Genomic DNA, 57,671 nt, shown 5'->3' with positions numbered 1-57,671 from the left:
ACCAAGGCCGTGGGCGTGAACCAGCAGTTCCGCGCCTCGCGCGAACTGTGGGCCTACCTCTCCCGAGCCGGGATCCTGCCCGAGGAGTCCACCTACCTGCAGCCGGTGCCGCACATGACCCTGGTGGAGGGGGCCGACGGTGTGGAGTACCTGCGTGCGCGGTACGCGGCGCTCTCGGAGCACCCGAACTTCGCCGGTATGGAGTTCACCGAGGACCCCGACACGATCCGCGAGTGGGCACCGCTGCTGATGGAGGGCCGCCCGGCGAACGCCACGGTGGCCGCGACCCGCGCCGAGGAGGGCACCGACGTCAACTTCGGTGCCCTGACCAAGGCGCTGCTGGATGCCGCCAAGGCGCGCGGCGTCGTCGTGCACACCGCCACCCACGTGCGCCACGTCAAGCGCCGGGGCGAGCACTGGCGCCTGGCGCTGCGTGACGGCTCCTGGACCTCCATCGGGGAGCCGCGGACCGTGAAGGCCAAGTTCGTGTTCGTGGGTGCGGGCGGCGGCGCGTTGCGACTGCTGCAGACCTCCGGCATCCCGGAGATCAAGGGGTACGGCGGCTTCCCGATCGCGGGGCAGTTCCTGCGCCTGGAGGACCCGGCCATCGTCAAGCGCCACAACGCCAAGGTGTACGGGCGGGCGGAGGTCGGGGCGCCCCCGATGTCCGTGCCCCACCTGGACACCCGCGTGGTGGACGGCCGCACCGCGCTGCTGTTCGGCCCGTTCGCCGGGTTCAGCGTGAAGTTCCTCGCGTTCGGGTCGGTGTTCGATGCGCTGCGCACCATCCGGCCCGGGAACATCGTGCCGATGCTCTCGGTGGCGCGGGACAATCTCGGCCTGGTGCAGTACCTCATCAAGGAGCTCCTGGCGACGCCCGGGGCGAAGCTGCGGACCCTGCGCAAGATGTTCCCCGGCGCCCAGCGCGAGGGGTGGAGCATCATCACCGCCGGTCAGCGGGTGCAGATCATCAAGCCCGACCCGGAGAAGGGCGGCACCCTGGAGTTCGGCACCGAGGTGATCACCTCCTCCGACGGGTCGATCGCCGGCCTGCTCGGCGCCTCGCCGGGCGCCTCCACGGCCGCCTACGCGATGGCTCGGGTGGTGGCCCGCTGCTTCGGCGAGGAGCACCCGGAGTGGCTCACGAGGCTCTCGGAGATCATGCCGAGCCTCGACCTCGGCGCCGGCGTCACACCGCGCGCGACCGACCCGGCCAAGCCGGGCGGGCCGGTCTAGGCCTCAGCGTGGCACGGGAGGCGACGGACGTCGTCGTCGTCGGCTCCGGGCCCAACGGCCTGGCCGCGGCGGTCACCGCCGCGCGGGCGGGACTCTCGGTGACCCTCCTGGAGGCGCAGGAGACCCTGGGCGGCGGATCACGCACCCTGGACCTGCAGCTCGCCCCGGGGGTGGTGCACGACATCTGCTCCGCCGTGCACCCCATGGCGCTCGCCTCGCCCTTCCTGCGGGAGTTCGACCTCGCCGCCCGGGGGGTGCGGCTCGCCGTGCCGGAGGTCTCCTACGCCCAGCCGTTGGACGGTGGCCGTGCGGGCCTGGCGTGGCGGGACCTGGATCGCACCGTCGAGGGCCTGGGGCCCGACGGCGCAGCCTGGCGCTCGCTGATGGCGCCCCTGGCGCAGCACTCCGATGCCGTGGTCGCGCTCGCGATGGGCGACAAGCGGTCCGTGCCACCCGAGCTGCTCAGCGCGGGCGGGATGCGGGCGGCGCTCGCCTTCGCCGGCGGGCTGCTCGGCCAGGGGACCGTGGCGTGGGATCGGGGCTTCACCGGGCAGGAGGCGCCCGCGCTGCTCACGGGCGTGGCGGCCCACGCCATTGCGCCGGTGCCCGGGCTCGCGCCGGCGGGGACGATGCTCCTGCTGGGGGCGCTCGCGCACGCCGGCGGCTGGCCGATCCCCGTGGGTGGCAGCCAGGCGATCGCCGACGCGCTGCTCGCGGACCTGGTGGCGCACGGGGGTGTGGTGCGCACGGGCGTGCCGGTCACCACGTGGCGCGACCTGCCGCGGGCCCGGGCGTACCTGATGGACGTCACCCCGCGCGCCGCGGCGAGCATCTGGGGCGATCGGCTGCCGGCGCGGGTGCGTCGTGGGCTGGAGGCATTCCGGTACGGCGACGCCGCCGCCAAGGTGGACTTCGTGCTCTCCGAGCCGGTGCCGTGGGCGGCACCCGGGGTGTCCCGGGCAGGGACGGTCCACGTGGGGGGATCGCGTGCCGACATGGCGCTCGCGGAGGCGGAGATCGCCGCCGGGCGGCACGCCGAGGCACCGATGGTCTTGGCGAGCGAACCGGACCGGTTCGACCCGTCGCGGCGCAGCGCGGCGGGTCTGCGGCCGCTGTGGACCTACGCACACGTACCGGCGGGGTCCACGCGGGATGTCACCGAGGACGTGACGCGGCAGATCGAGCGGTTCGCTCCGGGATTCCGGGAGGTGATCGTGGCCTCGAGGTGCGTGCCAGCGGCCGAGATGGCCCACCACAACGCGAACTACATCGGCGGGGACATTGCCGCCGGCGCCGTGTCGATCTGGCGGATGGTGGCGCGCCCGCGGGCCTCCTGGGACCCCTACGCGCTGGGTATCCCAGGGGTCTCCCTGTGCTCGTCCTCCACGCCGCCGGGCCCGGGCGTCCACGGGATGTCGGGGTGGTTCGCCGCGCGCCGGGTGCTGCGCTCCCGCTTCGGGGTGGCTGCGCCGTCGCTCGCGCCCGCCTGAGGTGCCCACCCCGGCCCGCCACGCCACGCCGTCGAGCGTGTGCTTGTGCAGCCGCCCCGTCGTCGAGCGTGCGCTTGCGCAGGGTGCGAGCGCTCCAAGGCGGCGCAACCCATCGCTCGGCGGGCCGGTGGGCGGCGCAACCCATCGCTCGGCGGGGGAGTCGTAGCCTGAGGGGGTGAGACCTGAGGACCTGGACCTGTTGCGTACTGTCGGCCACCCGAGCCTGGACCCCAGCGGGGCCTGGGCGGTGGTGGCAGTGACCCGCTCGGACCTGGAGAGCGACTCCTACCGCAGTCGGCTGTGGCGGGTCCCCCTCACCGCGCAGGCCCCGTGGCAGCCGCTGACCTCCGGCACCCGGGACTCCAGCCCGGTGGTCTCCCCGGACGGCTCGCGGATCGCGTTCCTGCGTGCCACCGGCTCCGCGCCGCCCCAGTTGGCGATCATGTCCGCCGACGGCGGCGAGGCCGAGGTCCTCACCGATCACTTGCTCGGGGTCAGCGGCACCCCCGTCTTCTCCCCGGACTCCACCCGCATCGCGTACGTGGCGCGGGTCCCCGAGCACGGCCGGTTCGGCACCGACAGCGCGGTCGGCCCCGACGCCGAGCCCGCCCGCCGGATCACCACCTTCACCTATCGCCTCGATGGCCCCGGCTTCACCATCGGCCGCCCGAGCCATCTGCACCTGATCGACGTGCCCGCCCCGGCCGAGCCCGGCAGGGAGCAGCACCCGCCCCGTCCCGTGCGGATCACCTCGGGTCTCGACGGCGTCTCCGCCCCGGTCTTCTCGCCCGACGGTGATCGCATCCTCGCCCTGCGCGAGGTCCCGGACACCCTGCGACCCGACCTGGTCGAGATCCTGCTGGACGTGCCGAGCGAGGAGGCCGCGCAGCCCGCATCCGAACCCGGGGGAGCGGCCGTGCGGCCCGCCACGATCCGCGCGATCCCCATCCCGCTGGCGGTGCGCGCGATCGCCTTCGGCGCGGCGACGGCCCGGACTCAGGTGACCGGCGACCTGCAGAACCACCTCGCGGTGGCTGCAGAACTGCCTCGCGAAGGGGAGGGGGCGGCCCGGGGGAGCCAGGACGGCGCGGCCCAGGTGCAGGAGGGGCACGAGGTCTACTTCCTGGCCTCGGACTACGGGCCCGACGGCGTGGAACTCGTGGGCGTGAACGCCGCCCTGATGAGGGCGGACCTCATCCACGGAGAGCTCCACCACCTGACCCGGCTCACCGACCCCGAGATCGACGACCTCCATCCCGGCGCCGGGCCGGGCGCGGGCGGGATCCAGGTGCTCACCGGGGGAGCGGACGCCGCCGTCCTGCTGACCCGGGTGCGCCGCGGGCGCACCGAACTCGTCCTGGCGCAGGGCGCTGCCGCGGGCGCGGACCTGCGGGTGCTGCACACCGGCAGTGTGGTGGGCGCCCACGCCCTGCCCGACGGCCGCGTGGTGGCCGGCGTGGTGCTCCCCGAGAGCCCCGGGGAGGTGGTGCTGCTCGACTCCGCCGATGCGGGCGGAACGCCGCGCGTGTGGTCGCTCGGCGACCTGGCCGCTGCGCTGCGCGAGGCGCGCGGCGTGCGGATCAGCACCGAGCTGACCGCGCAGGCCCCCGACGGCTACCCGGTGCACGGCTGGCTCGCAACGCCCGATCCGCAGCGGGTCGGTGCCGGTCCCCACCCCGTGCTCCTGATGATCCACGGCGGCCCGTACGCCGCCTACGAGGACGTGTTCTTCGACGAGGTGCAGGCCTACACCCAGGCGGGCTACGCCGTCGTGTACGGCAACCCGCGGGGCGGTGCCGGGTACGGTGCCGATCACGGCCGCGCGATCCAGGGCCGGTGGGGGACCGTGGACGCGCAGGACGTGCTCGCCCTGCTCGACCACGCCCTGGCGACCCACCCCGAGCTGGACGCCGCACGCACCGGGGTGCTCGGCGGCTCCTACGGGGGTTACCTCACGGCGTGGCTGACCACCCGTACGGACCGGTTCGTCGCCGCGGTGGTGGAGCGCGGCTTCCTGGACCCGATCAGCTTCGCCGGGTCCAGCGACATCGGCTGGGTGTTCGGCCACCAGAACCTCGGGGAGGACCCCGAGCGCCTGGCCGCGCAGAGCCCGATGGCGCACCTCTCCCGCGTGGTCACCCCCACGCTGGTGATCCACTCCGAGCAGGACTGGCGCTGCCCCGTGGAGCAGGGTCAGCGCTGGTACGTGGGGTTGCGCCGCCAGGGCGTACCGACCGAACTGCTGCTCTTCCCCGGTGAGGGGCACGAGCTCTCCCGCTCCGGACGGCCCCGGCACCGACGCGAACGCTTCGAGGCGATCCTGGAGTGGTTCGGGCGCTACCTGCCCCTCGAGGCCTGACCGCGAGACGACGCCGCTCGCTCGCAGTCCCACGCCGAATCCGTACCGCCCGCGGCGAGACCGTGTCCCCGGGGCACGGGCTCGCCGCCGCAGGCACGTCGTCGCTGGGTGGCAGGCGCCGCGTGGGTGGGCGCGGGGTGGTGAGCGCTCAGGCGGCCCGGCGCAACCGCGCCAGGAACGGCAGCCGCTCCAGCGGCAGGAACGCCGCCCAGCAGATCACCGTGGGCAGGAAGTGAATGCCGATCGCGGCGAACGTCATCGCGTGGAAGGCCACGAACACGGCCACCGCGAGGTAGAGCCAGCGGCCGCGCAGCCACAGCACGATCGGGGAGAGGAACTCCAGGATCAGCAGCGCCCACTGCCCGAGGATCAGCAGCCACGGGTAGTTCAGGGTCCAGGTCACCAGGGCCGAGCCGCGGCGCATGATCGCCCACACGAACACCGCGGAGTTCGCCCACCCGGCCGGGGTGCCCGCGCGCAGCGTCTTCAGCACCGCACTGCCCACGTAGGTCGCGACCACGCCCAGCTGCACACAGCGCAACGCCCACCCGGCCGCCTGGGAGGCATCGCCGTCGCGCAGCGTGGCCGCACCCACGGTCGGCAGCACGGTGACGGCCACCATGAGCGCGAGGTGGTCGTGGCTGACGTAGCCGTAGCCCTGAGAGTTGAGCATCCACACCCAGAAGGCCGCGGCGACCACCCAGCCGGTGGTGCGCTGCCAGCGGCCCCACAGGGTCGTGGCGATGCCGGCCGCGCAGCCGAGCAGGATCACCCAGAGCAGCGCGGTGCCGACCTGCGGACCGAAGGGTGGCAGGTGGACGGCGCGCGCGAGCCAGGTGGGCTGGTACAGATCCGGCACGTACCCGTGGGGGATGACGCTGGCGCGCACCCACGTGACGTCCAGCACGAGGAAGGCGTAGATCAGGATGCGGAAGGCCGCCACCCGCGCGAGCGGCACCTCGGGCGCCAGCCACCCGGCCACCGCGCCGGCCGCGCGTCGGGGCCAGGGGCGCCTCGCCGTCGTGCCGCCCGTGGCTGCGGTGCCCCCCTCAGGATTGGTGTGCGCGCTCACGGCTGAACCTCCCAGGTGGCCAGCGTGAGGATCTCCGGCTCACCCACGGCCTCGCCGTCCTGCAACTGCGTCACCGAGCGGCGTAGGTAGAGCACCTCCGGTTGAGCGCGTTCGGGGCGGAGCCGGGCGTGGGCGTCCGCGATCGCCTGGAGCAGCGAGGGATCGTCCATGAACCGGCCGAGCTGGCCCTCGATCTCGCCGCGCGCCACGCCGGTGGAGGCGTGGTTGAGGCCGAGGGTGCGGATCTCGCTCTCGCCCTCGAACTGCGCCTCGAGGTAGACCGATCGCACGGTGCCGTTGAGGTCCTTCGGCGCGCCGTACTGCGACAGGGAGCCGAGCGGGAAGTAGTCGTCGGTGTCCACGAGCTGGCCCGCGGTCAGCACCCCGAGGGCCGCCGCGGTGGCCAGGAGGCGCCAGGCCAGGCCCCAGCGGGTCAGTCGGCGCGAGGTCGGTCGGGAGGTCACCACGCCACGGTAGGCGATGGGTGCCCGCGCGCGGGGCACCGCTGCTTGCACTCTCGTGGTGAGAGTGCCAATAATGGCGTTAGCACTCTCGCGGTGAGAGTGACAGAACCACCGGAGCCGATGAGGCGTCGCGGGGTACGGGACCAGACCGTGCTCGGCGCCGTCGTCCGTCGCGGGCATCGAGCCGGTGACACGCCCGAACACGGAGGATCGTCAGCCACATGGCCAAGATCATTGCCTTTGACGAGGAGGCCCGCCGCGGCATGGAGCGAGGCCTGAACCGCCTCGCCGACGCCGTCAAGGTCACCCTCGGCCCGAAGGGCCGCAACGTCGTCCTGGAGAAGAAGTGGGGCGCCCCCACGATCACCAACGACGGCGTCTCGATCGCCAAGGAGATCGAGCTCGAGGAGCCGTTCGAGAAGATCGGCGCCGAGCTCGTCAAGGAGGTCGCCAAGAAGACCGACGACGTCGCGGGTGACGGTACGACCACCGCCACCGTGCTGGCCCAGGCGCTCGTGCGCGAGGGTCTGCGCAACGTCGCCGCCGGCGCCAACCCGATCGCGCTGAAGCGCGGCATCGACGTCGCCGTGGAGAAGGTCACCGAGGCGCTGCGCACGCAGGCCAAGGAGATCGAGACCAAGGACGAGATCGCCGCCACCGCCGCCATCTCCGCCAACGACCCGGCCATCGGCGAGCTCATCGCCGAGGCCATCGACAAGGTCGGCAAGGAGGGCGTCATCACGGTCGAGGAGTCCAACGCCCTCGGCCTGGAGCTCGAGCTCACCGAGGGTATGCGCTTCGACAAGGGCTACCTCTCGGCGTACTTCGTCACCGACCAGGAGCGCCAGGAGGCCGTCCTGGAGGACGCCTACGTGCTGCTGGTGGAGTCGAAGATCTCCACGGTCAAGGACCTGCTGCCGCTGCTGGAGAAGGTCATCCAGTCCGGCAAGCCGCTCGTGATCATCGCCGAGGACGTCGAGTCCGAGGCGCTGGCCACCCTCGTGGTCAACAAGATCCGCAACATCTTCCGCTCCGTGGCCGTCAAGGCTCCCGGCTTCGGTGACCGCCGCAAGGCGATGCTGCAGGACATGGCCATCCTCACCGGTGGTCAGGTCATCTCCGAGACCGTGGGTCTCACCCTGGAGAACGCCGACCTGTCCGTGCTGGGCACGGCCCGCAAGGTCGTCGTCACCAAGGACGAGACCACCATCGTCGAGGGCGGCGGCGACGCCGAGATGCTCGAGGGCCGCGTGCAGCAGATCCGCGCGGAGATCGAGAACTCCGACTCCGACTACGACCGCGAGAAGCTCCAGGAGCGCCTCGCCAAGCTCGCCGGCGGCGTGGCCGTCATCAAGGCGGGTGCGGCCACCGAGGTGGAGCTCAAGGAGCGCAAGCACCGCATCGAGGACGCCGTGCGCAACGCCAAGGCGGCCGTCGAGGAGGGCATCGTCGCCGGTGGTGGCGTCGCCCTCATCCAGGCCGGCAAGGTTGCCTTCGCCGAGCTGGACCTCAAGGGTGACGAGGCCACGGGCGCCACGATCGTGCAGCTCGCGATCGACGCCCCGCTCAAGCAGATCGCGATCAACGCCGGTCTCGAGGGCGGCGTCGTGGCCGAGAAGGTCCGTCACCTGCCCGCCGGTCAGGGCCTCAACGCCGCCACCGGCGAGTACGAGGACCTGCTGGCCGCCGGTGTGAACGACCCGGTGAAGGTGACCCGTTCCGCGCTGCAGAACGCCGCCTCCATCGCCGGTCTGTTCCTGACCACCGAGGCCGTCGTCGCCGACAAGCCCGAGCCCCCGGCTCCGGCTCCCGCCGGCGGCGGCGACGAGATGGGCGGCATGGGCTTCTGAGGCTGAGCCGACCACCTCGCGCCTCGCGCGCGCAGTGAGTCAGCGGGCGGTCACCCCCTCGGGGGTGGCCGCCCGTTTCGCGTGCCCCGTGCGCCGAGCGATGGGTTGCGCAGGGTTCGCTCGCGCGCGGGCGGCGCAAGGGCACGTTCGGCGGGAGCTGGGTGCGCCGAGCGATGGGTTGCGCAGGGTTCGCTCGCGCGCGGGCGGCGCAAGGGCACGTTCGGCGGGAGAGTCCGGTCAGTCCGAGGTGAGGCGGGTGATCTCGTCGGCGATGTTGCGGCGCGCGGCGTCCTCCCAGCGCGCCCGTCCGGCCGGCGTGTGGAACAGGTCCCCGGCGAGCAGATCCCGCAGGATCGCCGCGCGGCCCGCGCGGAAGTCCGCCTCCGGGACGTCCGCGTACTCGCCACGGATGGCGGCGGCGTAGTCCGCGTAGCGCGTGGGGGAGGACCCCAGCACGCTGAGGTCCGCGTCGCTGAGGATCGCCGCCGCCTGGTCCCCCGGGCTCGGGCGGTGGTCCGCGGTCATCGTCACGAGGGCCGCCACCGCCTCGCCCTCGCGTGCGGGTCGGGTCCCCGCGAGCGCCGCGCGCGCCAGCGCCGCGCTGTCCCGCTCGTCCTGACCGGGCACGACGGCGCGGCCCCCCTGGTGTTCGAAGGCCCGCCCCGAGCGGTGGACCGCATCGTGGAACCAGGCACCCAGGAGGGCCCGCCGTCGCACCTGGTTCGGGGCCTGGCCCCGGGCGGTGAGCAGGTCCACGGCGTCCAGCACCTCGCGCAGGTGGGTGAGCCCATGGTGCAGCCGCCCGCGCTGCGACCAGCGCGCCAGCAGATCCTCGCCGATCCCGCCCCAGGCCGCGCCCGGTGTGCTCCCGTCGCTGAGGCCGGCCCAGCGTCGCCGGAGGTCATCCCGCTCCGCCCGGCGCGCGTGGGCGGTGCGGCGCAGGCCGCTCGCGCGCAGCCGGCGCACCAGGTCGCCGCCGCTGACCGGTGCCGCCCCACGGGCGATGAGCACCTCGTGCCAGCGCGCGGCCACGTCGTAGTGGTCGCCGTCGAAGGCCCGGGCCGGGATGCCGGCGGCCACGGCGAAGGTGTGCAGTTCGCCGAGCGAGGCGTCGGAGACCAGGTGGGAGAAGACCGTCCCGTGCGCGGGCCACACGGGAGGATCGATCAGGATCATGCGAGCGCGGCCGCCCGCAGTTCCGCCTCCAGCCGCGCCGGTCGTGGTTGCGGCAGTGCATCCAGCGGCCACCACTGCACGTCCAGGGACTCCTCGCTGATCTGCACGGGCGGCAGGGCGCCGTCGGGCGTGGCCGGTGTGCGCATCGCGAACCCGATGTTCAGGTGACGGCTGGGCTCCCCGCGGCAGGAGAACGGATGCGCATCGAGGTAGACGGGTGCGGGGTGCGCGACGGCGTCGCTCACCCCGGTCTCCTCGCGCACCTCGCGCAGGGCGCCCGCGAGCAGGGTGGGGTCCTCGGGTTCGAGGTGGCCCCCGGGCGGGAGCCACATCCCCGCCTTGGGGTGCAGCACGAGCAGCACGTGCGTGGCGTCCGCTGTCAGGACCAGGCCGCCGACCGTGAGGTGCCCGGCGCGGTGGGAACGCCAGAGCATCGCCGGGTCGGTGAGCAGCGCGGCGAGGTAGGCCTCGCGTAGCGAGCGCTGGGTCTCGGTGCTCGGCTCCCAGGCGTGCAGCGCCTCGGCGGCCGACGCCGCAAGCGGGTGGGTGGCCTCGCGGCCGGTCACAGGCGCGGCGCCCGGCCGAGGGTGGTGCCGCTCTGCTCGGCCTGCGAGACCCGGTGCACCTGGGAACCCTCCGCCGGGTGCGCCGAGGACTCGACGCGCACCTGCGGGGCGGCCTCGGTGCGGTCCAACCCGTCCAGCTCGTTCTCCAGGCGGCACAGTTCCGCGGCGATGTTCTCCCGTGCCGGCTCCTCCCAGCGTGAACCCATGGGGGAGCAGAAGATCCGCGAGCGGGAGGTGAGTTTGCGCAGGATCTTGATCCGCGCCTGGAGGTAGTCCTCGGCGGGGATGTGCGCGAACTCGGCGCGGACGTTCTTGCGGTAGGCGGCGTACTTCTGCGGCTCGCACGCCAGACCCGCGAGGTCGGCGTCGCTGAGGGCCTGCGCGTCGACGTCGCGTTCGGAGGCGGAGTGGCGATGGATCTGCAGGATCAGGTCGCGCACCCGCTCGGCGGTCTCGGCCGGCACCCCGAGCCCGGTCAGTTCCGCGCGTGCGCGGTCGGCGCTGGACTCGGTGTCCTCGCCGGCGCGCTGGGAGTAGGCGGCCACCACACCCGAGGTGAACTCCGCGCCGTGGTACCAGCCGGCGATGCGCACGACGTCGGGATCGTGGGTCTCCTCGGCGATCTCGTCGATGCTCGCCAGCACGTCGACCAGGTGCTTGAGGGCATGGTGGTGCCGGTCCGGACTCGACCAGTTGTCGATGAGACCCAGCGCCACCGCCTCGATCTGGGGCTGTGGGGCATCCGCCCCGATCGCTCGTGCACTACGGACGAACGCCGGGACCAACCACTGTGGCGCTTGGGTCACGCCCATCTCTCCACCTCTCGCGACGGCGGCGACCATCGTAACCCCGTTGGGTGGCCGTGGCGGGTTCAGGCGGAAGGTAGTCGGATCTGCATGGTCGCGCCGCCACCGGGTGTCGGCAGACAGGCGACCTCACCGGACATGGCGGCGACGAGGGAGGCCACGATCGACAGGCCGAGCCCGGTGCCACCCGCATCGCGGGTGCGGCCGGAGTCCAGGCGGGCGAATCGCTCGAAGATGCGGGCGCGATCGCGCTCCGGGACACCGGGGCCGTGATCGCGCACCTCGATGACGACCTCGCCCACCTCGCCGCCCTCGACCCCCTCGCGCTGGCGCGGCTCGAGGGCGTCGGCGGGTACGCGGTGGGCAAGGATCTCCACCGGTGAACCGGACGGCGTGTACTTCGCGGCGTTGCCGAGCAGGTTCGTCAGCACGCGTCGCAGCCCCGCCTCCTCGGCCAGCGCCGCGAGGTCCGGGGCCACCTCCACGGTGACGCGCCGCTCGGGGTCGAGGGCACGCAACTCCGCCGCGGCGTCCTGCAGAAGGCCCGCGAGGGGCACCCGGGTGACGGCGGGCGGCGCGCTCTCGTCGAGCCGGGCCAGCGTGAGCAGGTCGTGCACCAGGGCCTCCATGCGGGTCGCTGAACCCTCGATGCGTGTCATCACCCCGGCGATCTCGGACTCGGGGATGCCGCCCAGTCGGTACAACTCGGAGTAGCCCTTGACGGTCGCCAGGGGCGTGCGCAACTCGTGGCTCGCGTCGCTGACGAAACGCTTCATCTTCTCCTCACTGGCGCGCTGCACCTCGAAGGACTCCTCGATGCGGCCGAGCATGGTGTTCAGGGACGCCGCGAGCGAGCCGACCTCGGTCGTCTCCGGGCCGCCCTGCACACGCTTGGAGAGGTCACCCGCGGCGATACCGGCGGCCGTCGTCTCGATCTGCTGCAGGGGGCGCAGACTGGAGCGCACCACGAGGTAGGTGGCCACGCCCACGGCCACGAGCACGCCGATCCCGATGGCCACGATGGCCTTGACCATCGTGGACATGGTCGCGTTCACCGAGCTCATCGGCAGGGCGACGGCGGCGGTGCCCACCACGGTCCCCTCCCCGCTGCTGAGGGGCGCCACGAGCACCCGCCACTGCCCGGTTCCCTCCTGCGAGGGGACGGTCCGAGGGGAGTTCCCCCACTCCTCCACGGTGGCCAGGTCCATCGAGCCGACGTCCGGGAGCGAGGCCCCCGAGTCCTGACTCAGCGTGCTGGTGACGACGCTGCCCTCGGTGTCGGCGATGATCACCGCGTAGTCGGTGGGACGCAGCGGGTCGCCCGTACTGCCGCCACCGGGTCGGTCGAAGGACTCCAGGGACTGGGAGACCAGTGGCTGAGCGGCGCCGGCGAGCTGCTCGTCCAACTCCGTCACCAACGAGCGTTGCAGCAGGGTGAGCGCGAGCCCCCCGACGGCGCTCAGCGCCGCCACGAGCAACACGGAGAACAGCGCCACGAGGCGGACCCGCAGCGGGGCGTTGCGCCACGCCGTCGGAGCGCGGCTCACGGTGTCTTGAGCACGTAGCCCAGGCCGCGCCGGGTGTGGATGAGGGGGACGACCTCCTCGCCGTCCGGGCCCGGGGCGTCGACCTTGCGGCGCAGGTAGGAGATGTAGGACTCCACGATCGTGGGCTCGCCCCGCCAGTCGTAGTCCCACACGTGGTCCAGGATCTGCATCCTCGAGAGCACCCGGCCGGCGTTGGCCACCAGGTAGTGCAGCAGCTCGAACTCCGTGGGGGAGAGGTTGATCAACCGCCCGGCGCGGCGGACCTCGCGGGCGTCGTCGTCGATCTCCAGGTCGGCGTAGCGCAGGATCGCGCTGGACTCGCTCGACTCCTTGGTCCGGCGCAGCACGGCGCGGATCCGCGCCACGAGCTCCTCCAGGCTGAAGGGCTTGGTGACGTAGTCGTCCCCGCCGACGGTGAGGCCGGCAACGGTGGACTCCACGTCGTCGCGCGCCGTGAGGAACAGCACCGGCACCGTGATGCCGCGGTTGCGCAGCACGCGGGTGACCTCGAAGCCGTCCATGTCGCCGAGCATCACGTCCAGGACCACCAGGTCCACGCTCTGTTGCGTCATCAGCGTCACGGCCTCCGCGCCGGAACCGGCCGTGTGGACCTCGAACCCGGCGAAGGTGAGCGAGGAACCCAGGAGATCGCGCAGGTTGGCCTCGTCGTCCACGACGGCGAGGCGAGCCTCGGGCTCCCGGGTGGCGGTCGAGGCGGAGGTGCGGGCTGCGGTCGTGTTCACCCGGCCATCATGGCGGGCGTACCTGGGGGATTCCTGGGAGGCGCCTGGGCGATTCCCAGGCGCGGCAGGTCCAGGTGAGCCGGAGACGGCGCGAACGGCTACAGGTAGCGCATCGGGTCGAACTCGGTGATCGGGATGACCCGCACCCGCGGTAGCGGGGTGTTGAAGGCGCCGACCTCGTCCTCCAGGTCGTGGATCGTCAGGCCCCGGTCGGTGAGTTCGGAGAAGTGGGCGTTGGTGAACTCACGGAAGGCCAGGACGCCGACCCGGTGATCACCCTCCAGGAGGCGCTCCACCTGCGGCAGGAAGTCGCCGTCGTGGCTGGCCAGCATCACGTCGCCGCCCCGTTCGGCGATGGCCTCCAGCGTCTGCTGGATACCCATGTCCACGACCTTCTCGTGCGGCGCCCCGGACAGCGGGATCGGGTGGTAGCCCAGTGCGAGCAGTGCCTGGATGAAACTCATCGGCATCTGCCCGTTGGAGGCATTGAGGAAGAACAGCGCGGTGGTGGGCTGACCCCACCGCTCCCGGGCGAAGTTGTTCACCCGCTCCCAGCGCGGACGCTCCTCCGGGTTGGGACGGTGCCCCAGCACGCTCAGCCCGAGCGTGGCGTCGATGTTCTCACCGTCGACCAGCAGGTAGGTGCGGCGCTGCGCGTCAGTCTCCATGGGCTCACCCTAGCGGCGAGGCCCGAGCGCAGACGCGCTCGGGCCTCGCCATGGCGGGATGGTCGCGATCTCAGCCGCCCGTGATCTCGTCGCGCTTGCCGGAGGCGGGCAGGACCCCGCCGGGGTTGGTCAGCGCCGCGAGACGCATCTCGATCTCGGCCTCGTCTCCCGCGGACTCCAGGGAGGCGAACTGGGACTCCAGGCTCGAGGCGGCGAGCTCGGCGCGGCCGGCGGCCATCGCCTCCTCGCGGCGCACCTGGTCCTCCCACCGGGAGATCTCCGAGGTGGGGTCGAGCACGTTGATCGAGCCGATCGCGTCGTGGATCTGCGCCTGGGCCTGGGCGGCCTTCGCCCGCGCGACGAGCTGGTCGCGCTTGTCCTGCAACTGTCCGAGCTTGTCCTTCATCCCGGCAAGGCCGGCCTTCAGCTTCTCCGCGGTCTCGGCCTGCGAGGCCACGATCGGCTCCTCGGTGGCGACCTCGCGCTCGTACTCCAGCTGCTTGCCCAGGGCGATGCGAGCGAGCTCGGTGAAGCGCTGCGCCTCGGCCTCGTTGCCCTCGGACGCCTTGCGCTGTGCGGTCTGGGCGGCGGCGGTCGCCTTCGCGCCCCAGTCCCGCACGGCCGCCTTGTCCGCCTCGAGGTCGGACTGCGCCAGGCGCACGTTGCCCAGGGTCTGGGCGATCGCGTTCTCGGCCTCGACGATCGTGTTCTTGTAGTCCCGGATGAGCTGGTCCAGCATCTTCTGCGGGTCCTCCGCACGGTCCAGCAGCGAGTTGATGTTGGCCCGCGCCAGCTGTCCGATCCGTCCGAGGATCGTCTGCTTCTCCGCCATGATCTCCTTCTCTCCGTGTCGGCCGCCGGCCGAAGCCGCGCGGATGATGCTGTCGGGTTCGACCCTAGGGCCGCTCGCTGGGTATCGCCTAGGAGAACGCTAGAAGCGGCCGCCCCGGCCACCGCCACGCGAGCCGCCCCGGCCACCGCCACGTGAGCCGCCGCCGAAGCCGCCACCCCGGGACCCACCCCGTGAGCGACCACCCGAGCCGCCGAACCTGATGGTGTTCCCGCGCGAGGATCCGTAGCCGTACCGCACGGAGGGCCCGCGGCGGCGACCGCCACCGGCGAGGATCCCGCCGAGCACCAGGGATCCGAGGTCCACCCCACCGGTACCGCCGACCCGTCCGGGCACCTGCTGCGGGGTGGACTGCCAGGAGGAGACGTCCTGCTGGGCGAGTTGGTGGGCGCGCGTCGCGTGCTGCTCCGCCTGCGTCAGGTCCGCCGCGGCCGCCTTGTGGTCGGCTGGGCCGCGGCGCTGCGCCTGCTGCATCAGTCGCAGCGCCTCGGCGAGTTCGGTGCGGGCCTGGGGCCCGACCACGCCGCGGCGTGCGGAGATGAAGGCGTCGATCCCCTGGATCTGGGAGGTGAGCCGTTGAGAGCGTTCGGTCAGTTGCGCCTGGGCGCGGCGGGCGATCTCGTCCGCCTCCCGGTAGGGCTCCAGGGCGCCGTCCAGCGCGGCCTCCCGCTGCGCCAACTCGGCCAGGGCGCCCAACGGGTCACCGCCGGGGTCGGTGGCACGCGACGCGCGGGCGATGGAGTCCTCGGCGCCGGTCACCAGGGCCTGCACCCCGGCGTCGGTGGCGGCCAGGCGCCTGGCGTCGGCGACGTCGCCGCTGATCGAGGCGATGGCGCTCGCCACCCGCGCTCCCGCGTTGGCGAGGTCCTGTTCCGCGCGGGCCACGCCGTCGAGCAGCGACTCGGCCTGCCCCAGGGCGTGTTCCACCACGCGGGTCGCCTCCACCGCCGCGGCGAGGTCGCCCGCGGTGACATCCTGCTGACCTTCGGCCACGGCAGCACGTGCCGAGTCGATGAGCGCGGCGGCGCGGTCGGGGTTGTCCTGGACGGTCTCCAGCGCGGTGGCCGGGTAGCGCTGCGCCAGCGCGGCCACCTGCTCCCGTGCCGACTGGACGCGGGGGAGCAGGCTCTCGGCACGCTCGGAGAGCCGGCCCAGCGCGGCGGGGGCGTCCTGCTGCGCCTGGCGCATCTCGTCCAGACGGTCCTCGTGCGCCTCGAGCGCCGCCTGCGTCTGCTCGCAGACAGCCAGGATCTCCTCAGCGCAGCGGCGCCGAATGGCCTCGTCGGACGACTCCTCGAGCTGACGGCGCAATTGGAAGGCGTGGGTCGTGCGTTCGGTCGCCGCCTGCAGGTCTCGCGAGAGCTCGATGGTGGCCTCGGTCCCGAACTGGGCCTGGGCGAAACCCAGTTCCTCCTGCATGGTGCGCACCTGGTCGTCCAGGGCCACCAGTTCGCTGCCCGAGCGGTCCACGAGCGACTGCGTGTCCTGCTCGGCGAGGGCCGCGCGGCGCTTCTTGCTCGCCCGGTAGTAGAGGAACAGCACCAGGACCAGGACCACGACGACGATCGCGGCCACCACGAAGAAGGTCGCCGCGCCGCTGGGAGCGGTGAGGGAGTCCGCGACGGCCACAGCCGCCTCCCCCCAGGGAGCGGAGCCGGACGCGGCCTGCGAGAGCGCGGTGCGGGCCGCGTCATAGGCCCCGTTCACCACGCCGTCGGGCACGGACTGCGCCGCTGAGATCGCGAACGCGCGATCCTCCACCGCCACCGCGAGCAGCAGGTCCTCATCGTTCAGGCTGGAACTGCGGGCGGTCTCATCCGCCCACTCCACGGGGTCCACACCGTCGAAGGAGTCCACGTACACCACCCACAGCCAGTAGTCCCCGGCGTCCTGTACCTGGACCTGGGCGGCCTCGATCTGCGCGGTGGATTCCGCGAGCACCTGGTCCGTGGTGGTGTCCACGAGCGGCTGCGGCATGGAGAAGGGCGCGTCCGCGACGGCGCCGCCGGCGCCGGTCAGCATGCCGAGGCCCACCAGCAGCGCTGTCAGGAGCGTGCGCAGACCCCTGCGGCGGCCGGGCGGCCCGGAGGGGGTCGTGGAGGCGTGCGTGAGGGGTCGTGGAAGCCCGAGCTGCATGGGGTGATCCTTGCCCTTCGGTGCGCTGGACGCAACGTGCCGGGTCGGTTCAGGCTGCTCGCTGGGGCTCGGTGCTGCCTAGCGCTGCTCGTGTGCGCCCAGGTCCTCGGCGTCCACGATCTCGTAGGAGTACCCCTGTTCGGCGAGGAAGCGCTGCCGGTGTGCCGCGAAGTCGGCGTCCACGGTGTCCCGGGCCACCACGGCGTAGAAGTGCGCGGTGCGGCCCTCGCCCTTGGGGCGAAGCAGCCGGCCCAGGCGCTGGGCCTCCTCCTGCCGGGAGCCGAAGGCGCCGGAGACCTGGATCGCCACGCTGGCCCCGGGCAGATCCACCGAGAAGTTCGCGACCTTGGACACCACGAGGACGGCGACCTCGCCGCTGCGGAACGCGTTGAACAACCGCTCGCGTTCCTTCACGCTCGTCTCCCCGGTGATCAGGGGGGCATCCAGGGTCTCGGCCAGTTCCGCGAGCTGGTCGAGGTACTGACCGATCACCAGGGTCGGCTCACCGGAGTGCCGGGCGACCAGGGCGCGGACCACCTCCGTCTTGCCCGGTGACGCGGCGGCGAGGCGGTACTTGTCCTCCGGCTCCGCGGCGGCATAGGTCATCCGCAGGTCCTCCGGCAGGGTCAGGCGCACCTCGATGCATCGGGCGGGGGCGATGTATCCCTGTGCCTCGATGTCCTTCCACGGCGCGTCATACCGCTTCGGCCCGATGAGGGAGAACACCTCGTCCTCCCGCCCGTCCTCGCGCACCAGGGTCGCGGTCAGACCGAGCCGGCGGCGCGCCTGCAGGTCCGCCGTCATCCGGAAGATCGGGGCGGGCAGCAGGTGCACCTCGTCATACAGGACGAGACCCCAGTCCCTGGCGTCGAGCAACTCCAGGTGCGGGTAGGCACCCTTGTGCTTGCGCGTGAGCACCTGATAGGTCGCGATCGTCACCGGGCGGATCTCCTTGCGGGCACCGGAGTACTCCCCGATCTCGTCCTCGGTGAGGCTGGTGCGGCGCAGCAGTTCGTCGCGCCACTGCCGAGCGCTGACGGTGTTGGTGACGAGGATCAGCGTGGTGGTGCCGGAGGCCGCCATGGCGCCCGCACCCACGAGGGTCTTGCCCGCGCCGCAGGGCAGCACAACGATCCCGGAGCCGCCGTGGAAGAAGGAGTCGATGGCCTCGTGCTGGTAGGGCCGCAGAGTCCATCCCTCCTGGGTCAGGGCGATCGGGTGCTTCTCCCCGTCCACGTAGCCCGCGAGGTCCTCCGCGGGCCACCCGAGCTTCAGCAGCGCCTGCTTGAGGGGGCCGCGTTGGGAGGGGTGCACGACGGCGTCCGCGTCCCCGAGCCGTTCGCCCACCAGTCCCCGGGTGCGCTTGGAGCGCAGGACCTCGGTCAGCACGGCGGGTTCGAGGGCGTGCAGCACGAGCCCGTGCGCGGGATCCGCGAGCAGTTGGAGCTTGCCGTAGCGCGACATGGTCTCGGCCACGTCCACCAGCAGGGCGTGCGGCACGGGGTAGCGGCTGTGCCGCACGAGGGCGTCGACCACGCCCTCGGCGTCATGGCCCGCCGCACGGGCGTTCCACAGGCCGAGCGGGGTGATGCGGTAGGTGTGGATGTGTTCGGGTGCGCGCTCCAGTTCGGCGAACGGGGCGACAGCGTGTCGGGCCGCGGTCGCATCCGGGTGCGCGGTCTCGAGCAGGAGGGTCTTGTCGGACTGGACGATGAGGGCACCATCGGGCATCCGGCCATTGTCTCAGGTGGCGACGTCCAGGAGCCGGTGCAGGGCCACGGTGAGGTCGGTCCCTCGTTCCAGATCGCGTCCGAGAACGGACCCGACTCCCACCCGCAGCGGGAGCACACGCCGCCGCACCACCGCACCGTCGCCGTCGGCGATGGCCAGGACCACGGGCGCTGCGGTGCGGACCGCGGCGGCCAGCCGCGCGCGCAGCACGCTCGGGTCGGTGCCGCCCTCGCCCCCGCTCGCGCTGGAGAAACCGGCGCGCTCCTCGCCCTCGCGCATGGCACGGACCGCGGCCTGCCTGGCGGTCCGTGTGACCCGGGAGGAGCGGTGGGCACTCGACGTCGCGGGGCGGGTGGGGGCGCTGGTGCGCCGCGGGCCGAGCTCCAGCAGGGCACCGTCGGGTCCCTCGACCCGCGCTGTCATCCCGTGCCGACCGATGAGGTGAGCCAGTGTGGTGGGGCGATGGTGGGTGATGGCGACAGTCGGGGCGATCGGTCGCAGGTCGAGGTCGCGATGGGCCAGCAGAGCGGCGAGCTCCGCGGGATCGTCCGCTCGGAGATAGCACGTGGCAGCGCCCACGCGCAGCGAACCGAGACGTCGCTGGGCGTCACCGATCGCATACTCCAGTGCCTGCGGCAGCGGCGTCATGCTGGCCTCGCGCAGGTCCTCCAGGAGCGCGCCGGCGCTGGTGCCGGCGTGCAGGGCGGTCTCGAGCGAGCGGGGTGTGAAACGTACCGTCAGCGCCCCGCCGCGTGACTCCACCTGTGCGCTGACCCGAAGCAGCGCGCGAAGCGCCGCGCTGGGTCGCCCGGGCACGACGGCGGTGAGGTCGGCCTGCACCACCATCCGGTCCACGGTGGGCGGCAGGACCGATGCGCAGGCCGCGATGAGCGCCGCGGGCACTCGCTCCCGCGTCGCGGTCGGGCTGGGCACACCCCCGCCGGGGCGGGTCTCGTCTGCCCGGTCCTCGCCTGCGCGGTTCTCGACGTCCCGGTTCTCGACTTCCCGGTCGGTGCCGCGTCCGTCGTCGGGGTCGGCGGGGTCATCGGGGTCGGCGTCGTCCTCCTCCAGGTCGAGCAGGGCTCGTCCGACCTCGCTCAGCGCGCCCGCGCCGATCGCGCCCAGCCATGCCGACTCCCGCAGCACCGCCTGCACCGCCCAGGTCGGCGGCGGTGTCACCGGTGCCGACCACGCGAGGTGCGCCTGGATCGCCTCGGAGTCGGGAGCGGCTGCGTGCGGCCAGGCCGCAAGCGCAGCGAACACGGAGCGACGCAGGGATCGGGCCCAGCCGCGTTCCAGGCCCGGCTCGAGGGCGGAGTACAGGGCAGAGTCCGGCGCGCGGGACCCGACCAGGGCGAACGCGCGGTCGCTGCGCCACCAGGCCGCGGCCATCTCCGCCCACCGTATCGCCACCGGGTCGGTCGTCCCCGGTGCCTGCGTGCCACCCCGAGCGGGTGGTCCACCGCTGGGCGCGCGGGCGAACCCGTCGTCCTGGACCGGTGCCCACAGGACGCCGTCCTCGTCGGTCACTGTCCCCACCGCCCCGACCTCGGCGGCGAGCTCCATCAGCAGGGAGGCATCCTGCTCCGCCAGGCCGAGCTCATCGGCAGTCCGCTTCAACTCGCGCACACCCACCCCGCCCGAGCGCAGCGCGGGGGCGGGCCGGTTCGCCCAGGCATCCGTGAGGTCCTCGAGGTGCCGGACGCACTCCTGGCCGGCGAGTGCGGCCTCCGCGCGGATCGACTCCTCCTCGCGCGCCACGGCCTGCGGGGTAGGGGCAGTGGCCGGGATCGAGCGGTGAGTGCGTCCCCCGCGCAGGTCCAGGGCGATCGCCCCCGGGACCGCCACGCGTCCGCTCCCGTGCGTCACCAGGGCACCCGCGTCCCGCAGTTCCCGCACCGCAGTCGCGGCCGGCCCCTCGGTGTCCCGCGGCAGCGTGCCCACGGGGGACCGCCACAACAGCGCGTCCAGCATACGGCGTGCGCCGTCGCTCAGGGTGCGCAGGTCGCGCTCTGTCGCGGCGCTCGCGCCCGGTTCGCGCGTGACATCGAGTGCGAGTCCGGCGACCGGCTGGGGGAGCGCCTCGCGCAGGCCCGGGACGGGTTGCCATCCCGTGGACTCCGGGACCACGAGGGCTTGAGCGGCCAGGGACTGCAGCAACGGCAGCGCCGGGAGGCCTATCGCGTGGCTCACCGACTCGGCATCGCTTCCTCGCTCGAGCACCGTGAGTGCCACGACCGCTTCGGCGGCGGCGAGGTGCGCCCGGTCCAGGCGCCTGACCGCCAGGGCGAGGGAGTGTGCCGTGCCCGCACGCGTGATCAGGGCGGTGATGCTCCCCGGCGCCGGCGTGGCCAGATCGGGCCGCCGCCGCAGCAGGTCGGCGAGGGCGTCGTCGCTCCACGCGAGCAGGTCGGGATGGGCCTCGGGCACCCGCCCACGATAGGCCGCGCGCAGGAGGCGGTCACACCCCGATTGTGGCGGTGGTGTGCAGGTCGGCGCGGACGGCCGGGTAACGAGACGGGATCGGTGGTGCGGGCCGCTACCATGGGATCTCCACCGCCCGTGCAGTTGAAATGGACCACCAGTGCCCACAGGCAAAATCAAGTTCTTCGATGCCGATCGAGGATTCGGCTTCATCACCGGCGACGACGGAACGCAGGTATTCCTGCACGCTTCGGCGCTGCCCCAGGACGTGACGAACCCGCGTCCGGGTACCCGCGTGGACTACGGGGTTGCCGACGGCCGCAAGGGCCCGCAGGCCCTCTCGGTGAGCGTGCTCGATCCCGCACCCTCGGTCTCGCGTGCCAAGCGTCGCAGCGCCGAGGACATGACCGTGGTGGTGGAGGATCTGCTGAAACTGCTCGATCGGGCCTCCGGCACCCTGCGCAAGGGGCGCTACCCGGATCGTGAGTTCGCGGAGCGGCTCGCTCGCGCGATGCGCATCGTGGCCGACGAGTTGGAGGCGTGAGTCGTGTCCGCGGGTAGCGCCGGCCGCATCCCGGCACGTGACGCCGTGCTGGCCGAGGCCGTGGATGTCGCGCGCGAGGCGATCCTCGAGGGCGGCGAGGTCGAGGCCCTCGGTGCCTACCTCGGCTACTCCCAGGACGACGTGCGACTGGGCAGCCACCGCTTCGCGTGCGCCGCGCCCGGCTACGTCGGGTGGCAGTGGACCGTCGTGGTCGCGCGTGCCTCCCGGGTGAAGCAGGTGACGGTGTGTGAGGTCGTGCTGCTCCCGGGCCAGGACGCGCTCCTGCCGCCGCGGTGGGTGCCGTGGGCTGATCGCCTGGAGCCACGCGACGTGGGCGCGGGTGACGCGCCGCCCGCCGGCGTGCAGGACGACCGCCTGGTCGAGGGCTACCAGCCCGGCGACGAGGACCCCGCCGATGTGGCGCACGACCCCGTGGCGCTGGTGGAGCTCGGTGCGTGGCGTGCCGAGGTGCCCAGCAAGGAGACCCTGGACGCCGCCGCCGAGCGCTGGCGCGACCGGGTGCCGGCACGCGGACGCTCGTTCTCCGAGGATCCGACGGCGTTCATCGTGCCCCTGAGCGGCAGTCTCGGGCAGGTCTACGGCGTCTGTGTGAACGAGCACTCCCCGGACGACGGCCGCGTGGTCCGCCTGGACGAGGTCGCGCAGGCCCCGGCCCCTCGGGCGCGGCAACACGCCTCCGCCTGGCAGGAGAATGATCCTGTGCTGGACGAGTTCGAGCTCGAGGTCGCCGAATGACCGCCGAGGGTCACAAACGCACGCGGACGCGCACGCGCAGCCGCGGGCGCATGGCCGTCCTCATCGCTCTCGGACTCCTGCTCGCCCTCGCGGTCGCCGCAGTGGGCGGCCTCTGGTTCATGCAGAACCGGCTCGACAACGCGATCGAGCGGGTGGAGGACCCGTTCGCACAACTCACCAACCGTCCCACCCCCTCGGCCACGCAGGACGAGGACGTGGCGGAGGCGGATGCGCCGATGAACATCCTCGTGCTCGGGAGTGACTCGCGGATCTCCGCGGGTGACCCCGATCAGTGGAGTTACGGCGCCCAGCGGACCGACTCGATCATGCTGGTGCACATTCCGGGTGATCGTTCCGGCGCGTTCGTGATGTCGATCCCGCGCGATTCCTGGGTCGATGTGCCGGGATACGGCATGGCGAAGATCAACGCCGCTTTCTCCTACGGGGGGCCGTCGCTGTTGATCGAGACGATCGAGAACCTCACCGGTGTCTACATCGATCATTTCGCGGTCGCGGACTTCGAGTCCTTCCAGGAGTTGACCGATGCCGTCGGTGGCGTCGAGATCTCCGTGGCGTATGACACGCCGAACCTGCCTGCCGGCGAGTACCACATGGACGGTGAGCAGGCGCTGAGTTACGCCCGTGAGCGCTACAACCTCCCGGGCGGGGACTTCGACCGTGTGCAGCGCCAGCAGAACTGGATCCGTGCGATCGCCCGGCAGGCTCTGACCCGTGAGACGCTCACGAACCCGTTGCTGCTGAACGACTTCCTCACCACGGCTGCCGGCTCGGTGGCCGTGGACGAGGGATTCACGATCGGGGAGATGCGCTCGTTGGCCCTGTCGATGACCGGCGTACGGGACGACGACCTGGTGTTCCTGACCGTCCCCGTGGCGGGCACCGGGTGGAGCCCGGACGGCACCCAGTCGATCGTCAACCTGGCACAGCCGGCCTTCTCCGAGATGATGGCGGCGGTGGCCGAGGACGACCTCGCGGACTACCTGGCGCAGCACCCTGACGAGGCGCGCATGTTGACCGAGACGGTGTTCTGAGGCCCTCAGCCGAGGAGTTGCGCGACCACGTGGTCGATGCACTCGGTCAGCGCGCGCACGTCGCTGGGCTCCACCGCCGGGAAGACGCCGACCCGTAGTTGGTTGCGCCCGAGCTTGCGGTAGGGGAAGACGTCCAGGATCCCGTGCTCGCGCAGCACCCGGATGACCTCGGTGGCGCTGACCTCGGGTGCCAGGTCGATCGTGGCGACCACCGGCGAGCGGTGGGAGGGTTGCGCCACGAACGGCGAGGCCCAGGTGCGGCGCTCCGCCCAGGCGTACAGATGGGATGAACTCTCGCGGCTGCGGGAGGCCGCCCAGTCCAGCCCGCCGTTGCCCAGGATCCACTCGATCTGGTCCACCAGCAGGATGAGGGTGGCGACGGCCGGGGTGTTCAGCGTCTGGTCCTGACGGGAGTTGGCCAGCGCCGCGGCCAGGGAGAGCGACTCGGGGATCCATCGCTCCGATCCCGCGATCTCCTCGATGCGTGCGATCGCCCGGGGCGAACAGATGGCGAGCCAGAGACCGCCGTCTGCGCCGAAGACCTTCTGCGGGGCGAAGTAGTACACGTCCGTCTGGGTGAGGTCCACCGGCGCCGCGCCCGCGATCGAGGTGGCATCCACCAGGGCCAGGGGCGGCTCGCCCTCCCCGCCCCAGGAGGGTCGTACCACGGGTGCCACCACCCCGGTGGAGGTCTCGTTGTGCGCCCACGCCACGACGTCGACCCCGGCGGTGGCTTCCGCGATCGCGAGGGTGCCCGGTTCGGACCTGGTGATCCGGGAGTCCCGCAGGAAGGGCGCAGCGGCGGTCGCTGAGGCGAACTTGCCGGAGAACTCCCCGTAGACGGCGTGATGCGCCTGGGATCGCACCAGGCCGAACGTCGCGGCGTCCCAGAAGGCGGTCGACCCCCCGTTGCCGAGCAGGACCTCGTAGCCCGACGGAGCGCCGAGGAGCTGTGCGATGCCGGAGCGGGCGCGGCGCACCAGGTCGCGCACGGGCGGCTGCCGGTGGGAGGTGCCCATCACCGTGGCGCCCAGGGCGCTCAGGGTCGCCAACTGGGCAGGTCGCACCCGTGAGGGGCCGGAGCCGAACCGCCCGTCCGCGGGCAGGAGCGAGGCGGGGATGGTGATCTCGGAGGGAGTGGGCATGGCGTCATCATCCCGCACCCGACGGCTCGACGGCGAGGCCGGGCCGGCCCGCGCGCGACCACATCGCGGGCTAGGGTGGGAGGCACGATCCGGTACGGGTGCCAGCGGCTCCCGCGCACGAAGGGCCTGCAGGTGAGCGACCTCATCGACACGACGGAGATGTACCTCAAGACGATCTACGAGTTGCTCGAAGAGGGCATCGTGCCGCTTCGCGCTCGAATCGCCGAGCGGTTGGGGCACTCCGGTCCGACGGTCTCCCAGACGGTCGCGCGCATGGAGCGGGACGACCTCGTGGTGGTCAGCGACGACCGCCATCTCGAGTTGACCCAGGAGGGCTTCTCGCGCGCCATGCACGTGATGCGCAAGCATCGGCTGGCCGAGCGCCTGCTGCTCGATGTGGTGGGTCTGGAGTGGCCACTCGTGCACGATGAGGCGTGCCGCTGGGAGCATGTGATGAGCGGGCACGTCGAGAAGCGCCTGGTGGCATTGCTGGACCACCCCAGCCACGACCCGTACGGCAACCCGATCCCCGGTCTGGAGGAACTCGGGGAACAGGGTGCCGGAGCCTTCCTCGCCGGCGTGACCTCGATCGCCTCCGCCGCCACGGCGGGGCAGGAGGCGGTCACGATCGCGCGGATCGCGGAACCGCTCCAGGTCGATATCGAGTTGCTCGAGAGGTTCCAGGAGGCGGGGATCGTGCCCGGAGCGCAGGTCTCGGTCACGCGGGAGAGCGGAGGGCTCTCGCTGCGCGCGGACGGTAGCGACGTGGTGCTCGAGGTGCCGAGCGAGCTCACCCGCCACGTGTTCGTGGCGGCCTGAGACCTGGTCGTGATGTGCAGCAGGTGCGACTCTGCCGCGGGATTCCGCGGTTTCGCGGCTGCAGATCAGGCATGTGGTGAGCACCACGCCGAGCGTCCGTGACCGAAATGTGACTTTTCGGGCGGGGTGGGTTAGTCTCGTCTCGTTCCCGGGCTCCCGCTCGAGAACCCTGCGTGGGTGCCCAGCCCTACCGCCACGCGGGAGTCTACCCAGGTAGGGGCGGGGGACCCAGGTTCTCCGGGCGGCGAGTGATCGTCGTCCTAGGGGTGTAGTTCCCACGTCGGTGGGGACCGGGTGAACTCCAGCCCGACCCGACAGCTCACCTCGCAGGCATCGGAGGACATACGTGAAGCAGGTTCAGACTCGTGGGCGTCACCTCGCCCCGCGCACCGCGCCCTCGCGCGATGCCCGCCTCGGCCGGGCCACCGTGGCCGCCTTGGCCTCGACCGGACTGGTCTTCGGTGTCGGAGCGGCAGCCACCGCGGCGCCGGAATCCGACACCATCAGCAAGCCGGGACTCAAGGACATCAACTTCTCCGCCCAGGAGATCGATCGCGCTGCCGTGCAGTCCGCGGTCGTCGTGGACGGCGATACGGAACTGAACTTCGCCGCAGCCACCATCACGGCCGAGGAGCCCCCGCCGCCGCCCGCCCCGGTCGAGCGCACGGTCGAGACCACGTCTCGTACCCGCACGGCCGACACCACCACGGAGGGCACGGCGACGGCAACCACGCAGTCGACCGAGAGCGCGGAGGCCGCACCGGCCGCCGAGGCCACGCCGCAGGAGTCGGTCGAGGAGACCTCGACGCCCACCGCTGCGGCGTCCGGGATCCGTGAGGCGATCGTCAACAACGCCTATCAGTACCTCGGTACCCCCTACGGCACCGGGGCCGGCCAGCTCGACTGCTCCAGCTTTGTGCAGCTCGTGTTCGCGAACGTCGGCATCAGTCTGCCGCGGACCTCGGGGGCCCAGGCCTCGGCCGGGTACCGCGTGTCCGCCTCGGAGGCGCTGCCGGGCGACCTGGTCTACACCCCCGGTCACATCGGCATCTACCTCGGCAACGGTCAGCACATCGCGGCGCGGAACCCCTCCACGCCGCTGTCGGCCGGCCCGATCTACATGAGCGCCCCGCAGTACATCCGCGTGGTCGGCTGACGCCACCGCGCCTCGATCGGCCCGGCCTCCCACCTGGGAGGCCGGGCCGATCTGCGTCCCGGTCCGGGTGGGCAGGCTTCACGGTGGTGCCCGGCGACCCCGCCGTACTAGGGTCGGGACACGAGCGCTGGAGGTGCACGATGTCCACGGGGCAGTCCCAGATCCTGGTCGGCGTCGACGGGTCCGATCCGGGGCGTTCCGCCCTGGAGTGGGCGGTGGCCGAGGCCGCACGGCGTGAGTGGTCCCTCCACCTGATGTGTTCCTACTCGCTGCCCTCCTTCACTGCAGCCTCCCTCGACGGTGGCTACGCGGCCCTGGACGACTCCGCCATCCGCGAGAGCGCCCAGGTCGCGCTGGACGATGCCCTGGCACAGGTGGCCGAGCGGGTCCCGGCGACAGGCGAGTTGGCCACGGGCGATGCCGCCGGGGCGCTGATCGAGGCGAGCGCCCAGGCGGGGATGGCCGTGGTCGGGACGCGTGGCGGGGGTGGCTTCACCGACCGACTGCTGGGCACGGTCTCCACGGCGCTGTCCGCGCACTCCCACGCGCCGGTCGTGGTGGTGCCGTACCGGCGTGAGGATTCCGACAAGGACTCCGGGGCCTCGGGCGATGGTCGTACACGGCCGATCCGCAAGATCGTGGTCGGTGTCGACGGGTCGCCCAGTTCGCGCAGCGCGCTCGCCTGCGCTATCGCGGAGGCAAGGCTGTGGGGAGCGGAGCTGACCGCGGTGGCCGGCGTCTCCCTGATGCAGCGCTCGGGGGTGATGAACTGGCTGCCCGCCGCGGTCGACTACGAGCAGGTGCTCGCCGACGTCAAGGCGGGCCTGCAGATCGTGGTGGACGAACTGGCGGCAGGAACCGGGGTGGACGTGCGCCTGCACGCCCTGGACGGGTCCGGGGCCGCGCTGCTGGCGGAGTTCTCCTCCGCAGTCGACCTCGTCGTGGTCGGATCCCGGGGCCGGGGTGGCTTTGCCGGCATGCTGCTGGGCTCCACGAGCCAGGCGGTGCTGCACCACGCGCACTCACCGGTGCTGGTGGTGCCCACCGGCTCCTACGAGGCGGACGGCGACCTGACCCCGGGTGATCTGCCCTGGCAACGCTGACGTGCCCCCGGCGCGATTCGAACGCGCGACCTACCGCTTAGGAGGCGGTTGCTCTATCCCCTGAGCTACGAGGGCCACGCTCGCGTGACCGCGAGCCCGCACAAGCCTACCTGCCCTTGTCAGCGCGTCACGAGCCCAGCGGCGGCGTGCGGCGGATAGCCTGCTGGAGACGAAGCGGAGGTTCGCGTGACGCAAGACGACCAGGCCGGTTCCGAGGCCCCGCAGGAGGCTCTCGAGACGAGCCACGACCAGGGGCCCCAGGGCGCAGCGGCGCCCGACGTCGTCGACCCCACCGGCGTGGACGGCGGGGCGCAGGCCGAGGCCACCGAGGCCACCGAGACAGATGACGTCGAGGACGCGCAGGACGGCGCCGACGCGCAGGAGTCGTCCGCCGACCCAGTGCACGAGGAGGGCCTGGAACCTGCCGAGCGGCTCCGCCGCGCCGTCCGGCATTGGCAGGGTCTTCTCGCCGCGCTCGGCGGCGAGTCCGCGATGAGCGACCTCGACGCGATCTCCGAGGTGAGTCTCGACCTCTCATCGGCGCACCCGGGCGGACTGGCCCAGTTCCTCGCGGGGAGGCCCACCCGCCTGGGCAATCTGGTGCGGGAGCCCTCGAGTTCGGCCCAGGCGCGCCGCCGCGCGCGCATGGTGATGGAACAGGCGCTCGAGCACCACCAGCGCTACGGGGTCATGGCGACCTCCGCTGCTCTCGGCGTGGTGCGGTGGAACGAGCAGGTGGCTGCGGACGGTGCACGCGTGCAGATGCGGGCTCCCGCCTACCTCCAGCCGCTGTCGATCGAGGCTGCACCCGGCACGGTCGATCCGGTCCTGACCCTGCACGGCTCGGCCGCCCTGAACCCCGTGGTCGAGCGGGCGCTGTCCTCCGCTGGAGTGGACACCGAACCCCTGCTGGTGGCACCGGACCAGGAGAAGGTGTGGGAGTGCCTGCGCCAGGTGCGGGTCTGTGCACTGGAGCACCTCGCCGAGTCGGCGGTGGAGGAGGTGATCGTGGCCGGCTCGTTCGCCCATCCCGGGCAGCTCGTGGCGGACGACCTGGCCGGTAGCTGGCTCGCGGGACACCCGGTGATTGCCGCGCTCGCCGGCGACCCCGAGGCCAGGGCCGTGCTCGACGTGCCGCTGCCCGCTTTCGTTCGTGAGGACCGCAACCCGGCTACCGAGCGCGGTGTGGGCGATCTGGACCCGGCACAGCAGCACGCGCTGGACGCGGTCGCGGCGGGCGCCAGCCTGGTCATCGACTCGCCCCCCGGGGCTCTCACAGCCGAGACCATCGCGGCGGTCGTCGCGGACGCCGCAGCCTCGGGCCGAACCGTCCTCCACGTGCCCGGTACACGTCGCGCGGCCGAGTCCCTGCAGGCCGTCATGGAGGGTATGGGCCTGCGTCGACTCATGCTGGACGCCTCCCGCGGCTCGTCGGGCGACGCCCATCGCGTGGGGGACGAGATCACGACCGCACTGGCCCGTGAACTACCGGCCGGGGAGAGGGAGGGTGTCCACGCACTGCGGGACGAACACCGCCGACTCCACGGTGAGTTGCGCGCCCAGGTCGAGGCGTGGCACCGGGTGAACCCGACCTGGAACATCTCACCTCACCGCGTGATCCAGGAACTGGCGGCGCTCACATCGTCGCGCCCCGCACCCGCCAACGAGGTCCGACTCGGCGCCGACGTGCTGCGCCGACTCCGAGGGGACCTGAGGGAGCAGGCACGCGGTGAACTCGCCCGGGCCGCCTCGCTCGGGGCCTTCGTGATGAGACGCCCGGACAGCCCCTGGTTCGGTGCGCGGCTGCGCGACGGTGCCCACGCCCGCGAGGTCACCGAGCGTGTGCAGCGGCTCGCGGTCCGCACGCTGCCGGCGATGCAGCAGCGGATGTCGGTCGCGGCGTCGGAGACCGGGCTGCGCCCGGCGCGCACCATGGCCGAGTGGCTGGAGCAGTTGCGGATGCTGCAGGGGGTCCGTGACGCACTCGATGTGTTCCGGCCGGTGATCTTCGAACGCTCGGCCGCGGACCTCGTCGCGGCCACCGCACCCCGCGGTGAACGTGATCCCCAGCAAGCCATGCCGGGCAGCGTCCGCCGCCGTCTGCGCAAGCAGGCCAGGGACCTGCTGCTGCCGGGCCGCCACGTGACGGACCTGCACGCGGAGCTCGTGGCGGTGCAGGAGCAGCGCCAGATCTGGAGTCACCACTGCCCCGGTGGCGGGTGGCCACGACTGCCCGGGGACATGGCTGATCTGGTCGCGATCTCCGAGGAGGCCCACGCCTGCCTCATGGAACTCGACACAGCGCTGCGGGGCACCCTGGCCGACCGACAGACCGAACTCGAGCACATCGAGTTCGGGGTCCTCAGCGACCACCTCCTGGTGCTCGCCCATGACGAGAGCATCGTGCGCGCGATGCCCGAGCGGATTGATGCGCTCAGCGCGCTGGATTCCTACGGGCTCGGCGAGTTGGTGGACGACCTCGCGCGGCGACGGGTGCCACTCGAACTCGTCGCCGCGGAGTTCGACCTGGCCTGGTGGTCCAGCGTCCTGGAGCAGATCCTGGCCGCTGACCCGGTGCTGCAACGAGCATCGCAGTTCAGCACCGAGGTGACCCGCTGGCGCGACCTCGATCGCGAGCACATCGCGAGCCTCGTGCCGCCGGTGGCCGCCGCAATCGTGCGGCACACCCGCGATGTCGCCGTACGCAACAAGGAGATTGCCCGCGAGTTGTTCATCGAGGCCGACGCGGTGCGCCGCGGCGAGATGCGCCTCGACCTGCGCGGGTTGCGCGACAGGTATGCGCCGGTGACTGCCGCTGTGCACCCGTGCTGGAGCGTGCCGGCCATGATGATCCCGCAGGTGATCAGCCACCGCGACCGCGTCGATCTGCTGATCCTGGACAGCATTCAGAATCTCGGAGTCGAGCAGATCGTCGGCGCCGTGGGTCGCGCGCGGCAGGTGGTGGTGGTCGCCGACGCCAGGAGGGGTGGTTCTGGGGCGGTCGCCGACCTCGCCCGGGTGCTCCCGCGAGTCCAGTTGGACGCCGACCGGGGGGAGCGGGAGGAGAGCCTCGCGGCCTTCCTCGCGCACCACGGGTATGAGGACGCGCTCACCTGCGTGCCCGCACCCCCGGGACCCAGCACCGTGCACCTCGACCTCGTCGAGGGCACCGGGCTCGCGGTGCACGGCGGAGTCGTGGAGAGCGTGCCCGCGGAGGTGGAGCGGGTCGTGGAACTCGTGATCGAGCACGCGCTGCAGCGGCCGGATCACTCCCTCGCCGTGGTCGCCTTGAACACTCGGCACGCCCAGCGCATCCGTGACGCGGTGGCCGAGGCGGTTGCGGGGAGTGTGGCCGTGGAGTCCTTCTTCGATCCGGAGGCCCCCGAGCCGTTCGCGGTGATCGACGCCGAGCAGTGCGCGGGAATGCGTCGCGACTCGGTGATCCTCGCCGTCGGGTACGGCAAGACCCCGCACGGCCGGGTGATCCACCAGTTCGGCGCGATCAGTTCGCCGCACGGTGTCTCACTCCTGGTGGACGTGTTGGAGGCCGTGCGCGGAAGCCTGGTCGTGACCAGCTGCCTGGGCCCGCAGGACCTGGATCCGCGCCGACTGCGTTCGCCCGGATCGAGACTGCTGCAGGAGCTGCTGGCGTTCGCGGCCCAGGGTGGTCGCTCCCCGGCCGCGGCGCATGACCGGGAAGGAACCCCGGACCCGCTGCTCGTGGACCTCGCCGACCGGCTCTGGCGGATGGGCCTGACCGTGCTGGCCGACTACGGGCCGCCGGACGGCGTGCGGATCCCGCTCGTCGTCGGCCACCCCACGCTCCCGGAGCGATACGGGATCGCGGTCCTCACGGACACGGAGGACTACGTGGCCACGGCCAGCCTGCGGGTGCGGGACCGGCACTGGGTGGAACGCCTGGAGCGACGCGGTTGGGACGTGGTGATGCTCACGTCGCTGGAGGTGTTCCTGGATCCGGACGCGGCGGCGCGGCGGGTCCTGGACACCGTGGCCGCTCGTGCCCGACGCCAGGGTGAGATGGCACCCGCGGCACCTGTCGTCGTGGCGCCTCACCTCGAGGTCGGTGCCGAGGACGCCGAGACGCCGGCGGGCGGGGCCGCCCCCGAGGGCGTGGCCACCGGGGTGGCCGGGGCCGAGCGGGACGCGAGCGAGCCGGACTCGAGCGATCCGGATGCGAGGGAATCCGACGAGCCCGAGGACGGCGCGACGGCGATGGACATCACGCAGGCAGCGGTGGAGGAGGTCGAGGTGACCGCGGGTCAACCCACGAGCGAGGAGCCCTCGGTTCCCTCCGTGCCGTCGGTTCCGGCACCTCCGGTGCTGCCCGAGCGGGCGTGGGAGGACTCCGACCAGGCGTGGGGTGACGACCCGGAGGACGTGGACCGGTTGCAGCGCGAGCGCCCACCTCACTGGGAGTAGACGCTCGCGCCCGCCGGTGTCACTCGCTGCGAGCGGAGCCCTGAGCCTTGATGGCGTCCCGGATCTCCTGCAGCAGCAGGATCTCCTCGCCGGGGGCCTCGGGCTCGGGCTCCTCGCCCTTCTTGCGCATCTCCGCGAGGCGGTTCAGCGGCATGACCACCATGAAGTACAGAGCTGCGGCCACGATGAGGAAGTTCACCACGGCCGTCAGCACGAGACCAGGCTGGATCAGTGCTCCCACCTGGGTCTCCCCGGCGGAGTCCACCCACTCGGCGCTGCCGATCCGGAAGGCACCGAGGTCGTCGAGGTTCGGCTGACCGAAGATCCCGCCGATGAGCGGGTTGATGATGCCGTCCATCAGGGCGGTGACGATGGCCGTGAACGCGGTCCCGATCACGAGTCCGACGGCGAGTTCCACGGCATTCCCGCGGGCGATGAAGTCCTTGAATCCGGTGAGGATCTTCGACGAGGTCATGGTGTCTCTCCTGGCTTCGGAGTGCTCAGGCGCTCGGGCCAAGGGCGACGGCCAGAGCACCGCCGGCACTGGCGTCGAGCACGAGAGTAACCACATCCGCCGGGATCACGACGATCAGGAGTGGTGAGGTCGGCCCGGCGGAGCCCACGAGCGGGTCCGCGGTCTCACCCTCGATGCGCGCCACGAGTCTCGCCTCGGTGGTCAACGTGCGAGCGCCGTCTCCCGAGGCGGCCACCAGGTGCAGCTCGGCAGCCTCCGGCAGCAGGGCGGCCACCGCGGGATCGGCGAGCCTGACGGGGACCACGGCCTCGTGCGAGGCCACCTCGCCCCAGGTCCCCTGGACCATCACGCCGCTCTGCGTCAGCACTCCCCGTGCCGGCACGGGGTGGGCGAGTCTGGCCCCGAGGGCCTCCTGGACGGTGACGAACGCCCCCTCGGGTGCGGCCTCGATCGGAAGATCGGTGGTGGCCAGGTCCGCGGTGCTGAGTCTCGCCCCGGCCGGCAGGCCTCGCGCGGCGACGACGACCGTCGTCTGCTCCGGCGGTGGGGGAGCGAGTACCTGCAGGGTCCCGATCAGCGCCAGCGACGCGAGCGCGGCGATGAGCAGGGGCCGTGCGCGCCACAGCGCGATGCCGATGCGGGAACCGTGCCGACCGGGGAGCGTCATGTGCGTCACGGTAGAAGGCCCGTGTCGACACCGCCCCCGCCGCCGTTCGGCTGTGGGGCACGCCGCGTGCCCGAGAGGCTGGGGACAGCGCTCAGCGCGATGCTCCCGCTAGGAGCCTGCAGCCTTCGTGGTCGCACTCCCCGAGGTGGACGAGGACGAGGAGGACGCGCCGGATGTGCTCGCGGACGTGGAGCCGGAGGAGGGCGAACCCGCCGCCGAGCTGTTCGAGGAACCGGACGTCGAGGATCCTGCGGGCTGCGAGGAGGTTGCTGCGCCTCGGGAGTCGTTGCGGTAGAAGCCCGACCCCTTGAACACCACGCCCACCGGCGAGAGCACCTTGCGCAGCGTCCCCTCGCACTGGGGGCACTGGGTCAGGGCGTCGTCCGTGAACGACTGGTAGATGTCGAACGCGTGGCCGCAGTCCTTGCAGCGATAGGCATACGTCGGCATGGCTCTCCTCGGGCGGTGGTCCAGCATCCGCTGGCACTCCTGCTGATCGAGTGCCAATTCTACGCGGTGATCCGCCACCATCCGGACGGGGTGATCACGCCGCCCACACGCACGTCGTGGTCCAGGCGCGGGACCGGCTCGGTGCTCACCTCCTCGTCGAACACCACGGCCATCACGTCGGCGCCCGGGTCGGCATGCAGCAACGCGCGGTCGTACCACCCGCCGCCCTGGCCGAGCCGGTACCCCTCGGGGTCGACGGCGAGGGCCGGGACGATCAGGAGCCGGGCTCGGGCGAGTTCCTGGGCGGGTAAGGCGTCACCGGAGGGTTCGAGGGGGCGGCCCGGCGCACGCTGTTGCAGACAGTCGGGGCCTGAGTACCGGGCCCAGCCGCGATCGAGGCCGGGGCCGAGCACCGGCACGAGCACCTCGAATCCTGCCTCACGCAACGAGTCCAGCATGAGGCCGGTGCCGGGTTCGTGGGTGCGTGAGACATAGCACGCCACGCAGTCACCGGGCTCCAGCGCGTCCTCCCGGGCCACCTCCATGGCGCGTTCGGCGAGCGCGCGCGCGGCAAGGTCGGCGTCCTTGTCGCTGCGGGCCTTTCGCGCGGAGCGGTAGCGGGAGCGCAGGTCGTCCTTGCGGTCCTCTGTCTGTTCGATGAGAAGTTCGCGCACTGTCTCCTGCGGCGCCAGGGATTGGCCGTCGAAGGCCTCGTTGCCACTCACTCCACCACTCTCCCATATCGCTGGTCGGGTCGTCTGGCGGGCAACGGAACCGATGACGGGCAGCGCACTATCGTGTGTGGCATGTGGCCGGTGTCGTTGAGCGAGGGCCCGCTCGTGCTGCGCGCGCTGCGCAGGCGGGACGGCGCGCAGTGGGCGACGCTGCGCCGTCGCAACGCCGCCTGGCTGGCGCCGTGGGAAGCGACTGTCCCGGATCCGCATGCGCGCCCATTGACATTCGGGCAGTACGTACGGGAACTCAACCGGCAGGGGCGAGAGGGCACGAGCCTGCCGTGGGCCGTGGCGCTGGGGGGTGCGCTCGCCGGGCAGGTCACGGTGAGCGGCATCACCCACGGGTCCCTCAGTTCTGCCTCGATCGGCTACTGGATCGACCGCGGACTCGCGGGCCGGGGTCTCACGCCGCTGGCCGTGGCCATGGCTGCCGATCACTGCTTCGGTGCGGTGGGTCTGCACCGGGTGGAGATCAACATCCGGCCGCAGAATGCTGCCAGTCTGCGCGTGGTGGAGAAGCTCGGCTTCCGTGACGAGGGCGTGCGGCGGGCCTATCTGCACATCCAGGGCGCGTGGGCGGATCACCGAACGTTCGCCCTCACGCGCGAGGAGGTGCCCGCAGGTCTGCGAGAGCGTGCGCTCGCGCTGCCCCACACCCTGAGTCGCACATGAAGTGCGACACGCCCGCCCGCCTGAGTCGAAGGTGGGCATTCGCGTCCTACCGTCAGTGACGTGAGCAGCGCCGGATGGGTCATTGTGGCGGTGATCACGCTGGTTCTCGGGTATCTGGTGCCAACGCTCATCATGCGTCGGCAGCGGCTGCACGATGCGCGCGGAGACGATCGGTACTCGCGTCACCTACGGGTGGTGTCACGGTCGGCGAGTCGTGAACGGGCCGGCGCGACACCGAGCACGCGACCGCTCGTCGCGCACACCAGCACGGTCCTGCGGCACCCGACCGTGTCCAGTCCAGGTGAGGAGTCCAGCGTGAACCGTCCGACCGGTATGCCGCGCCCCCGTGCAGCGGCGCGCGCCCACAGCGCGGCCGCGGCACGCGCGGCGCTCGCAGCGCGGCGCTCGCGGCAGCAGGCCGCTGCCCGCCGTCGGCTCGTGCTCGTCATCGCACTCGGCGCCATCAGCGCGATCTGCTGGTTCGCCGTCGGGCAGGCCGGGTTCTCGCCCGTGCTGGCGGCGCTGCCCAGTCTCGTGTTGGTGGCCACGCTCGTGATGGGCGTGCGCACGGCGCGTGCGGAACGCGCCGAGTGGGCGCGGGTACCCGCACATCTCATGCCGGCGCCGACCGCGGTGGCGGCCGCGGTGGCCGGGCAGCGCTACACCGCGGCCCAGCTGCGTGAGCACCTGCCTGCCGGTGCGGTGCCCCAGGACTCCCGCAGCGAGGTGCCCGATCGCCCCGAGGCCGGCTCCGGCGGCACCAACGTGCAGCCCGGTGCAGGGTTGCGGTGGCGGACCGAACACGTCTCGGCGCCGGGCAGTGACCGCCTCACCGAGGAACTCCCCGCCCTCGAGGGTGAAGGCTCCCGCCGTGAGGGCAGCGTGGGCGGCTGGACCCCGGTGCCCGTGCCCGTGCCGACCTACACCCTCAAGCCCGCCGTGCATCGGCGCCCTGCTGAGCCTGTCGCCGCTCGCGAGGAATCCGCGGCACGCGAGGATGCATCCGAGGCTGAGGTCGAGGCCGAGGGTTCGGATGAGGCTGCCGAGGCCGCCTCGGAGGAGGTCACGTCCGCGAGCGAGGCCTCCGGCATCGACCTGCACGCCGTTCTCGCCCGCCGCCGCTCCAAGAGCGCCTGAGCCGCTGAGCCCCTGGGCGCCGTCCCGTCGGCGCGGCGGCGCCGATTTCGGCTCGTCCCTCAAGGGTGCTAGCATCGTCTTCGCCCTCGGGGAGACCCGGGGGTTGTGTGCGGGAATCCGTACACGGGGCTGTAGCGCAATTGGTAGCGCACCTCGGTCGCATCGAGGGGGTTGTGGGTTCGAGTCCCATCAGCTCCACCCCATACGCCGGTGGCCCCGGACCGTCACGGTCCGGGGCCACCGGCGTTCTGAGTCTCGACTCGGATGCCGTCGCCGATCTACCCCACCGCAGCGGGGCGGCCCTGCTCGAGGCTGAGGTCGCGCAGTTGCGCCACGCCCACGGGCGGCTCCTCGCGGTAGGGGACCACGGCGAAGCGTGCCGCGCGTTCCCGTGCGCGCGCCAGCGGCTCGCGTTCGGACGTCACGCGCTGGCGCAGCAGCGGGCTGGTGGTCCGGGTCGGGGTCAGGGCCCGGTTCACGATCCAGCCCCAGGTGGCGATGTCGGCTCGCGCCAGGTCCTCGGTGAGTGACGTCGCTTCCAGGACCGGGGTGGTCTCCGGCAGGGTCACGACGATGACCGCGGTCTGATCGGGATCCTGCAGCCGAGTCAGTGGGGTCGTGGCGGCCGCCGAGGGGAGGTTGCGGGCGACCTCGCGGTGGTAGGAGCCGGTGGCGTCCATCAGCAGCAGGGTGTGACCGGTGGGGGCGGTGTCCATCACGACGAACCGGCGGTCGGACTGTTCCACGGCCTCCTGGAAGGCCTGGAAGACCGCCACCTCTTCGGTGCACGGTGATCGCAGGTCCTCGGCGAGGTTCGCCCGGCCCTCCTCGTCCAGTTCGGCGCCCTTGGTCTCCATGACGTGGCGGCGGTAGTCCGCCACCGCCTGCTCGGGGTCGATGCTGGAGACCTCGATCCCCGCGTCCTCGCCCACGGTCCAGGCCAGGTGCGCTGCCGGGTCCGTGGTGGTCAGCAGGACGTCCTTGCCGCGTTGGGCCAGGCCCAGGGCGATGGCCGCCGCGATCGTGGTCTTGCCCACCCCGCCCTTGCCCATCACCATGATCAGGCCGTGGTCCCGTTCGGCGAGTTCGTCGACCGTGTGGGCCAGGCCGGTCTCCTCGCCCAGCCCGGTCTCGGGCGCGGTGGTCACGGCGCTCTCATCGGCGTTCGTGGGCTGCGCGGGCACCTCCCGGTCGGGCGAGAGCAGGAGTCGCAGGGCCTCGACCCCCATGACGTCGCTGGAACGCAGCGGGAGGCGGTCGGTGACGAGCTCGCGCAGGTTCGCCGGCATGTCCGCCAGCGCGGTGGCCTCCTGGGAACGGATCGCCTCCGCCAACGCGTCCGGCTGCGCCTCAGCGGGAAGGAGCCCGTTGATGACCAGGTGAGTGGCCCGCACCCCGGCCTCGGCCAACTCGTCGGCGGTGCGGGAGGCCTCGGCCAGCGAGCTCGGCTGCGCCCGGGTGACCAGCCCCAGGCGGGTGATCTCGGGGTCCGCGAGGGCCTTCAGGGCGTCCGCGTAGGTCGTGCGGGTCTTCTCCAGACCGGACATCGGCCCCAGGCAGGAGGCGTCACCCAGTCCGTCCGCGAGGAAGGACGTCCACTCCCCGGGGAGCTTCAGCAGGCGCACGGTGTGCCCGGTGGGCGCGGTGTCGAACACGATGTGGTCGTACCCGGCCGAGGCCTCGGGGTCGGCGAGGAAGGCCGTGAACTCGTTGAACGAGGCGATCTCGGTGGTGCAGGAGCCGGAGAGCTGTTCGGTGACATCGGCCAGGTCGGTGGCGGAGAGGAAGTCCCGGATCGGCGCCAGCGCGCGCTCGCGGTAGGCCTCCGCGGCGGCATCCGGGTCGATCTCGAGGGCGTCGAGCCCGGGGACGGTGGGGATCTGGGTGATGGTGTGCCCCACCACCGTGTCGAACACCTGCCCGACGTTGGAGGCGGGGTCGGTGGAGACCAGCAGGACCCGGCGCCCGGCCGCGGCAAGGGCCACCGCGCTCGCGCACGCCACACTGGTCTTGCCGACGCCGCCCTTCCCGGTCAGGAAGAGGAAGCGAGGGGTGTTCTTGAGCACCTGGACCATGGCCCTAGTCCTGCACTCGCGTCGTGATGGTGACCGGCTGGGCGCCGCCGCAACAGCCGGACTCGGCCTGGCCGGCAGGTTCGTCGCTGCCGCAGCAGCCGGAGTCGGTCTCACCGGTCGGCGCGGTCACCGAGGCGGCCGCGGCCGTCTCGAGGCCGGCGATCCGGGCGAGTTCGTCGCGCCCCGGGTAGCGGCCGGTGACGACGGTGACGTCGTCGACCACGATGAGTGGCAGGCCTTGCGCGCCGACCTTCTGGACGAATGCCCGGGCGATCGGGTTCTCCGCGAAGACCGCCGGGTCCTGGGCGAGGTTCGCGCGACGCACCGCGACGCCCTGGCTGGACAGCCAGGCGAGGTCAGCGGTGAAGTCGATGAGCGCCTGGTCGGGGTCGGTGCCACACACGCCGGTGTTGCAGCACAGCGGACCCTCGAAGACCTGGATGGACATGATGCACCTTTCGTATCGAATCCTGTCGATACAAAGAGTAGCCACCATATCGATGACGATCAATGCGCCAAAGGTCCTAGGCGTCCGCTGCGCTAGATGTACTGACCAGGAGGGTTGTTGACGTAGCGAGAGACCTCCGTGTCGAGTTGGGACTGCTGAAAGTGCCCAGATCGATCAACGGAGGTCTCTCGTGTCTCACGCTAACGCCCGGCTGACCCCTGCCGGCAGGCTCACGATGGTGCAACGGATCGGATCCGGTCGAGCAGTGGCTCATGTCGCGGCCGAGATGGGTGTCTCCCGCACCACGGCCTGGCGCTGGTGGCGACGATTCCAGACCGAAGGACTACCCGGTCTTCAGGACCGCTCGAGCGTGGCCCACAGCCACCCGGGACGAACCCCGGCCTGCATCGAGACCCGGATCCGGATCGAGCGCCTCCTGAGCCGCCGTGGCCCGGTCTGGATCGCACGCCGCCTCGGCCTGCCCGCCTCGACCGTTGGCCGGGTCCTGGCTCGTCACCACACCCCACGTCTGTCCGAGTGCGACCCGCTCACGGGCCAGGTCATCAGGGCCCGGCGCCGCAGCGCTCAGCGCTACGAGCACGCCTACCCCGGCTCGTTGATCCACGTGGACGTGAAGAAGCTCGGGCGCATCCCCAGCGGCGGTGGCTGGCGTGCCCACGGCCGCCGCGAACAGGTTCGCGGACGCGGGAACGGCTACGACTACGTCCACGCCGCGATCGATGACCACACCCGGCTCGCCTACGCCGAGATCCACCCCGACGAGAACACCGCCACCTGCGCCCAGTTCCTGACCAACGCCGCGGCCTACTTCGCCACCCACGGCATCACACGGATCGAACGAGTCATCACCGACAACGCCCTGGCCTACCGCCGCGGCACAGCCTTCATCAGCGCGGTCGCCATGCTGGGAGCGAAGCAGAAGTTCATCCGCCCCCACTGCCCCTGGACCAACGGCAAAGTCGAACGTCTCAACCGCACCCTGGTCACCGAGTGGGCCTACACCCAGGTCTGGACCAGCAACACCGACCGAGCAGCAGCCTTGCCAACCTGGCTCGAGCACTACAACCTAGAACGACCCCACCTCGGCATCCGCGGTCAACGCCCCATCGACCGCGTCAACAACCCCACGGGTCAGTACAGCTAGATCCAGCCGATGCCGAGCTCGTCGATGTTCGGCACCCACATGTGCGCGCGCCAGAAGGCCTCCGTGACGGGCATCCCGACCCAGATCGGGTAGAAGAACGCGCCGACCAGCACCGCGGCGCCCACGACCACGATCAGCGGCCGAGAGGTAGCCAGGCGCATCCCGGCCAGGCGCTCGGCGAGCCCGTTCGCGGGCCGTGCCGGCGGCAGTCCCGGGAACGAGGCGTCGGGGGCGTCCAGGTGTGGGCGGGCAGATTCGGACTCCAGCACATCGCCGCCCTCCTGCCCCGCCGCGGCCGTCGTCGGCTCCCAGTCAGGGGAGGGCACCGGATCGGTTCCGCGGTCCGCGCTGCCATCGGCGAGGGCCACCGGCGCGTCGTCCTGCGGCGCGTCCACCGGCACCTGCAGGGCAGCCCGCTGCGAGTGCGAGGCGCGCCGTCGCGGCCGCCACGTGCTCACCACACCGAGCGCGAACGTCAGCGCGAGCGCCACGTACGGGGCGAACGCCACGGTGTAGAAGGTGAAGATCGTGCGATCGGAGAACGGCACCGAGTAGGTGAACCACGGCAGGTACATCGCGATGTAGCCCGCCAGGATCGCCCACGCCCGCCACTCCCGGTGCCGGATCGCCCACCAGACCACCACGATCAGCGCGGCCGCACCCAGCCACCACACCACGGGGTTGCCCACCGCGAGGACCGCCTCGCGCAGCGCCTCCGGGTTCCCCTCGCCGTCGGGGATCTTCTGCCAGGCGAACGAGGTCGGCCGCAACTGCAGCAGCCACCCGATCGGGTGACTCTCGTAGGTGTGCTCGGAGTCCAGGCCGGTGTGGAAGTTCCACGCCGCGAGGTGGTACTCCCACCAAGAGTTCAGCGCATCCGGCAGCCAGGTGCGCTGCGGGACCTCCGCCACCGCGTTCACCTCGCTCGCCCAGGAGCGGTTGTACGCCCCGGTCGAGGCGAACCAGCTCGTCCAGGAGGCCAGGTAGGTCAGCGCCGCCACCGGGACGAGCGCCAGGAAGGAGGAGACGCCGTCGCGCACCAGGCCGGCGCCCACCCACAGCCGGGCGCCGCTGGTCCTGCGGGCCGCGAGGGACCACATCACCGAGAGGATCCCGAAGGTCGCGATCGCGTAGATGCCCGACCACTTCACCCCGCACGCCGCTCCGAGCAGCACACCGGCCACCACCAGCCACCACCGCACCCCCAGGCGCGGCCCCCACGGGTCGCGCAGGCGGCCATGGGCGGCGAGCTCGAGGGCGGCGTGGTCCGCGAGGCGACGGCGCGACCAGTCGCGATCCAGCAGGATCGCGCCGAACGCGGCCAGCACCAGGGTCGACAGGAGCATGTCGAGGATGGCGGTGCGGCTCATCACGATGTGCATGCCGTCCACGGCCAGCAGGATCCCGGCGCTCGCGCCCAAGAGCATCGAGCCGAACAGGCGTCGCCCGATCCGGATCACGAGGAACACGCCCAGCACGCCGGCCAGGGCCACGGAGATCCGCCAGCCCACGTACGAGTCGGTGCCCAGGGCGCGCATCCCCAGGGCGATCAACCACTTGCCCAGCGGCGGGTGCACCACGTACTGCCCGTCCGTGGTCAACCCGGAGTAGTCGCCCTGCGCGAAGGCGTCGTCCACCTCCTCCTCCCAGATCCCCTCGTACCCCAGGGCCAGGAGGGAGTAGGCCTGCTTGACGTAGTAGGTCTCGTCGAAGACCAGGCGCTCCGGCCGGTTCAGCCCCACGAGCCGGATCACGGCGGCTGCGGCGGTGATGAGGGCGGTGATCACCCACCCGACGCGCGTGCTGGACTCCAGCGGGTCGAGCAGGCGGCGCCGCAGCTGCGCCCGGTAGTCGCGGCGATCGGGCAGGGCGACCTCGCCGTCGGGGGCGGCGGTCGCGGTCTGGTCGGTCACCCGAACCACTCTAGGGCGGGTGTCGCCGCAGGGCGTGGGCGCGCACGCACCGGGGGCCGCGGCGGATCCGGGCGAGAATGGGGCGGTGAGCACCCTCGAGTCCAGCAACCAGGCCGAGTCCCCGCGCCCGCCGGAATCGGGCGGGTCGGACGAGGCGCCCGACGGCGTGGCCGACCCGGGCGGGCCCGCCGCCCGGTCCTGGGAGCGTCTGGGCGCGATCGTGCTCGCCGCCACCCCGATCGGGAGCGCGGGGGACGCCACCGCGAACCTGCGGGCGCTGCTGGCACAGGCGGACGTGATCGCCGCGGAGGACACCCGTACCCTGCGCACCCTGCTGCACCGGATCGGCGTGACGCCCACGGGCACCCTGGTGAGCTACCACGACCACAACGAGCGCGAGCGGGCCGCCGAGCTCGTGCAGCGCGCGAGCCAGGGCGCCACCGTCGCCGTGGTCAGCGACGCCGGGATGCCGACCGTCTCCGACCCCGGCTACCGCGTCGCCGCGGCAGCGCACGAGGCGGGCGTGCCGGTCACCGCCCTCCCGGGGCCGTCGGCCGTGTTGACGGCGCTCGCCGTCAGCGGCCTGGCCACCGACCGGTTCTGCTTCGAGGGCTTCCTGCCCCGCAAGGCCGGGGAGCGGCGTCGGACCCTGCAGGAGGTGAGCGCCGAGCGCCGCACCATGGTGTTCTTCTCCTCCCCGCACCGCCTGGCCGCCGAACTGGCCGACGCCGCCGAGGTGCTCGGCGCCGAACGCCCCGCGGCGGTGTGCCGGGAGCTCACGAAGCGCCACGAGGAGGTGCGCCGCGGCGGCCTCGCGGATCTCGCGGCCTGGGCGCAGGGGGGCGTGCGCGGCGAGATCACCCTGGTCATCGCGGGCGCCGATCCCGCCCCGGCGAGCACACCCGAGGAGGCGGCCCGCGAGGCCGTCGCTCTCGCGGAGGGAGGCCTGCGGTTGAAGGACGCCGCGGCGCGGATCGCCGAGCGCACCGGGCTGGGCAAGCGCGCCATCTACGAGGCGGCACTCGCGCTGCGCGAGTGAGCGCGCCTACCGTGGTGTCATGAGCACCGCACTGATCATCGTGGACGTCCAGGTGACCTTCTGCGAGGGTGGCGCCCTCGGGGTGGAGGGCGGCAACGCCGTGGCGGAGCGGGTCGCCGCCTACGCCGAGACCCGGCGCGGCGACTACGACCTGGTCATCACCACCCAGGACTGGCACATCGACCCGGGCTCGCACTTCTCCGACACCCCCGATTTCGTGGACTCCTGGCCCCGCCACGGTGAGGCCGGCACGCCCGAGGCCGAGCTGCACCCGGCGCTCGCCGACCTGGTGGCCGATGTGAGCATCAGGAAGGGGCAGTACTCCGCCGGGTACTCCGGGTTCGAGGGCACCGACGATGCCGGCCGCACCCTGGCCCAGGTGCTCGCGGACGCAGGCGTGGATCGTCTCGACGTGGTGGGCATCGCCGAGTCGCACTGCGTGATGCAGACCGCCCTGGACGGGGTGGACCAGGGGCACACCGTGCGGGTGCTCACCGATCTGACCGTCCCGGTCAGTCCGGAACAGGGGGAGGCCGCCCGTGAGGTGATGGCCGGCTCCGGGGTCACGTTGCTCGCCAGTCAGGACGCCTGACCCGCGGGCGAGGTCCGCGCAGTAGGTTGAGGTCATGGACTTCCGGCGGATCTCGGGGTTGCCCCCGTATGTGTTCACGATCATCGACGGGCTGAAGATCGAGGCCCGGCGCGCCGGCCGCGACGTCGTCGACCTCGGTTTCGGCAACCCGGACCTGCCCAGCCCGCAGATCGCCGTGGACAAGCTGGCCGAGGCCGCGCACAACACCCGCAATCACCGCTACTCCACCTCCCGCGGCATCCCCAAGCTGCGCGAGGCGATGGCCGCCCGGTACGCGGCGCGGTTCGGGGTGACGCTGGACCCGGAGCGGGAGATCCTCACCACGATCGGCGCCAAGGAGGGGTTCAGCCACCTCATGTGGGTGCTGCTGCAGCCCGGGGACACCGCCATCGTGCCGACCCCGAGCTACCCGATCCACATCTGGGGGCCCTACTTCGCGGGTGCCTCCACCCTCCAGGTGCCCGTCGGCGCCGGCGACGACGGCGCCGGGTACATCGACCGGGTGATGGAGACGTGGGAACTGGGCTCGCCCAAGCCCCGCGCGGTCATCCTGTCCTTCCCGCACAACCCGACGACCTCCACGGTCGAACTCGCGGACCTGCAGCGCCTGGTGGACTGGGCCCGGGAGCGGGACGTGGCCCTGGTGCACGACCTGGCCTACGCGGACATGTGCTTCGACGGCTGGCAGCCGCCCTCGATCATGCAGTGCGAGGGCGCCAAGGAGGTGGCCGTGGAGCTGTACTCGATGACGAAGTCGTTCTCGATGGCCGGCTGGCGGGTGGCGTTCATGGTCGGGCGCACCGACGTGATCGACGCCCTGCGTCAGCTGAAGAGCTACCTGGACTACGGCACCTTCCAGCCGATCCAGATCGCCGCCACCGTCACCCTGAACGAGGCCGCGGACTACCCCAACGAGCTCAGCGACGTGTACGAGTCCCGGCGCAACGCCCTGGTGGACGGACTGGCCCGCGCCGGGTGGGAGATCCACCGGCCGCGCGGCACGATGTTCGCCTGGGCGAGGATCCCCGAGCCGTATGCGGAGATGGGCTCCATCGAGTTCGCCACCCACCTCGTGCGCGAGTGCGACGTCGCGGTCTCCCCGGGGGTCGGGTTCGGCACCGGCGGGGACGACTTCGTGCGGTTCGCGCTCATCGAGAACGAGCAGCGGATCGCGCAGGCCGCCCGGTCGATCCGCAAGGGGCTCACCCGGCTGACGCCCGCGTGATCCGCGTGGTCCCGACGTAGGCTCGAGGCATGTGCCGACTGTTCGGAATGCACGCCGGGTCCGTCCCGGTCCCCGCCACCTACTGGCTCCTGGACGCGCCGGACAGCCTGCGCGCCCAGGGGGCCCGCAACCCCGACGGCACGGGTCTGGGGTACTTCAACACCGATGGCCGGCCGCACCTGGACAAGCAGCCCATCGAGGCCGGCCTCGACAGTGAGTTCGCGACGAGTGCGCGCACCGCGACCGGCACCACGTTCGTGGCGCACGTGCGGTACGCGACCACCGGCGAGAAGTCCCCGGAGAACACCCACCCGTTCACGATGGACGGCCGGATCTTCGCGCACAACGGCGCGATCGGGGACCTCCCGGCCGTGGATGCGCGCCTGGCCGCGCTGGGCGCGAGCGGACTCGTGGGTGGGCAGACCGACTCCGAGCGGGTGTTCGCCCTGATCACCGCCGAGATCGACCGCGCCGGGGGCGAGGTGGAGGCGGGCCTGGTGGCCGCGATGCGGTGGCTGGGGGAGAACGTGCCGGTGCTCGCGCTGAACGTCATCCTCGCCACCAGCACCGACATGTGGGCGCTGCGCTGGCCCGACACCCACGAGCTGTGGGTGTGGGAGTGGGTGGCCTCCGCGGGACCCCGCCTGAGCTCGGATCGGATCGCGGCCAGGGTCGCCGAACCCGGCGGGCCCGAGGGTGAACACGAGGGCGAACCCGAGCGCGAACCCGAGGGCGATGCCGGAGCCGATGCGGTCGTGGGGCCCGGGGGGATCGGCCCCGAGGCCGACTCGGCCCGGCGCGCGTCGCGCCCCAGCGTGGTGATCGCCACCGAGCGGATGACCGAGGACGCCGCCTGGCGGCTGCTGGAGCCGGGGGAACTGGTGCACATCGGACCCCACCTGGGGGTGGACTCGCGGGTCGTACTGGCCGAGCCCCGTCACCGCCTGAGGCTGGCGGACATGGAGCCGGGCCTGAGCGCGGCGATGAAGGCCTGAGGCGGTGGCGAAGAAGCGCGAGCGCGGCTGGCCACCCGCCCCCGAGCCGCTCCCCCTGCCCGTGGTGGACAACCACACCCACCTGCTCGGCGCCGTCGACGTGCTCCCGGAGGGTGAGCCGGTCCCGACGGCGCGGGAGGAGTTGGACTGGGCCCGCGCCGCGGGCGTGGACCGCGTGGTGCAGGTGGCGTGCGACCTGGACGCGATCGGGCCGAGCCAGGGCCTGGTGCGCGACCATGCGCAGGTGGCCCTCGCCGTCGCCATCCATCCCAATGAGGCGGTGCTGCACGCCGGGGTGCGCGAGGTCGCGCCCGACGGGCTGGAGCCGGACCCACGGGCGCGGCACGAGCGGAGCCTGGCCGAGGCGATCGACGCCGTCGCCCAGGCCGCCTGCGGGGAGCGGGTGGTGGCGATCGGGGAGACCGGGCTGGACTTCTTCCGCGCCGGCGAGAGCGGCCGGGTGGCGCAGCGCGAGGCGTTCCGGGCGCACATCGCGCTCGCGAAGGAACTCGACCTGCCGCTGCAGATCCACGACCGGGACGCGCACGCGGAGGTCATCGAGATCCTGCTGGCCGACGGCGCCCCGGAGCGCACCGTGTTCCACTGCTTCTCCGGCGACGCCGCCATGGCCCGGGTGGCCGCGGAGCACGGGTGGTACCTCTCGATCGCCGGTCCGGTGACCTTCCGCGCGAACGAGGCCGCACGTGAGGCGGTGGCCGCAGTGCCGCTGGAGTCCTTGCTGGTGGAGACCGACGCGCCCTACCTGACCCCGCACCCGATGCGGGGCCGGCCCAATGGCCCCTACCTGCTTCCCCATACGGTGCGGGAGATCGCCCGGGTGCGCGGGGTCGACGTCGAGACCGTCTGCCGCGTGACGCGTGAGACCACGCAGGGGGTCTACGGGGTCTGGTGACGAGTGAGACCACGGGTCGACGAGTCGGCGCGTGGCGAACGCCACGCCCGGGCATCGTGACCCTTTTGTTACCGTGGAGCACCGCTGCCGGCCCCTCGCACGCGGCATGAGGAGAAGAACACACATGGCTCACGCTCGAATGCTCCGCCACGGCGCCCGCGCCGCGGTGCTGATGACCCTGGTGGGCACGACCGGTGCGGTGGCACTCGCTGCCGGTCCGCACTCGAGCGGGCAGGGGTCGGTTCCGTTCCAGGCGATGGTCTCCGCCCAGGTGAGCGCGCTCGCGACCGGCGCTCCCGCCTCCGTCAGCGCGGACGTGCCACTGGTCAACCCCGGGCTCGAGGCCCATGAGATCAACTCGCTCGCGGCGTCCCGCAGCCAGGCGCGCGCGGCCCTGAGCGACGGTGAGGGTGTCACCTTCACCGTCACGGTGGACGGCGAGTCGACCCCGATCACCTCCGATGCGGCGACCCTGGGCGAGGCGCTGGAGCAGGCGGGCATCGCCATCGGATGGGACGATCAGGTCTCGGCCGACCTCAGCGCCGCCGTCGAGGAGGGTGCCGAGGTGCACATCGGCCGCGCCACGACGTCCTACGTCACCGAGGTGGAGGTCACCGAGTTCCAGACCGAGGAACGTGAGACCGACGAGCTCGAGGTCGGGGAGAGTCGCGTGGTCACCGAGGGCGTGGACGGTGACGCCCGCGTGACCTACGCCGTCAGCGAGATCGACGGCGTGGAGGTCTCCCGGGAGGTGCTGGTCAGCACCGTGCTGAGCGAGGCGCGCGACGAGGTGATCGAGATCGGCACCGCCGAGCCCGCGCCCGTGGTGGCCGAGGAGGAGTCCTCGGGGACCTCGACCGGGTCCACGTTCACTGGTGGCGGTGACTCCGCCTCCAACCGCGTGCTCGGCCAGGAGATGGCCGCGGCGCGCGGCTGGACGGGTTCGCAGTGGTCCTGCCTGGACTCGCTGTGGCAGCGCGAGAGCAACTGGAACCACCTCGCGCAGAACCCCTCATCCGGTGCCTACGGCATCCCGCAGTCCCTACCGGCGAGCAAGATGGCGACGGTCGGCTCCGACTGGGCAACCAACCCCGCCACCCAGATCACCTGGGGACTGGACTACATCGCAGGCCGGTACGGCACGCCGTGCGGTGCCTGGGCGCACTCGGAGTCCGTGGGCTGGTACTGACCGAGCCGCTGCGCGGCCTTGACTGTGCCCTAGTGAGTCCTTGACATCGAGTCAATCCTCGCGTCTGTGAGGTTCGTCTCATCGGCGCCCGGGTTTGATAACGATTCGGTTACGGTGGCTGCCGCAGACCACAGGGCGCCCCGCGCCAGGCAGGAGATCACCGTGACGTCACCCGAGACCGCGCCCATCGAGACCGGCACCGCGCCGCAGACCCCGCGGACGGGCCGTGCCAAGCGGCGCGCCATCGTGGCCTCCGGCACCATCGCCGGACTCCTCCTGGCCGGCTCCGTCGGTGCCTGGGCCAATGCGGCCGCGCAGAAGGACGTCACCCTCACCGTGGACGGGGACGTCATCGAGGCCACGACCTACCGCGACAACGTGGAGGGACTGCTCACCGAGCACGGTGTGGAACTCGGGGAGCATGACGAGCTCTCCCACCCCGCCGGCACGGACTTGGCCGACGGTCTCGCGATCGAGGTGGTGCGCGCACAGGAGGTCGCCGTGCTCCTGGACGGCGAGCAGGAGTCCGTCTGGACCACCGCCGAGCATGCCGGGGAGGCCCTGGCCGAGTACCTGGCGCAGGGCCGCGAGGCCGCGATGCTCGTCTCCCGCTCCACCGATCGCGCCGAGATCGACCTGCCGCTCAGCTCCCCGGCCGTCTTCGTCGTCGGCGGTGAGGAGCGCACGGTCGAGCTCATCCCCGGCAGCACCCTCGCCTCTGGCCTCGAGCAGGCCGACATCGAACTCGGCGACCTCGACGAGGTCACCGTCACCTCGGACCAGGACGGGCGCTCGGTGGTGACCGTCGTCGCCGTCTCGGTGCAGGAGGTCACGGAGACCGAGACCGTCGCGTTCACCTCCACCGAGGTGACGAGCGACGACTACCTGCAGGGGACCTCCCGGGTCACGACCGAGGGGGTGGACGGCGAGATCACGCGCGTGTACGAGGTCACCACCCGCGACGGTGAGGAGGTCGACCGCGAACTCGTCTCGGAGGAGACCACCCAGGAGATGGTCCAGGAGGTGGTCACCGTCGGCACCCGCGAGCCCGAGCCCGAGCCCGTCGCCACGTCCAGCGGCTCCTCGAGCAGCTCGTCGGGGAGTTCCTCCTCGACCGGCAGCTCCTCCTCCGGCTCGTCCTCCGCAGATCAGGGCTCCGCGCCCACCTCGGGCGTGTGGGCGCAGCTCGCGCAGTGCGAGTCCGGCGGCAATCCCTCGATCGTCAGCTCCAACGGGCTCTACCACGGGCTCTACCAGTTCTCCGTGTCCACCTGGCAGTCGGTCGGCGGGAGTGGCCTGCCGTCGCAGGCCTCGGCGGCCGAGCAACTCGAGCGCGCCAAGATCCTGCAGGCCCGCTCCGGCTGGGGCCAGTGGCCCGCCTGCGCCAGCAAGCTCGGCCTGCTGTGATCCTGCGCTGATCGGGTGCGGCGCCCGGCCGCCGACACGACGAACGCCCCGGCCCACCGCCGGGGCGTTCGTCGTGCGTGACCCGCGGCGATAGGCTCGCCCGGTGACCGACGAGACCCCCTCCGCATTGCTGACCACGGCGGATGTGCGCCGGCTGCTCGGCGTCACCGGGGTGCGTCCCACCAAGACCCTGGGGCAGAACTTCGTCACCGATCCCGGCACGGTGCGCCGGATCGTGCGTGCCGCCGGCGTCACGGCGGGCGACACCGTCGTCGAGGTCGGTCCGGGGCTGGGTTCGCTCACGCTGGGCCTGCTCGAGGCCGGGGCGGTCGTGGGCGCCGTCGAGATCGACCCGGTGCTGGCGCAGCGGCTGCCCGGCACGGTCGACTCCCGGCTGCCGGAGGCGAGCGAGCGGCTGCGCGTGGTGCGCGAGGACGCGCTGCGGATCACCGAGCTCCCAGTGCCCCCGGGTGCCGCTCGGGTCCACCTGGTGGCGAACCTGCCCTACAACGTCGCCGTTCCCGTGCTGTTGACGATGCTCGAGCGGTTCGAGGCGATCACGGACGTGCTCGTCATGGTGCAGGCGGAGGTCGCCGACCGGATCGCCGCCCGGCCGGGCAGCAAGACCTACGGCATCCCCTCGGTGAAGTCCGCGTGGTACGGCCACGCGGAGCGCGCCGGGTCGATCGGGCGCACCGTGTTCTGGCCCACCCCGAACGTGGACTCGGCGCTCGTGCGCCTCACCCGGCACGCCCCGCCCGCCGGCCCGCAGTGGCGGGAGGCGACCTTCGCCGTCGTGGATGCCGCCTTTGCGCAGCGACGCAAGACCCTGCGCGCCGCCCTGTCCTCCTGGGCGGGCTCCGGCGCCCGCGCGGAGGAGATCCTGCGCGCGGCGGGCGTGGACCCCTCGCTGCGCGGGGAGCGCCTCGGGATCGAGGAGTTCACCGCGATCGCCCAGGCCGCCGCCACAGCCTGACGCACCGCGAGGCTCTCCCGTCCCTTCCGCGAGGTGGTTCTGCAGGTATCGCGAGGTGGTTCTGCAGGTATCGCGAGGTGGTTCTGCAGGTATCGCGAGGTGGTTCTGCAGGCGAGTCTCAGGCGTCCTCGGCGAGCTCCAGCCAGCGCTCCTCGAGTTCCGCTATCTCCCGCTCGACTGCCGTATTGCGCTCGGCGAGCGCCGTGAGGCCAGCAAAATCGGCGACGTCGTGAGCCGCCATCTCCTCGTGCAGGCGCGCGGCCTCGGCCTGCTTCTTCTCCAGCTTGCGCTCGATCGACCCGATCTCCTTGCGGGCCGCGTGACGTTCGGCACCGGACCTCGCCGCGGGCGCTGTCGGCGCGCTGTCACCTGCAGAACCACCTCGCGGTGCCTGCGGAATTGCCTCGCGGGTGCGGGGGGCCTTCGAGGGTGCGGTGCCTGCGGCGGAGTCCTCCTGCGCGCGCAGCGCGAGGTACTCCTCCACCCCACCCGGCAGATGGCGCAGCGCGCCGCCCATGACCGCGAACTGGTCGTCGGTCACGCGCTCGAGCAGGTACCGGTCGTGGGAGACCACGAGCAGGGTGCCGGGCCACCCGTCCAGCAGGTCCTCGATCGCCGCGAGCATGTCGGTGTCCATGTCGTTGGTCGGCTCGTCCAGCACCAACAGGTTCGGCTCGGACAGCAGCACCAGGGCGAGTTGCAGCCGCCGCTTCTGCCCGCCGGAGAGGTTCTTCACCTGGGTGGACAGTTGCGCATTGGTGAACCCGAGCCGCTCCAGCACCTGCCCGGGCGTCAGATCGTCACCGGAGGCGGAGTGGAAGGCCACCCGCAGCGGTGCGATCACGTCCGCCACGCGGGAGTCGGTGTGCTCGGCGAGCTCGTGCAGGTCCTGCGACAGCCACGCCGCGCGCACCGTCTTGCCGCGCTTGACCCGACCGCTGGTGGGTTCCAGGTCCCCGGTGACCAGCCCCAACAGCGTCGACTTGCCGGCGCCGTTCGCCCCGAGCACCCCGATCCGGTCACCCGGACCCGGGTGCCAGGAGACGCCCGAGATCACCTCGCGCTCGCCGTCGTAGCTCACCCCGGCGTCGATCAGCTCGACCACGTCCCGGCCCAGGCGCGCGGTGGCCATCCGGGTCAGCGCCACGGTGTCGCGGATCGGTGGCTCGTCTGCGATCAGCGCGTTGGCCGCATCGATGCGGAACTTCGGCTTGGAGGTGCGCGCCGGCGCGCCGCGACGCAGCCACGCGAGCTCCTTGCGCATGAGGTTCTGCCGCTTGGCCTCGGTGGCCGCCGCGATCCGGTCACGCTCCACCCGGGCGAGCACGTACGCGGCGTACCCGCCCTCGAAGGGCTCCACCACGCCGTCGTGCACCTCCCAGGTGGCGGTGGTCACCTCGTCCAGGAACCAGCGATCGTGGGTGACGACGGCGAAGGCACCCTGGCCGGAGGCGTACCGGGTGCGGATGTGCTCGGCCAGCCAGGTGATGCCCTCCACGTCGAGGTGGTTGGTGGGCTCGTCCAGCAGCAGCACGTCCAGGTCCTGCACCAGCAGGGCCGCCAGTGCCGTACGCCGCCGCTGGCCACCGGAGAGCGCCCCCACGGTGGTCTCCCAGTCGATGTCCGCCACGAGGCCCGCCACCACGTCCCGGATCCGCGGATCGGCGGCCCACTCGTGATCGGCGGCGTCCCCCACGATGGCGTGCCCCACCGTGTCCTCGGGGTGCAGGGCGTCGGTCTGGTCGAGCATCCCGATCCGCGCCCCGCGGCGCACGGTGACCCGGCCGGAGTCGGGTTCGCCCTTGCCGGCGAGCAGGCGCAGCAGGGAGGACTTGCCGTCCCCGTTGCGCCCGACCACGCCGACCTTGTCGCCGTCGGACAGGCCGAGGGACACGCGGGACAGGACGGTGCGGTTGGGGAAGGCGAGCGAGATCGCGTCAGCGCCGAGCAGGTGTGCCATCGCTGCCCATCGTAGGCGGGCGGCGGATGGCGCCAGGTGCCGGGTGTCAGGTGCCGGGTGCCGCTCAGCCGGCGTGCGCCGCGCGGTGCTCCTCGGCGATCTCCAGGTAGTGCGCGGCATTGTGGGCCAGGTGCGCCTTCTCCGCCTCGGTCAGGTCTCGCACCACCTTGGCGGGCACACCGGCCGCGAGCGTGCCGGAGGGGATGACCTTCCCGGGTGTGACGAGCGCGCCGGCCGCGACCATGGCCCCGGGTTCCACCACGGCTCCGGACATCACGGTGGAACTCATCCCGATCAGGCAGCCGTCACCGATGGTGCAGCCGTGCAGCACGGCGCGGTGCCCTACCGAGACGTCGTCGCCCACCACGGTGGGGTAGTCGTCGTCCACGTGCACCACCACCCCGTCCTGCAGGTTGCTGCGCTCACCGATCGTGATGGACTCGCAGTCGCCGCGCAGCACGACCCCGTAGAACACGCTGGAGCGGGCGCCGATGTGTACCGCGCCGGCGAGCACGGCACCCGGCGCGACCCAGGCGCTCGGGTCCACGTGCACGCGGCGATCCGTGAGATGGACCTGCTGGTGGTCGGTCATGGCCGCTCCCTACTCGATTCCTTCGTGGCACGGGGGTCGGGGTACTGGGCCAGGAGGCGCCGCAGCAGGCGCGCGAGGTCCGCGCTCCCGTCCGCGCCCAGCGCCGCCAGGACCGTGCGTTCCCGCGCCACCAGGGAGCGCACGGCGGCGTCAGCGGCCACCCGGCCGGCGGGGGTCAGGCGCACCAGCACGATGCGGCGATCGCCCTCGGAGCCGCGCCGCAGGACCAGCTCGCGTTCCACGAGGCGGTCGATCCGGTGCGTCATGGTCCCGGAGGACACGTGCGTCTGAGCGACGAGGGCGCCGGGTGTCAGTTCGAAGGGGTCGCCCGCTCGCCGCAGCGCCGCCAGTACGTCGAACTGCCACGCCGCCAGTCCGTGCTCCGCGAACGCGAGGCGGCGTTGCTCCTCCACGTGGCTCGCCAGGCGGTGCAGCCGGGAGAAGACCTGCATCCCCTCGCCCTTCAGGTCCGGCAGCTGTGCGCGCCAGGCCGCCACGATGGCGTCGACCTCGTCGGTCGGTGTGGCGGCGTCCTGGATCACAAGGCGAGCCTAACCTCTCGACGTCGAGATATCAGGGGGTGGAGCCGCCCGAGCCCCCGGACTCACGTTGCACGAGCCGCGGCGCGGGGTCGAGGCCGGCGAGTCCGTTCCAGGCGAGGTTCACCAGGTGAGCGGCCACGGTCTGCTTGTCCGGGGACCGGGCCTCGAGCCACCACTGACCCGTCAGCGCGATCATCCCCACGAGCATCTGGGAGTACATCGGGGCGTTGGAGGTCTCGAAGTCCCGACGGGCGAACTCCCGCGCCAACAGGTGCTCGACCTGGGTGGCGACGTCACCGATCAGCGAGGAGAAGGTGCCGGTGGCCTGGGCCACCGGGGAGTCGCGCACGAGGATGCGGAATCCGTCGGTGTGCGACTCGATGTAGTCCAGCAGGGCCAGGGCTGCCTGCTCCACGACGATCTTCGGGTTGCGACTGCCGCCGAGAGCGTCGGTGAGCATCGAGGTGAGCTTCTCCACCTCGCGGTCCACGATGACGGCGTAGATCCCTTCCTTCCCGCCGAAGTGCTCGTAGACCACGGGCTTGGAGACGTCGGCGCGCGCGGCGATCTCCTCCACGCTGGTGGCCGCGAAACCCCGCTCGGCGAACAGCGCGCGGCCGACGTCGAGCAACTGTTCGCGCCGCTGCCGGGCAGTCATGCGTTGCCGTTGCGCTCGGCGCGGGCGCGCGCGGACCGTGGGCGCATCGGCGGTCGGGTCCTGGGCGCGCGGGGTCTCGGTCACGACACCATTGTGCCCACTGAGGCACAATCGATCCGGTGCGCGTGCTGGACCACCCGGTCCTGCTCGTGCGGTCCGCCCTGGTGTAATGGCAGCACGCCGGCCTTTGGTGCCGTGCAGTCCGGGTTCGAATCCTGGGGGCGGAGCGGTCGCTCGCCATCGGAAACAACCACTAGAGTGGTCGTCGCCCGCCGCCCTTCCTCACCAGCCCGGGAGCAAGCCACCGTGACACAGCAGCGTCCGGCCGCCGTGATCGTCCTCGCCGCAGGCGAGGGGACCAGGATGAAGTCGGCGACGCCGAAGGTGATGCATGCCATCGGCGGGCGCACCCTCCTGGGGCACGTGGTCGCCACCGCACGCGAACTCGATCCCCAGCGGCTGTGCGTCGTTGTCCGTCACCAGGGCGAGGCTGTCGCCGCTCACGCCCAGGAGGTCGACGGCGCTGTCGAGATCGCCTGGCAGGACGAGGTCAAGGGCACCGGGCGCGCCGCCTGGTGCGCGATGCAGGCACTGGAGTCTTCCGGGGTCCTCGAGGGCCCCGTGCTGGTACTCGCCGGGGACGTCCCGCTGCTCGACTCCGCTACCCTCGGGCAACTCCTGGAGGCTCACGCCGCCGGTGGCAATGCCGTGACGGCGCTGACCACCCGTGTCGAGGATCCGACGGGGTACGGCCGGATCGTGCGCGAGGAGGGAACGGGTCTGCTGGCCCGCATCGTGGAGGAGCGTGACGCCTCGCAGGCCGAGCGCGCCATCACCGAGATCAACACCTCGGTCTACGCCTTCGACGCGGACGTGCTGCGCGACGGCCTGGCGCGACTGACCGACCCCACCTCGGGTGCGACGGCGAATGCCCAGGGTGAGGTCTACCTCACCGATGTGGTGGCAATCGCCCGCGAGACCCGGCCGGTCCGGGCCGTGGAGACCGACGACGCGATCAGCGTGGAGGGCGTGAACGACCGGGTCCAGCTCGCGGCGCTCGGCGCCGAGCTGAACCGGCGCACCCTCGAGTCCGCGATGCGTGAGGGTGTCACGGTGGTGGACCCCGGCTCGACGTGGATCGACGTCACGGTCACCCTGGAGGCCGATGTCACCCTGCTGCCCGGTGTGCAGTTGCACGGGGTCACCCATGCCGAGGGCGGCGCCGTGATCGGCCCGGACTCCACGCTCACGGACGTGCGCGTGGGGGCGGATGCGCACGTGGTGCGCTCGCACGCGATCGGCGCCGTGCTGGAGGCCGGGGTGTCCGTCGGGCCGTTCGCGCACCTGCGCCCCGGAACCGTGGTGGGGCCCGGGGCCAAGGTCGGCGGGTTCGTGGAGACCAAGAACGCCGTCATCGGCGCCGGCACCAAGGTGCCCCACCTCAGTTACGTCGGTGATGTCACCATCGGTGAGTCGACCAACATCGGCGCGGGCGTGATCGTGGCGAACTACGACGGCGAGACCAAGAACCACACCGAGATCGGCTCGCACGCCTTCGTCGGTTCCGACTCCGTGCTGGTCGCCCCACTGACTGTCGCAGACGGCGCGTTCGTCGCCGCCGGCTCGGTGGTGACCCGCGACGTGGGCCCCGGCGATCTCGCGGTGGCCCGGGGGCAACAGCGCAGCATCCCCGGCTGGGTGCAACGTCGCCGACCGCAGTCCGCCTCGGCGCGCGCGGCCCGGGACGCCGCAGCCACGGCGCAGGCGCCGCCCGCACAGCCGGCCGAGACCGACCCCACCACCGAACCTCAAGCCTGACCGGGCGAACTGAAGGGCACAGACGCATGAGCGGCATCACCTCGTTTGGGGAGCGACGACTCGTTCTCATCTCCGGTCGGGCGCACCCCGAGCTCGCCGAGCGGGTCGCGGAGGAGCTCGGCGTCGACCTCGTGCCGACCACCGCCTACGACTTCGCCTCCGGGGAGATCTATGTGCGGTTCGCCGAGAGCGTGCGCGGGGCGGACGCCTTCGTGCTGCAGAGCCACACCGCTCCGGTGAACGAGTGGATCATGGAGCACCTGCTGATGGTCGACGCGCTCAAGCGCGCCTCGGTCAAGCAGATCACCGCCGTGATGCCCTTCTACCCCTACGCCCGGCAGGACAAGAAGCACCGCGGCCGCGAGCCGATCTCCGCGCGTCTGATGGCGGACCTGTTCCGCACCGCCGGGGCGGAACGCCTGATGTCGGTGGACCTGCACGCCGCACAGACCCAGGGTTTCTTCGACGGGCCGGTGGACCACCTGTTCGCGATGCCGATTTTGGTGGACTACGTCCGCACCCGGGTGGACGTCACGAACGTCACCGTCGTCTCCCCGGATGCCGGGCGCATCCGGGTGGCCGAGCAGTGGGCCGCGAAACTCGGCGGGGTTCCGTTGGCCTTCGTGCACAAGACGCGCGACATCACGCGCCCGAACCAGGCGGTCGCCAACCGCGTGGTGGGCGAGGTGGACGGGCGGGACGCGGTCCTCGTGGACGACCTGATCGACACCGGCGGCACGATCGCCGAGGCGATCCGCGTGCTGAAGGAGAACGGCGCGCGATCGGTGACGGTGGCCGCCACGCACGGTGTGCTCTCCGACCCCGCCACCCAGCGGCTGGCCGAGAGCGGCGCCATCGAGGTGGTCGTCACCGACACGCTGCCGATCCCGCGGGAGAAGCGGATCGAGAACCTCACGGTGCTGTCCATCGCGCCCCTGCTCGCGCGTGCGATCCGCGAGGTCTTCGACGAGGGGTCGGTCACCTCGCTCTTCGACGGCAACGCCTGACGCGTTCCGGGCGAGCCGAGCCGCAGGACGGCGCCGCCCGGGTGACAATGGCCACATGAGCGAGTTCGGCGACGGCATCGAGGCGGAGCGGGAGCACCTCGCCCAGGTGCGCGACTTCGAGTTCGAGCGGCGCTTCCTGGTGACGGCGTTGGCGCAGGAGTTGCGCGACGCCCCGACCCTGATCGTGCAGTCCTACTATCTCGCCGATGCCGGCTACGCGTTGCGGGTGCGGGTGCAGGCCAGCGGGGTCGACCTGCGGGTGGACGAGGGCACAGATGCGCTCGACGCGCTCACTCACATCGAGGGCGAGGTGGACCTTGCCACGGTGACCGTGAAGGGGCCCGCGATCGGCGGTACCCGGTACGAGACGGAACACGTGCTGGACCCCGGCGTGGCCGTGGAGATGATCCGGCGTGGCGGCGCGCCGATCGTCAAGACCCGCTACTCCGTGTGGGCGGGGGGCGACGGGTGGTCCGTGGACGTGTTCGGGGGACTGAACGCTCCGTTGATCATCGCCGAGTGCGAGCGCTCCGGGCCCGTCACCGACCTGGAGATCCCGGCGTTCTGCGTCACGGAACTCACCGACGACCGCCGGTTCTCCAATGAGTCCCTGGCCACCCACCCCTACGGCCAGTGGCGCGCGGGGTACCTGTCCGAACTCGCCCGACTCGGCCCACGGATGCGGGAGGACTTCGGGCGTAACGAGCGCCTGCCGTAGTCCGCCGGCGGGGGAGCGCTGCGCGCCCGAGGGTCGGCTATACTCGTGCGGTTGCCTCGGCGAGGGATCCTCGGGTCCGTGATCGACGCGGTGGCGAGCGGCTGGAGCCGCCCGCCCCTCCTCGTGCCGCCCCTCGCCGTCGGCCCCCTGTCACATCGCCCCTGAGGAGGA

Annotated in this window: 49 protein-coding genes, 3 tRNA genes, 1 pseudogene and 1 riboswitch (1 of these 54 running past the window's edge); of the genes and pseudogenes, 28 read left to right on the top strand and 25 right to left on the bottom strand. The window is 72.1% G+C overall.

The window, feature by feature from the left end; genetic code table 11:
- The 3 genes from mqo to ATL40_RS10485 all read left to right on the top strand — a co-directional run.
- Positions 1–1,236, top strand: partial view of a malate dehydrogenase (quinone) gene (mqo, locus tag ATL40_RS10495; RefSeq protein WP_098469481.1) — the 3' portion only. 240 nt of this gene lie to the left of the window's left edge; 1,236 of the gene's 1,476 nt are visible here — the last part of the coding sequence; its start codon lies off the left edge, out of view; it ends in the stop codon at positions 1,234–1,236.
- 8 nt (positions 1,237–1,244) lie between these two features.
- Complete coding sequence (locus ATL40_RS10490) at positions 1,245–2,726, top strand: phytoene desaturase family protein (protein ID WP_098469480.1); 1,482 nt, start codon at positions 1,245–1,247, stop codon at positions 2,724–2,726.
- 175 nt (positions 2,727–2,901) lie between these two features.
- Positions 2,902–5,085 (top strand): alpha/beta hydrolase family protein, encoded by a 2,184-nt coding sequence (locus tag ATL40_RS10485; protein WP_098469479.1) that lies wholly within the window; start codon positions 2,902–2,904, stop codon positions 5,083–5,085.
- Between the two features lie 148 nt (positions 5,086–5,233).
- Here the strand turns inward: ATL40_RS10485 and ATL40_RS10480 are convergent, their stop codons facing one another.
- A complete protein-coding gene (locus ATL40_RS10480; protein WP_245867004.1) occupies positions 5,234–6,157 on the bottom strand; it encodes a hypothetical protein in 924 nt (307 codons plus the stop codon).
- Positions 6,154–6,621, bottom strand: a complete 468-nt coding sequence (locus ATL40_RS10475; RefSeq protein WP_143556942.1) for a hypothetical protein — start codon at positions 6,619–6,621, stop codon at positions 6,154–6,156. The genes ATL40_RS10480 and ATL40_RS10475 overlap by 4 nt, the downstream gene beginning before the upstream one ends.
- A 221-nt stretch (positions 6,622–6,842) precedes the next feature.
- Here ATL40_RS10475 and groL point away from each other — a divergent pair, with 221 nt between their 5' ends.
- Entirely contained in the window at positions 6,843–8,471 is a 1,629-nt protein-coding gene (gene groL / locus ATL40_RS10470) for a chaperonin GroEL (protein WP_098469477.1), read from the top strand.
- Between the two features lie 237 nt (positions 8,472–8,708).
- Here groL and ATL40_RS10465 read toward each other — a convergent pair whose 3' ends face one another.
- The 10 genes from ATL40_RS10465 to ATL40_RS10420 all read right to left on the bottom strand — a co-directional run bounded on the left by ATL40_RS10465 (position 8,709) and on the right by ATL40_RS10420 (position 21,124).
- A complete protein-coding gene (locus ATL40_RS10465; RefSeq protein WP_098469476.1) occupies positions 8,709–9,647 on the bottom strand; it encodes a DUF4031 domain-containing protein in 939 nt (312 codons plus the stop codon).
- Positions 9,644–10,213 carry an NUDIX hydrolase gene (locus ATL40_RS10460; protein ID WP_098469475.1) on the bottom strand — a complete coding sequence of 190 codons (570 nt, stop codon included), beginning with the start codon at positions 10,211–10,213 and terminating at the stop codon, positions 9,644–9,646. Before ATL40_RS10460 ends, ATL40_RS10465 begins: the two co-directional genes overlap by 4 nt.
- Positions 10,210–11,025, bottom strand: a complete 816-nt coding sequence (locus tag ATL40_RS10455; protein ID WP_245867001.1) for an HD domain-containing protein — start codon at positions 11,023–11,025, stop codon at positions 10,210–10,212. The genes ATL40_RS10460 and ATL40_RS10455 overlap by 4 nt, the downstream gene beginning before the upstream one ends.
- Before the next feature lie 59 nt (positions 11,026–11,084).
- Positions 11,085–12,566: a sensor histidine kinase gene (locus tag ATL40_RS10450; RefSeq protein WP_098469474.1), complete on the bottom strand. Its 1,482-nt coding sequence runs from the start codon at positions 12,564–12,566 to the stop codon at positions 11,085–11,087.
- Positions 12,563–13,309: a response regulator transcription factor gene (locus ATL40_RS10445; protein WP_098469473.1), complete on the bottom strand. Its 747-nt coding sequence runs from the start codon at positions 13,307–13,309 to the stop codon at positions 12,563–12,565. Before ATL40_RS10445 ends, ATL40_RS10450 begins: the two co-directional genes overlap by 4 nt.
- A gap of 98 nt (positions 13,310–13,407) precedes the next feature.
- Positions 13,408–13,977: an NYN domain-containing protein gene (locus tag ATL40_RS10440; protein WP_098469472.1), complete on the bottom strand. Its 570-nt coding sequence runs from the start codon at positions 13,975–13,977 to the stop codon at positions 13,408–13,410.
- A 70-nt stretch (positions 13,978–14,047) separates the two neighbouring features.
- Positions 14,048–14,809: a PspA/IM30 family protein gene (locus tag ATL40_RS10435; RefSeq protein ID WP_098469471.1), complete on the bottom strand. Its 762-nt coding sequence runs from the start codon at positions 14,807–14,809 to the stop codon at positions 14,048–14,050.
- Positions 14,810–14,908: 99 nt separating this feature from the next.
- Positions 14,909–16,963 carry a TPM domain-containing protein gene (locus ATL40_RS10430; RefSeq protein ID WP_098469470.1) on the bottom strand — a complete coding sequence of 685 codons (2,055 nt, stop codon included), beginning with the start codon at positions 16,961–16,963 and terminating at the stop codon, positions 14,909–14,911.
- Between the two features lie 78 nt (positions 16,964–17,041).
- Positions 17,042–18,694 (bottom strand): DNA repair helicase XPB, encoded by a 1,653-nt coding sequence (locus ATL40_RS10425; RefSeq protein WP_098469469.1) that lies wholly within the window; start codon positions 18,692–18,694, stop codon positions 17,042–17,044.
- 12 nt (positions 18,695–18,706) lie between these two features.
- Positions 18,707–21,124: a helicase-associated domain-containing protein gene (locus tag ATL40_RS10420; protein ID WP_143556941.1), complete on the bottom strand. Its 2,418-nt coding sequence runs from the start codon at positions 21,122–21,124 to the stop codon at positions 18,707–18,709.
- 154 nt (positions 21,125–21,278) lie between these two features.
- On the opposite strand from ATL40_RS10420, the gene ATL40_RS10415 reads away from it, so the two are divergent.
- The 3 genes from ATL40_RS10415 to ATL40_RS10405 are packed head-to-tail and all read left to right on the top strand — an operon-like array spanning position 21,279 to position 23,470.
- On the top strand, positions 21,279–21,662 hold the full coding sequence (locus ATL40_RS10415) for a cold-shock protein (protein WP_098470440.1): 384 nt from the start codon (positions 21,279–21,281) through the stop codon (positions 21,660–21,662).
- 3 nt (positions 21,663–21,665) lie between these two features.
- Positions 21,666–22,418, top strand: coding sequence for a DUF3027 domain-containing protein (locus ATL40_RS10410; protein WP_098469467.1), 753 nt, complete (start codon positions 21,666–21,668; stop codon positions 22,416–22,418).
- A gap of 50 nt (positions 22,419–22,468) precedes the next feature.
- On the top strand, positions 22,469–23,470 hold the full coding sequence (locus tag ATL40_RS10405) for an LCP family protein (protein ID WP_098470439.1): 1,002 nt from the start codon (positions 22,469–22,471) through the stop codon (positions 23,468–23,470).
- Positions 23,471–23,475: 5 nt separating this feature from the next.
- Here ATL40_RS10405 and serC read toward each other — a convergent pair whose 3' ends face one another.
- Entirely contained in the window at positions 23,476–24,615 is a 1,140-nt protein-coding gene (serC, locus tag ATL40_RS10400) for a phosphoserine transaminase (RefSeq protein WP_098469466.1), read from the bottom strand.
- A gap of 132 nt (positions 24,616–24,747) precedes the next feature.
- Between serC and ATL40_RS10395 the strand changes: the two genes are divergently transcribed.
- From ATL40_RS10395 to ATL40_RS10385, 3 genes are all read left to right on the top strand, one after another.
- A complete protein-coding gene (locus tag ATL40_RS10395; protein WP_098470438.1) occupies positions 24,748–25,434 on the top strand; it encodes an iron-dependent transcriptional repressor DtxR in 687 nt (228 codons plus the stop codon).
- A gap of 192 nt (positions 25,435–25,626) precedes the next feature.
- Positions 25,627–25,782, top strand: a riboswitch (cyclic di-AMP (ydaO/yuaA leader).
- Positions 25,781–26,590 carry a C40 family peptidase gene (locus ATL40_RS10390; protein WP_098469465.1) on the top strand — a complete coding sequence of 270 codons (810 nt, stop codon included), beginning with the start codon at positions 25,781–25,783 and terminating at the stop codon, positions 26,588–26,590. (Overlaps the previous riboswitch by 2 nt.)
- A gap of 140 nt (positions 26,591–26,730) precedes the next feature.
- Positions 26,731–27,693, top strand: a complete 963-nt coding sequence (locus ATL40_RS10385) for a universal stress protein (RefSeq protein ID WP_098469464.1) — start codon at positions 26,731–26,733, stop codon at positions 27,691–27,693.
- Between the two features lie 2 nt (positions 27,694–27,695).
- Here the strand turns inward: ATL40_RS10385 and ATL40_RS10380 are convergent.
- A tRNA-Arg gene (locus tag ATL40_RS10380) sits at positions 27,696–27,768 on the bottom strand.
- 111 nt (positions 27,769–27,879) lie between these two features.
- Between ATL40_RS10380 and ATL40_RS10375 the strand changes: the two genes are divergently transcribed.
- On the top strand, positions 27,880–32,133 hold the full coding sequence (locus tag ATL40_RS10375) for a hypothetical protein (RefSeq protein ID WP_098469463.1): 4,254 nt from the start codon (positions 27,880–27,882) through the stop codon (positions 32,131–32,133).
- Between the two features lie 19 nt (positions 32,134–32,152).
- Here ATL40_RS10375 and mscL read toward each other — a convergent pair whose 3' ends face one another.
- Both mscL and ATL40_RS10365 read right to left on the bottom strand, forming a co-directional pair.
- Complete coding sequence (gene mscL, locus ATL40_RS10370; protein ID WP_245866998.1) at positions 32,153–32,608, bottom strand: large conductance mechanosensitive channel protein MscL; 456 nt, start codon at positions 32,606–32,608, stop codon at positions 32,153–32,155.
- A 25-nt stretch (positions 32,609–32,633) separates the two neighbouring features.
- Complete coding sequence (locus tag ATL40_RS10365) at positions 32,634–33,275, bottom strand: SAF domain-containing protein (RefSeq protein ID WP_098469462.1); 642 nt, start codon at positions 33,273–33,275, stop codon at positions 32,634–32,636.
- A 127-nt stretch (positions 33,276–33,402) separates the two neighbouring features.
- Between ATL40_RS10365 and ATL40_RS15640 the strand changes: the two genes are divergently transcribed.
- Positions 33,403–33,570 carry a hypothetical protein gene (locus ATL40_RS15640; RefSeq protein WP_342747634.1) on the top strand — a complete coding sequence of 56 codons (168 nt, stop codon included), beginning with the start codon at positions 33,403–33,405 and terminating at the stop codon, positions 33,568–33,570.
- Positions 33,571–33,584: 14 nt separating this feature from the next.
- On the opposite strand, the pseudogene ATL40_RS15635 reads toward ATL40_RS15640, so the two are convergent.
- Both ATL40_RS15635 and ATL40_RS10355 read right to left on the bottom strand, forming a co-directional pair.
- A pseudogene (locus ATL40_RS15635) lies at positions 33,585–33,725 on the bottom strand (FmdB family zinc ribbon protein); the annotation flags it as partial.
- Between the two features lie 59 nt (positions 33,726–33,784).
- Complete coding sequence (locus tag ATL40_RS10355) at positions 33,785–34,450, bottom strand: 5-formyltetrahydrofolate cyclo-ligase (RefSeq protein ID WP_245866995.1); 666 nt, start codon at positions 34,448–34,450, stop codon at positions 33,785–33,787.
- Positions 34,451–34,531: 81 nt separating this feature from the next.
- On the opposite strand from ATL40_RS10355, the gene ATL40_RS10350 reads away from it, so the two are divergent.
- From ATL40_RS10350 to ATL40_RS10340, 3 genes are all read left to right on the top strand, one after another.
- Complete coding sequence (locus ATL40_RS10350; protein WP_098469460.1) at positions 34,532–35,131, top strand: GNAT family N-acetyltransferase; 600 nt, start codon at positions 34,532–34,534, stop codon at positions 35,129–35,131.
- 315 nt (positions 35,132–35,446) lie between these two features.
- Entirely contained in the window at positions 35,447–36,268 is an 822-nt protein-coding gene (locus ATL40_RS10345; RefSeq protein WP_143556940.1) for a hypothetical protein, read from the top strand.
- Between the two features lie 125 nt (positions 36,269–36,393).
- Positions 36,394–36,466: transfer RNA gene (locus ATL40_RS10340), tRNA-Ala, on the top strand.
- 80 nt (positions 36,467–36,546) lie between these two features.
- On the opposite strand, the gene arsA is transcribed toward ATL40_RS10340, so the two are convergent.
- Positions 36,547–38,343: an arsenical pump-driving ATPase gene (gene arsA / locus ATL40_RS10335; RefSeq protein ID WP_098469458.1), complete on the bottom strand. Its 1,797-nt coding sequence runs from the start codon at positions 38,341–38,343 to the stop codon at positions 36,547–36,549.
- A 4-nt stretch (positions 38,344–38,347) separates the two neighbouring features.
- The gene (arsD, locus tag ATL40_RS10330) at positions 38,348–38,791 is read right to left on the bottom strand and encodes an arsenite efflux transporter metallochaperone ArsD (RefSeq protein ID WP_211283102.1); all 444 of its coding nucleotides are present in this window, start codon (positions 38,789–38,791) and stop codon (positions 38,348–38,350) included.
- Positions 38,792–38,981: 190 nt separating this feature from the next.
- On the opposite strand from arsD, the gene ATL40_RS10325 reads away from it, so the two are divergent.
- Positions 38,982–39,956 carry an IS481 family transposase gene (locus tag ATL40_RS10325; RefSeq protein ID WP_098469457.1) on the top strand — a complete coding sequence of 325 codons (975 nt, stop codon included), beginning with the start codon at positions 38,982–38,984 and terminating at the stop codon, positions 39,954–39,956.
- Here ATL40_RS10325 and ATL40_RS10320 read toward each other — a convergent pair.
- Positions 39,953–41,869, bottom strand: coding sequence for a dolichyl-phosphate-mannose--protein mannosyltransferase (locus tag ATL40_RS10320; protein WP_098469456.1), 1,917 nt, complete (start codon positions 41,867–41,869; stop codon positions 39,953–39,955). The two genes, ATL40_RS10325 and ATL40_RS10320, sit on opposite strands and share 4 nt — an antisense overlap.
- A 166-nt stretch (positions 41,870–42,035) precedes the next feature.
- Here ATL40_RS10320 and rsmI point away from each other — a divergent pair, with 166 nt between their 5' ends.
- The 8 genes from rsmI (at position 42,036) to rsmA (ending at position 50,205) form a co-directional block, all read left to right on the top strand.
- Positions 42,036–42,908 (top strand): 16S rRNA (cytidine(1402)-2'-O)-methyltransferase, encoded by an 873-nt coding sequence (gene rsmI / locus ATL40_RS10315; protein WP_098470434.1) that lies wholly within the window; start codon positions 42,036–42,038, stop codon positions 42,906–42,908.
- A 19-nt stretch (positions 42,909–42,927) separates the two neighbouring features.
- The gene (locus tag ATL40_RS10310) at positions 42,928–43,500 is read left to right on the top strand and encodes an isochorismatase family protein (RefSeq protein ID WP_098469455.1); all 573 of its coding nucleotides are present in this window, start codon (positions 42,928–42,930) and stop codon (positions 43,498–43,500) included.
- A 34-nt stretch (positions 43,501–43,534) separates the two neighbouring features.
- A complete protein-coding gene (locus tag ATL40_RS10305; protein ID WP_098469454.1) occupies positions 43,535–44,725 on the top strand; it encodes an aminotransferase class I/II-fold pyridoxal phosphate-dependent enzyme in 1,191 nt (396 codons plus the stop codon).
- A 29-nt stretch (positions 44,726–44,754) separates the two neighbouring features.
- Positions 44,755–45,720: a class II glutamine amidotransferase gene (locus tag ATL40_RS10300; RefSeq protein ID WP_098469453.1), complete on the top strand. Its 966-nt coding sequence runs from the start codon at positions 44,755–44,757 to the stop codon at positions 45,718–45,720.
- Positions 45,721–45,724: 4 nt separating this feature from the next.
- Positions 45,725–46,633 carry a TatD family hydrolase gene (locus ATL40_RS10295; RefSeq protein ID WP_098469452.1) on the top strand — a complete coding sequence of 303 codons (909 nt, stop codon included), beginning with the start codon at positions 45,725–45,727 and terminating at the stop codon, positions 46,631–46,633.
- Positions 46,634–46,757: 124 nt separating this feature from the next.
- The gene (locus tag ATL40_RS10290; protein WP_211283101.1) at positions 46,758–47,822 is read left to right on the top strand and encodes a resuscitation-promoting factor; all 1,065 of its coding nucleotides are present in this window, start codon (positions 46,758–46,760) and stop codon (positions 47,820–47,822) included.
- A gap of 162 nt (positions 47,823–47,984) precedes the next feature.
- Positions 47,985–49,229 (top strand): resuscitation-promoting factor, encoded by a 1,245-nt coding sequence (locus ATL40_RS10285; protein WP_245866993.1) that lies wholly within the window; start codon positions 47,985–47,987, stop codon positions 49,227–49,229.
- Between the two features lie 103 nt (positions 49,230–49,332).
- Entirely contained in the window at positions 49,333–50,205 is an 873-nt protein-coding gene (gene rsmA / locus ATL40_RS10280; protein WP_098469451.1) for a 16S rRNA (adenine(1518)-N(6)/adenine(1519)-N(6))-dimethyltransferase RsmA, read from the top strand.
- A gap of 118 nt (positions 50,206–50,323) precedes the next feature.
- Here the strand turns inward: rsmA and ATL40_RS10275 are convergent, their stop codons facing one another.
- From ATL40_RS10275 to ATL40_RS10260, 4 genes are all read right to left on the bottom strand, one after another.
- Positions 50,324–52,165, bottom strand: a complete 1,842-nt coding sequence (locus tag ATL40_RS10275) for an ABC-F family ATP-binding cassette domain-containing protein (protein ID WP_098469450.1) — start codon at positions 52,163–52,165, stop codon at positions 50,324–50,326.
- 64 nt (positions 52,166–52,229) lie between these two features.
- The gene (locus tag ATL40_RS10270; protein ID WP_098469449.1) at positions 52,230–52,757 is read right to left on the bottom strand and encodes a gamma carbonic anhydrase family protein; all 528 of its coding nucleotides are present in this window, start codon (positions 52,755–52,757) and stop codon (positions 52,230–52,232) included.
- Positions 52,754–53,299 (bottom strand): MarR family winged helix-turn-helix transcriptional regulator, encoded by a 546-nt coding sequence (locus ATL40_RS10265; protein WP_281254899.1) that lies wholly within the window; start codon positions 53,297–53,299, stop codon positions 52,754–52,756. Before ATL40_RS10265 ends, ATL40_RS10270 begins: the two co-directional genes overlap by 4 nt.
- Before the next feature lie 31 nt (positions 53,300–53,330).
- Positions 53,331–53,957 carry a TetR/AcrR family transcriptional regulator gene (locus tag ATL40_RS10260; RefSeq protein ID WP_098470430.1) on the bottom strand — a complete coding sequence of 209 codons (627 nt, stop codon included), beginning with the start codon at positions 53,955–53,957 and terminating at the stop codon, positions 53,331–53,333.
- Between the two features lie 155 nt (positions 53,958–54,112).
- Between ATL40_RS10260 and ATL40_RS10255 the strand changes: the two genes are divergently transcribed.
- The 4 genes from ATL40_RS10255 to ATL40_RS10240 all read left to right on the top strand — a co-directional run bounded on the left by ATL40_RS10255 (position 54,113) and on the right by ATL40_RS10240 (position 57,500).
- A tRNA-Gln gene (locus ATL40_RS10255) sits at positions 54,113–54,184 on the top strand.
- A gap of 79 nt (positions 54,185–54,263) precedes the next feature.
- Complete coding sequence (gene glmU, locus ATL40_RS10250; protein ID WP_098469448.1) at positions 54,264–55,775, top strand: bifunctional UDP-N-acetylglucosamine diphosphorylase/glucosamine-1-phosphate N-acetyltransferase GlmU; 1,512 nt, start codon at positions 54,264–54,266, stop codon at positions 55,773–55,775.
- A 26-nt stretch (positions 55,776–55,801) separates the two neighbouring features.
- A complete protein-coding gene (locus tag ATL40_RS10245; RefSeq protein WP_098469447.1) occupies positions 55,802–56,782 on the top strand; it encodes a ribose-phosphate diphosphokinase in 981 nt (326 codons plus the stop codon).
- Positions 56,783–56,837: 55 nt separating this feature from the next.
- Entirely contained in the window at positions 56,838–57,500 is a 663-nt protein-coding gene (locus ATL40_RS10240) for a CYTH domain-containing protein (protein ID WP_098469446.1), read from the top strand.
- Positions 57,501–57,671 lie beyond the last annotated feature (171 nt).

The organism is Serinibacter salmoneus (assembly GCF_002563925.1).
Classification (GTDB): Bacteria; Actinomycetota; Actinomycetes; order Actinomycetales; family Beutenbergiaceae; genus Serinibacter; species Serinibacter salmoneus.
Note: the sequence above shows the minus strand (reverse complement) of the source record. Positions and strands in the feature narration are given on the sequence as shown.

Bases quoted from the DNA above. Each gene is read 5' to 3' on its own strand.
- ATL40_RS10270 (WP_098469449.1), bottom strand. From the start codon at position 52,757: ATGACCGACCACCAGCAGGTCCATCTCACGGATCGCCGCGTGCACGTG.
- ATL40_RS10350 (WP_098469460.1), top strand. From the start codon at position 34,532: ATGTGGCCGGTGTCGTTGAGCGAGGGCCCGCTCGTGCTGCGCGCGCTG.
- arsA (WP_098469458.1), bottom strand. From the start codon at position 38,343: ATGGTCCAGGTGCTCAAGAACACCCCTCGCTTCCTCTTCCTGACCGGG.
- ATL40_RS10240 (WP_098469446.1), top strand. From the start codon at position 56,838: ATGAGCGAGTTCGGCGACGGCATCGAGGCGGAGCGGGAGCACCTCGCC.
- ATL40_RS10275 (WP_098469450.1), bottom strand. From the start codon at position 52,165: ATGGCACACCTGCTCGGCGCTGACGCGATCTCGCTCGCCTTCCCCAAC.
- ATL40_RS10260 (WP_098470430.1), bottom strand. From the start codon at position 53,957: ATGACTGCCCGGCAGCGGCGCGAACAGTTGCTCGACGTCGGCCGCGCG.
- ATL40_RS10465 (WP_098469476.1), bottom strand. From the start codon at position 9,647: ATGATCCTGATCGATCCTCCCGTGTGGCCCGCGCACGGGACGGTCTTC.
- ATL40_RS10435 (WP_098469471.1), bottom strand. From the start codon at position 14,809: ATGGCGGAGAAGCAGACGATCCTCGGACGGATCGGACAGCTGGCGCGG.
- ATL40_RS10440 (WP_098469472.1), bottom strand. From the start codon at position 13,977: ATGGAGACTGACGCGCAGCGCCGCACCTACCTGCTGGTCGACGGTGAG.
- mscL (WP_245866998.1), bottom strand. From the start codon at position 32,608: ATGACCTCGTCGAAGATCCTCACCGGATTCAAGGACTTCATCGCCCGC.
- ATL40_RS10290 (WP_211283101.1), top strand. From the start codon at position 46,758: ATGGCTCACGCTCGAATGCTCCGCCACGGCGCCCGCGCCGCGGTGCTG.
- ATL40_RS10305 (WP_098469454.1), top strand. From the start codon at position 43,535: ATGGACTTCCGGCGGATCTCGGGGTTGCCCCCGTATGTGTTCACGATC.
- ATL40_RS10425 (WP_098469469.1), bottom strand. From the start codon at position 18,694: ATGCCCGATGGTGCCCTCATCGTCCAGTCCGACAAGACCCTCCTGCTC.
- ATL40_RS10365 (WP_098469462.1), bottom strand. From the start codon at position 33,275: ATGACGCTCCCCGGTCGGCACGGTTCCCGCATCGGCATCGCGCTGTGG.
- serC (WP_098469466.1), bottom strand. From the start codon at position 24,615: ATGCCCACTCCCTCCGAGATCACCATCCCCGCCTCGCTCCTGCCCGCG.
- groL (WP_098469477.1), top strand. From the start codon at position 6,843: ATGGCCAAGATCATTGCCTTTGACGAGGAGGCCCGCCGCGGCATGGAG.
- ATL40_RS10300 (WP_098469453.1), top strand. From the start codon at position 44,755: ATGTGCCGACTGTTCGGAATGCACGCCGGGTCCGTCCCGGTCCCCGCC.
- ATL40_RS10385 (WP_098469464.1), top strand. From the start codon at position 26,731: ATGTCCACGGGGCAGTCCCAGATCCTGGTCGGCGTCGACGGGTCCGAT.
- ATL40_RS10455 (WP_245867001.1), bottom strand. From the start codon at position 11,025: ATGGGCGTGACCCAAGCGCCACAGTGGTTGGTCCCGGCGTTCGTCCGT.
- ATL40_RS10245 (WP_098469447.1), top strand. From the start codon at position 55,802: ATGAGCGGCATCACCTCGTTTGGGGAGCGACGACTCGTTCTCATCTCC.
- arsD (WP_211283102.1), bottom strand. From the start codon at position 38,791: ATGTCCATCCAGGTCTTCGAGGGTCCGCTGTGCTGCAACACCGGCGTG.
- ATL40_RS10405 (WP_098470439.1), top strand. From the start codon at position 22,469: ATGGCCGTCCTCATCGCTCTCGGACTCCTGCTCGCCCTCGCGGTCGCC.
- ATL40_RS10430 (WP_098469470.1), bottom strand. From the start codon at position 16,963: ATGCAGCTCGGGCTTCCACGACCCCTCACGCACGCCTCCACGACCCCC.
- ATL40_RS10310 (WP_098469455.1), top strand. From the start codon at position 42,928: ATGAGCACCGCACTGATCATCGTGGACGTCCAGGTGACCTTCTGCGAG.